Origin of the sequence: Paenibacillus sp. VMFN-D1, from assembly GCF_003386155.1 — a bacterium.
Classification (GTDB): Bacteria; Bacillota; Bacilli; order Paenibacillales; family Paenibacillaceae; genus Paenibacillus_AQ; species Paenibacillus_AQ favisporus.
The window spans coordinates 2,243,194-2,300,510 of sequence record NZ_QRDU01000001.1 but is presented as its reverse complement, the minus strand read 5'-3'; the positions used below and the strand labels follow the sequence as shown (position 1 = coordinate 2,300,510).

The 57,317-nt window shown below is 52.4% G+C and carries 57 protein-coding genes, 2 pseudogenes and 1 riboswitch (1 of these 60 running past the window's edge); of the genes and pseudogenes, 51 read left to right on the top strand and 8 right to left on the bottom strand.

From position 1 onward, the window contains the following. Positions 1-668: 668 nt before the first annotated feature. The 12 genes and pseudogenes from pyrH (at position 669) to C7820_RS10510 (ending at position 10,978) form a co-directional block, all read left to right on the top strand. A complete protein-coding gene (gene pyrH, locus C7820_RS10565; protein ID WP_116230907.1) occupies positions 669-1,406 on the top strand; it encodes a UMP kinase in 738 nt (245 codons plus the stop codon). A 151-nt stretch (positions 1,407-1,557) separates the two neighbouring features. Then, entirely contained in the window at positions 1,558-3,018 is a 1,461-nt protein-coding gene (locus C7820_RS10560) for an MDR family MFS transporter (protein ID WP_116230906.1), read from the top strand. Positions 3,019-3,257: 239 nt separating this feature from the next. Next, a complete protein-coding gene (locus C7820_RS10555; protein ID WP_116231717.1) occupies positions 3,258-4,334 on the top strand; it encodes an NAD(P)-dependent alcohol dehydrogenase in 1,077 nt (358 codons plus the stop codon). A 151-nt stretch (positions 4,335-4,485) separates the two neighbouring features. Further along, positions 4,486-5,073 (top strand): TetR/AcrR family transcriptional regulator, encoded by a 588-nt coding sequence (locus C7820_RS10550; RefSeq protein ID WP_116230905.1) that lies wholly within the window; start codon positions 4,486-4,488, stop codon positions 5,071-5,073. Positions 5,074-5,148: 75 nt separating this feature from the next. Further along, a complete protein-coding gene (locus C7820_RS10545; protein WP_116230904.1) occupies positions 5,149-5,979 on the top strand; it encodes an SDR family NAD(P)-dependent oxidoreductase in 831 nt (276 codons plus the stop codon). 59 nt (positions 5,980-6,038) lie between these two features. Continuing rightward, positions 6,039-6,413, top strand: coding sequence for a DUF4180 domain-containing protein (locus C7820_RS10540; RefSeq protein WP_116230903.1), 375 nt, complete (start codon positions 6,039-6,041; stop codon positions 6,411-6,413). Positions 6,414-6,591: 178 nt separating this feature from the next. Next, positions 6,592-7,122 (top strand): annotated as a pseudogene (locus tag C7820_RS10535) (GNAT family N-acetyltransferase). Beyond that, entirely contained in the window at positions 7,119-7,865 is a 747-nt protein-coding gene (locus tag C7820_RS10530) for a WecB/TagA/CpsF family glycosyltransferase (RefSeq protein ID WP_116230902.1), read from the top strand. Before C7820_RS10535 ends, C7820_RS10530 begins: the two are co-directional and overlap by 4 nt. Before the next feature lie 117 nt (positions 7,866-7,982). Then, complete coding sequence (locus tag C7820_RS10525; protein ID WP_116230901.1) at positions 7,983-8,834, top strand: MBL fold metallo-hydrolase; 852 nt, start codon at positions 7,983-7,985, stop codon at positions 8,832-8,834. Between the two features lie 220 nt (positions 8,835-9,054). Beyond that, complete coding sequence (locus C7820_RS10520) at positions 9,055-9,762, top strand: Crp/Fnr family transcriptional regulator (protein ID WP_116230900.1); 708 nt, start codon at positions 9,055-9,057, stop codon at positions 9,760-9,762. Positions 9,763-9,876: 114 nt separating this feature from the next. Further along, on the top strand, positions 9,877-10,206 hold the full coding sequence (locus C7820_RS10515) for a putative quinol monooxygenase (protein WP_116230899.1): 330 nt from the start codon (positions 9,877-9,879) through the stop codon (positions 10,204-10,206). 25 nt (positions 10,207-10,231) lie between these two features. Further along, positions 10,232-10,978 (top strand): SDR family oxidoreductase, encoded by a 747-nt coding sequence (locus C7820_RS10510; protein WP_076167091.1) that lies wholly within the window; start codon positions 10,232-10,234, stop codon positions 10,976-10,978. A 179-nt stretch (positions 10,979-11,157) separates the two neighbouring features. Here the strand turns inward: C7820_RS10510 and C7820_RS10505 are convergent, their stop codons facing one another. Together C7820_RS10505 and C7820_RS10500 are read right to left on the bottom strand one after the other, a co-directional pair. Further along, positions 11,158-11,763, bottom strand: a complete 606-nt coding sequence (locus C7820_RS10505; RefSeq protein ID WP_258875199.1) for a hypothetical protein — start codon at positions 11,761-11,763, stop codon at positions 11,158-11,160. A 68-nt stretch (positions 11,764-11,831) separates the two neighbouring features. Continuing rightward, positions 11,832-12,686, bottom strand: a complete 855-nt coding sequence (locus C7820_RS10500; protein ID WP_105443338.1) for an AraC family transcriptional regulator — start codon at positions 12,684-12,686, stop codon at positions 11,832-11,834. Between the two features lie 201 nt (positions 12,687-12,887). Between C7820_RS10500 and C7820_RS10495 the strand changes: the two genes are divergently transcribed. The 3 genes from C7820_RS10495 (at position 12,888) to C7820_RS10485 (ending at position 16,481) form a co-directional block, all read left to right on the top strand. Beyond that, a complete protein-coding gene (locus C7820_RS10495; protein ID WP_116230897.1) occupies positions 12,888-14,501 on the top strand; it encodes an extracellular solute-binding protein in 1,614 nt (537 codons plus the stop codon). A 189-nt stretch (positions 14,502-14,690) separates the two neighbouring features. Beyond that, positions 14,691-15,548, top strand: a complete 858-nt coding sequence (locus C7820_RS10490) for an ABC transporter permease (RefSeq protein WP_397334157.1) — start codon at positions 14,691-14,693, stop codon at positions 15,546-15,548. A gap of 84 nt (positions 15,549-15,632) precedes the next feature. After that, entirely contained in the window at positions 15,633-16,481 is an 849-nt protein-coding gene (locus C7820_RS10485) for a carbohydrate ABC transporter permease (protein ID WP_084203727.1), read from the top strand. A 125-nt stretch (positions 16,482-16,606) separates the two neighbouring features. On the opposite strand, the gene C7820_RS10480 is transcribed toward C7820_RS10485, so the two are convergent. Beyond that, positions 16,607-18,193, bottom strand: a complete 1,587-nt coding sequence (locus tag C7820_RS10480; protein ID WP_116230895.1) for an ATP-binding protein — start codon at positions 18,191-18,193, stop codon at positions 16,607-16,609. Between the two features lie 238 nt (positions 18,194-18,431). Between C7820_RS10480 and C7820_RS10475 the strand changes: the two genes are divergently transcribed. The 14 genes from C7820_RS10475 to C7820_RS10405 all read left to right on the top strand — a co-directional run bounded on the left by C7820_RS10475 (position 18,432) and on the right by C7820_RS10405 (position 30,720). Further along, on the top strand, positions 18,432-18,716 hold the full coding sequence (locus tag C7820_RS10475; RefSeq protein ID WP_116230894.1) for a hypothetical protein: 285 nt from the start codon (positions 18,432-18,434) through the stop codon (positions 18,714-18,716). Between the two features lie 240 nt (positions 18,717-18,956). Continuing rightward, positions 18,957-19,823: a class I SAM-dependent methyltransferase gene (locus tag C7820_RS10470; RefSeq protein ID WP_116230893.1), complete on the top strand. Its 867-nt coding sequence runs from the start codon at positions 18,957-18,959 to the stop codon at positions 19,821-19,823. Positions 19,824-20,018: 195 nt separating this feature from the next. After that, positions 20,019-21,002, top strand: coding sequence for an aminoglycoside phosphotransferase family protein (locus C7820_RS10465; RefSeq protein WP_116230892.1), 984 nt, complete (start codon positions 20,019-20,021; stop codon positions 21,000-21,002). Positions 21,003-21,166: 164 nt separating this feature from the next. Beyond that, on the top strand, positions 21,167-21,412 hold the full coding sequence (locus tag C7820_RS10460; protein WP_105443330.1) for a spore gernimation protein GerQ: 246 nt from the start codon (positions 21,167-21,169) through the stop codon (positions 21,410-21,412). 13 nt (positions 21,413-21,425) lie between these two features. Beyond that, on the top strand, positions 21,426-21,812 hold the full coding sequence (locus C7820_RS10455; RefSeq protein ID WP_116230891.1) for a spore coat protein: 387 nt from the start codon (positions 21,426-21,428) through the stop codon (positions 21,810-21,812). Beyond that, positions 21,812-22,948, top strand: a complete 1,137-nt coding sequence (locus C7820_RS10450; RefSeq protein ID WP_116231716.1) for a zinc-dependent alcohol dehydrogenase — start codon at positions 21,812-21,814, stop codon at positions 22,946-22,948. Before C7820_RS10455 ends, C7820_RS10450 begins: the two co-directional genes overlap by 1 nt. A gap of 34 nt (positions 22,949-22,982) precedes the next feature. Next, on the top strand, positions 22,983-23,174 hold the full coding sequence (locus C7820_RS10445; RefSeq protein WP_181909068.1) for a hypothetical protein: 192 nt from the start codon (positions 22,983-22,985) through the stop codon (positions 23,172-23,174). Next, positions 23,171-23,476: a spore coat protein gene (locus C7820_RS10440; protein WP_116230890.1), complete on the top strand. Its 306-nt coding sequence runs from the start codon at positions 23,171-23,173 to the stop codon at positions 23,474-23,476. The genes C7820_RS10445 and C7820_RS10440 overlap by 4 nt, the downstream gene beginning before the upstream one ends. A gap of 191 nt (positions 23,477-23,667) precedes the next feature. Beyond that, positions 23,668-25,674, top strand: coding sequence for a Na+/H+ antiporter (locus tag C7820_RS10435; RefSeq protein ID WP_116230889.1), 2,007 nt, complete (start codon positions 23,668-23,670; stop codon positions 25,672-25,674). Between the two features lie 66 nt (positions 25,675-25,740). Then, complete coding sequence (locus C7820_RS10430) at positions 25,741-26,529, top strand: alpha/beta fold hydrolase (RefSeq protein ID WP_116230888.1); 789 nt, start codon at positions 25,741-25,743, stop codon at positions 26,527-26,529. Positions 26,530-26,572: 43 nt separating this feature from the next. Further along, positions 26,573-27,331 carry a TrmB family transcriptional regulator gene (locus C7820_RS10425; protein ID WP_116230887.1) on the top strand — a complete coding sequence of 253 codons (759 nt, stop codon included), beginning with the start codon at positions 26,573-26,575 and terminating at the stop codon, positions 27,329-27,331. Between the two features lie 155 nt (positions 27,332-27,486). Further along, entirely contained in the window at positions 27,487-28,671 is a 1,185-nt protein-coding gene (locus C7820_RS10420; RefSeq protein ID WP_116230886.1) for an MFS transporter, read from the top strand. A gap of 33 nt (positions 28,672-28,704) precedes the next feature. After that, the gene (locus tag C7820_RS10415) at positions 28,705-29,106 is read left to right on the top strand and encodes a hypothetical protein (RefSeq protein WP_147306273.1); all 402 of its coding nucleotides are present in this window, start codon (positions 28,705-28,707) and stop codon (positions 29,104-29,106) included. A 627-nt stretch (positions 29,107-29,733) separates the two neighbouring features. Next, positions 29,734-30,720 carry an iron-hydroxamate ABC transporter substrate-binding protein gene (locus C7820_RS10405; RefSeq protein WP_116230883.1) on the top strand — a complete coding sequence of 329 codons (987 nt, stop codon included), beginning with the start codon at positions 29,734-29,736 and terminating at the stop codon, positions 30,718-30,720. Between the two features lie 34 nt (positions 30,721-30,754). On the opposite strand, the gene C7820_RS33830 is transcribed toward C7820_RS10405, so the two are convergent. Next, on the bottom strand, positions 30,755-30,877 hold the full coding sequence (locus C7820_RS33830; protein WP_258875198.1) for a hypothetical protein: 123 nt from the start codon (positions 30,875-30,877) through the stop codon (positions 30,755-30,757). 74 nt (positions 30,878-30,951) lie between these two features. Here C7820_RS33830 and C7820_RS10400 point away from each other — a divergent pair, with 74 nt between their 5' ends. The 5 genes from C7820_RS10400 to C7820_RS10380 all read left to right on the top strand — a co-directional run bounded on the left by C7820_RS10400 (position 30,952) and on the right by C7820_RS10380 (position 38,148). Continuing rightward, a complete protein-coding gene (locus tag C7820_RS10400; protein WP_116230882.1) occupies positions 30,952-31,917 on the top strand; it encodes an ABC transporter permease in 966 nt (321 codons plus the stop codon). A gap of 83 nt (positions 31,918-32,000) precedes the next feature. After that, entirely contained in the window at positions 32,001-32,825 is an 825-nt protein-coding gene (locus C7820_RS10395) for a carbohydrate ABC transporter permease (RefSeq protein WP_285855204.1), read from the top strand. An 84-nt stretch (positions 32,826-32,909) separates the two neighbouring features. Continuing rightward, positions 32,910-34,616, top strand: coding sequence for a type 2 periplasmic-binding domain-containing protein (locus tag C7820_RS10390; RefSeq protein ID WP_116230880.1), 1,707 nt, complete (start codon positions 32,910-32,912; stop codon positions 34,614-34,616). 90 nt (positions 34,617-34,706) lie between these two features. Further along, positions 34,707-36,611, top strand: coding sequence for a cache domain-containing sensor histidine kinase (locus C7820_RS10385; protein ID WP_116230879.1), 1,905 nt, complete (start codon positions 34,707-34,709; stop codon positions 36,609-36,611). Continuing rightward, positions 36,589-38,148, top strand: a complete 1,560-nt coding sequence (locus C7820_RS10380) for a response regulator (RefSeq protein WP_116230878.1) — start codon at positions 36,589-36,591, stop codon at positions 38,146-38,148. The genes C7820_RS10385 and C7820_RS10380 overlap by 23 nt, the downstream gene beginning before the upstream one ends. A 175-nt stretch (positions 38,149-38,323) precedes the next feature. Here the strand turns inward: C7820_RS10380 and C7820_RS10375 are convergent, their stop codons facing one another. Further along, a complete protein-coding gene (locus C7820_RS10375; RefSeq protein WP_116230877.1) occupies positions 38,324-38,650 on the bottom strand; it encodes a hypothetical protein in 327 nt (108 codons plus the stop codon). 151 nt (positions 38,651-38,801) lie between these two features. On the opposite strand from C7820_RS10375, the gene C7820_RS10370 reads away from it, so the two are divergent. From C7820_RS10370 to C7820_RS10345, 6 genes are all read left to right on the top strand, one after another. Continuing rightward, positions 38,802-39,524: a class I SAM-dependent methyltransferase gene (locus C7820_RS10370; RefSeq protein WP_116230876.1), complete on the top strand. Its 723-nt coding sequence runs from the start codon at positions 38,802-38,804 to the stop codon at positions 39,522-39,524. Positions 39,525-39,625: 101 nt separating this feature from the next. Continuing rightward, complete coding sequence (locus C7820_RS10365) at positions 39,626-39,952, top strand: YrdB family protein (RefSeq protein WP_145020736.1); 327 nt, start codon at positions 39,626-39,628, stop codon at positions 39,950-39,952. Between the two features lie 134 nt (positions 39,953-40,086). Further along, positions 40,087-40,191: riboswitch (TPP riboswitch) on the top strand. A 139-nt stretch (positions 40,192-40,330) separates the two neighbouring features. Further along, positions 40,331-41,029 carry a thiaminase II gene (gene tenA, locus C7820_RS10360; protein WP_116230874.1) on the top strand — a complete coding sequence of 233 codons (699 nt, stop codon included), beginning with the start codon at positions 40,331-40,333 and terminating at the stop codon, positions 41,027-41,029. Next, on the top strand, positions 41,026-41,874 hold the full coding sequence (gene thiM / locus C7820_RS10355; protein ID WP_397334115.1) for a hydroxyethylthiazole kinase: 849 nt from the start codon (positions 41,026-41,028) through the stop codon (positions 41,872-41,874). Before tenA ends, thiM begins: the two co-directional genes overlap by 4 nt. Continuing rightward, a complete protein-coding gene (gene thiD, locus C7820_RS10350) occupies positions 41,871-42,686 on the top strand; it encodes a bifunctional hydroxymethylpyrimidine kinase/phosphomethylpyrimidine kinase (RefSeq protein ID WP_116230873.1) in 816 nt (271 codons plus the stop codon). The genes thiM and thiD overlap by 4 nt, the downstream gene beginning before the upstream one ends. A 185-nt stretch (positions 42,687-42,871) precedes the next feature. After that, on the top strand, positions 42,872-44,380 hold the full coding sequence (locus C7820_RS10345) for a carboxylesterase/lipase family protein (protein WP_258875197.1): 1,509 nt from the start codon (positions 42,872-42,874) through the stop codon (positions 44,378-44,380). A 98-nt stretch (positions 44,381-44,478) separates the two neighbouring features. Here C7820_RS10345 and C7820_RS10340 read toward each other — a convergent pair whose 3' ends face one another. Beyond that, positions 44,479-44,877, bottom strand: coding sequence for a GyrI-like domain-containing protein (locus C7820_RS10340; protein WP_076166990.1), 399 nt, complete (start codon positions 44,875-44,877; stop codon positions 44,479-44,481). A gap of 262 nt (positions 44,878-45,139) precedes the next feature. Between C7820_RS10340 and C7820_RS10335 the strand changes: the two genes are divergently transcribed. The 3 genes from C7820_RS10335 to C7820_RS10325 all read left to right on the top strand — a co-directional run bounded on the left by C7820_RS10335 (position 45,140) and on the right by C7820_RS10325 (position 47,890). Beyond that, the gene (locus C7820_RS10335) at positions 45,140-46,423 is read left to right on the top strand and encodes an alpha-L-fucosidase (protein WP_076166985.1); all 1,284 of its coding nucleotides are present in this window, start codon (positions 45,140-45,142) and stop codon (positions 46,421-46,423) included. A 24-nt stretch (positions 46,424-46,447) separates the two neighbouring features. Further along, positions 46,448-47,320: a sugar phosphate isomerase/epimerase family protein gene (locus tag C7820_RS10330; protein WP_089546936.1), complete on the top strand. Its 873-nt coding sequence runs from the start codon at positions 46,448-46,450 to the stop codon at positions 47,318-47,320. Positions 47,321-47,407: 87 nt separating this feature from the next. Next, positions 47,408-47,890, top strand: a complete 483-nt coding sequence (locus C7820_RS10325) for an NUDIX hydrolase (protein WP_116230872.1) — start codon at positions 47,408-47,410, stop codon at positions 47,888-47,890. Here C7820_RS10325 and C7820_RS10320 read toward each other — a convergent pair. Both C7820_RS10320 and C7820_RS10315 read right to left on the bottom strand, forming a co-directional pair. Then, positions 47,887-48,258: a hypothetical protein gene (locus C7820_RS10320; protein ID WP_116230871.1), complete on the bottom strand. Its 372-nt coding sequence runs from the start codon at positions 48,256-48,258 to the stop codon at positions 47,887-47,889. The two genes, C7820_RS10325 and C7820_RS10320, sit on opposite strands and share 4 nt — an antisense overlap. Positions 48,259-48,329: 71 nt before the next feature. Next, positions 48,330-48,764, bottom strand: a complete 435-nt coding sequence (locus tag C7820_RS10315; RefSeq protein ID WP_076166974.1) for an Lrp/AsnC family transcriptional regulator — start codon at positions 48,762-48,764, stop codon at positions 48,330-48,332. Positions 48,765-48,985: 221 nt separating this feature from the next. On the opposite strand from C7820_RS10315, the gene C7820_RS10310 reads away from it, so the two are divergent. The 8 genes and pseudogenes from C7820_RS10310 to C7820_RS10275 all read left to right on the top strand — a co-directional run. Continuing rightward, positions 48,986-49,996: an oxidoreductase gene (locus C7820_RS10310; RefSeq protein WP_116230870.1), complete on the top strand. Its 1,011-nt coding sequence runs from the start codon at positions 48,986-48,988 to the stop codon at positions 49,994-49,996. Positions 49,997-50,068: 72 nt separating this feature from the next. Continuing rightward, on the top strand, positions 50,069-51,028 hold the full coding sequence (locus C7820_RS10305) for an AraC family transcriptional regulator (protein ID WP_116230869.1): 960 nt from the start codon (positions 50,069-50,071) through the stop codon (positions 51,026-51,028). A gap of 212 nt (positions 51,029-51,240) precedes the next feature. Then, entirely contained in the window at positions 51,241-52,155 is a 915-nt protein-coding gene (locus tag C7820_RS10300; protein WP_116230868.1) for an SDR family oxidoreductase, read from the top strand. A gap of 112 nt (positions 52,156-52,267) precedes the next feature. Beyond that, positions 52,268-53,283: pseudogene (locus tag C7820_RS34090) on the top strand (aldo/keto reductase). A 178-nt stretch (positions 53,284-53,461) separates the two neighbouring features. Next, positions 53,462-55,270, top strand: a complete 1,809-nt coding sequence (locus tag C7820_RS10290) for an LTA synthase family protein (protein WP_147306272.1) — start codon at positions 53,462-53,464, stop codon at positions 55,268-55,270. A gap of 139 nt (positions 55,271-55,409) precedes the next feature. After that, positions 55,410-55,829, top strand: coding sequence for a MarR family winged helix-turn-helix transcriptional regulator (locus C7820_RS10285; protein ID WP_116230866.1), 420 nt, complete (start codon positions 55,410-55,412; stop codon positions 55,827-55,829). Positions 55,830-55,921: 92 nt separating this feature from the next. Further along, on the top strand, positions 55,922-56,755 hold the full coding sequence (locus C7820_RS10280) for an alpha/beta fold hydrolase (protein WP_116230865.1): 834 nt from the start codon (positions 55,922-55,924) through the stop codon (positions 56,753-56,755). Between the two features lie 249 nt (positions 56,756-57,004). Further along, a protein-coding gene (locus C7820_RS10275) for a DUF2087 domain-containing protein (protein WP_076169394.1) crosses the window boundary here: on the top strand, positions 57,005-57,317 show its 5' portion. 293 nt of this gene lie beyond the right edge of the window; only the first 313 of its 606 coding nucleotides appear in the window; its start codon is at positions 57,005-57,007; the stop codon falls past the right edge of the window.

Genomic DNA, 57,317 nt, shown 5'->3' with positions numbered 1-57,317 from the left:
AGCCATACTGACATCGGGCTCCCGAAATACCGCATTTGGCCGGTTTTTCGGGAGTTTTTACGTTTACTTTTTTCACGTTGAACTTTCTTCTATAATGGCGCGCTGCGTCCTTTTAACATTAATTTTCTTAAGTTCATTCTATCTGCTTATAATGTTAACGTTTACGTCAACTGCGATGCCAACCTTTTGAAAAAGAGCGAACCAACAACCACTGATATCCATATTGCAACATATGAAAAATTCACAATAGAAAGTCACAAAAAAATCCGCACCTATCTCCGACCTGCAAACCCATCTTATCGTACAACCTAGACACTACACATAGGTAACAAGGTAGGGCTATCCACTCGCCCAGACCGCCTCTCTGCGGCTATAGTTGCTTCAGACGAACTTTTCAGGATATAATCTGCTTGGTAAAAAACGGATTTCAAAGGAGGATCCCTGGTGTTTAAGCGGTGCATACATTCCATTATTGAGAAAACGGCATATGGCAGGAAGCGTTGAACACTAAGGCATAAGCGGCTTTAGTGTTTTCTTTTTGAACTTTTGAATAGCGGTGTTGGCTGAAGGAACTTGGATGTTTCGAAGGCCAATACTGAGGAAGCTCATTTATCTAGGTGGGCTTATCACGATAGTCATTTTTACGAACCGAAAGGAGTGTTTGATCCATGGCGGCGTACCAAAGAGTGTTAATTAAGCTAAGCGGCGGAGCGGTGGCAGGAACGAGCCAGTTCGGCTTTGATCCGGGCCGGCTGGAGCATATTGCGGACGAAATTTTATCCGTTGTGTCTATGGGAGTGGAGGTTTCCCTGGTCATCGGCGGCGGCAACATATTTCGGGGAAACATGGCGGAAACCTGGGGCATCGAAAGGGCGGAGGCCGATAATATCGGCACGCTGGCCACCGTCGTCAACAGCCTGATGCTGCGCGGTGTTCTTAAAGCGAAGACGGACAAGGAGGTCCGGGTCATGACCTCGCTCCCCATCGCTTCGGTGGCCGAGCCGTATATTCGATTGCGCGCCATACACCATCTGGAGAAAGGGTATATCGTCATTTTCGCCGGCGGGAACGGCCAGCCGTACGTCACGACCGATTACCCTTCGGTGCAGCGTGCGATCGAGGTGAACTGCGACGCGCTCCTCGTTGCCAAGCAGGGAGTGGACGGTGTGCTGAGCGCCGATCCGAAGACGGATCCCTTCGCCAGAAAATTCAAGTCGCTGCATTATGACGACGTCATCCGGCACGATCTGAAAATCATGGATCAATCGGCCTTTATTCTGGCCCGGGACTATCATTTGCCTATTCATGTTTTCAACTTTGACAAGCCGGGTTCAATGAGAGAATTGTGCGAAGGGAAGCATCAAGGCACGATCATCAGCCGCGATTCTGTACTGGCTTATGAGTAACTTCTAAACGGTGGAATAATACTTAAATGACTAAAATAATAAATCATTTAAAAAAAGCAATTTATAAGAAACATTTTCACGGAGTTATGTGGTAAAATAGGCTCGCTGATGCCAAATATAGACATATTGCAAGAAACAGGAGGGAGAATATATGAATCCATCAGGTGCCGCAGCTGCATCTGCACCGGCTGATATTAGCCATATCAAGAAGCTGCCTATATTAGTTTCATTAATTGTGGGGGCGTTCTTTTCCATCTTAAATGAGACGCTGCTCAATATCGCTTTTCCGGAATTAATGGTTGAGCTCAAAGTCTCGGCCTCTACGTTGCAATGGCTGGCCACAGGCTACATGCTGGTCGTCGGCGTTCTGGTTCCCGCATCAGCGCTGCTGGTCCAGTGGTTTACGACGAGGCAAATGTTCCTTGGAGCCATGATCATCTTTACGGTGGGAACGTTTGTCTGTGCCTTTGCCCCGGGCTTTGAATTCCTGCTGATCGGCCGTTTGCTTCAGGCCGCAGGAAGCGGTTTGATGCTTCCGGTCATGATGAATACGATCCTGATTCTGTATCCGCCGGAAAAACGCGGAGCCGCCATGGGCAGTATCGGTCTCGTTATTATGTTCGCTCCAGCGATCGGACCGACGTTGTCGGGATTGATTCTCGATTCGTTTGAATGGAGATGGCTGTTCTACTTGGTTCTGCCGTTTGCCATCCTTTCGATCATCATCGCGTTTGTGTATTTGAAAAATGTCTCGCAGCCTACCAAACCCAAAGTGGACGTTCTGTCGATCGTTCTGTCTACGATCGGATTCGGCGGAATCGTCTATGGCTTCAGCAGTCTGGGTGAAGGTGGAGCGGGCTGGTCGCATCCCAAAGTGATTTGGACCATTATTATCGGTGCGGCTGCCCTGCTGCTGTTCGTTATTCGTCAGCTCCGGCTGAAAGATCCTTTAATGGATATCCGGTCCTTCAAATTCCCGGCGTTTACCCTGACGGCGATCATGCTGATCATTATGATGATGACGCTGTTCTCCTCCATGTCGCTGCTGCCGTTCCTGTTTCAGGGTGCACTCGGCATGACGGTGTTCGCTTCCGGTCTGCTGATGCTTCCGGGGAGCTTGCTCAACGGCTTGATCTCGCCGATTACCGGTAAACTGTTTGATAAGTTCGGTCCACGGGCGCTGATCATTCCGGGCACGGCTGCTCTGGTGATCATTATGTGGTTCTTTACGCAGGTATCGGTCGAAACGAGCAAAGTCACGCTGCTCATCCTGCATATCTGCATGATGATTTCCATCTCTATGATCATGATGCCGGCGCAGACGAACGGCATGAACCAGCTTCCGGCCCGGTATTATCCGCACGGTACGGCGATCTTGAATACGCTCCAGCAGGTGGCGGGAGCGATTGGTGTAGCCTTCTTTATCAGCGTCATGTCCAACGGGCAAGCCAGCTTCCTGAAGGGCTCTTCGGATCCAACCGCGCCTGGGCAAATGGCTGAAGCGATGGTAGCCGGCGTGCATAACGCGTTTGTCATCGGATTTGGCTTCTCCATCGTGGCGTTGATTCTGGCATTGTTATTCAAACGGACCAAAGGTCCTGCTGAATCCTAAGCGGTTGATACCCTTGCCTGCCATGTTTCCGTCCGGTTATCCAATTACATAGGCGTGAGTGAAGGGACTTATGCTCCTTCTGCATGGTGGTGCATCTCGCTGCACAGAAAGAATCCGCTCCCTCTTCGGGAGCGGATTCTTTCTGTTGATCAGACGTTGTTTTCATAGATATTAGTGGGTTTCTATAATACAATGATAAAAAATAATAGATTTCAGGAAGGGAAGGAAGTACACAGATGATGAATTCCAGCATTCCCCAAACGATGCAAGCCGCTGTGATGCACAGCCCGCGCCAAATCCGGATTGAAACGGTGCCGGTGCCGGACATCGCACCAGACGAAGTGTTGATCAAAGTGATGGCCGTCGGCATCTGCGGATCTGACCTCCATTATTATACGCATGGGCGAATCGGCAAGTACGTCGTGGAGAAGCCGATTATTCTAGGCCATGAATGCTCGGGCGATGTCGCCGCCGTAGGCGCAGATGTAACCGGATTCAAAGTGGGAGACCGCGTAGCCGTGGAGCCCGGGGTGACCTGCGGCCGCTGTGAAGCCTGCAAGGAGGGGCGGTATAACCTCTGTCCCGACGTGCAGTTTCTGGCGACACCGCCGGTAGACGGGGCTTTTGTCCAGTACATCAAAATCCGGCAGGATTTTGTGTTCCGGATCCCGGACTCGCTGAGCTATGAGGAAGCGGCGCTGATCGAGCCGTTTTCCGTCGGCATCCATGCGGCGGCAAGAAGCAAGCTTACGCCGGGATCCACCATTGCGATCATGGGGATGGGGCCGGTAGGATTGATGGCTGTCGTCGCGGCCAAAGCGTATGGTGCTGCCGAAATCATCGTAACGGATTTGGAGCCGCTGCGTCTGGATGCCGCCAAGAAGCTCGGAGCGGATCACGTGATTAACGTCGCAGAGCAGGACGCGCTGGAGGAAATTCAGCGGTTGACGGACGGGAAGGGCGTCGATGTCGCTTGGGAAACGGCAGGCAATCCCAGAGCGCTGCAAACAGCGCTGGGCTCGCTGCGCCGGGGTGGGAAGCTGGCCGTCGTCGGACTTCCGGCACAGGATGAAATTCCGCTGAATGTTCCTTTTATCGCGGATAACGAGGTCGATATTTACGGAATATTCCGGTATGCCAATACATATCCGAAAGGCATCCGCTTCCTTGAGTCCGGCATTGCCGATGTGATGACGCTGGTCACGGACCGTTATTCGCTCCAGGATACCCAGGAAGCGATGGAGCGGGCCTTGAATCACAAAAGCGAGTGCTTGAAAGTTGTCGTCTACCCGAACGGTGTACCAGAGGCGGAGTGAGGCGGTTCTTGTTCCATGGATAAAAGCACGGCTTTGGCCGTGCTTTTTGTCTTCTTTTTGAACATTCCAAATACTTCTTGTCAGCGACAGGCCTCATCGCTTATGATGACTTTAGAACGATCGTTCTGTAAATAAGGAAAGGTAGATCGCTTTGAAACGACATTATGACAGTGAAGAAACGCGGCGGATTATTGCGGAGAAGGCTGCGCAGCTTTTTTCGCAAAAGGGGTTCGCCGGAACCTCGATCTCGGATATATCCAAAGCCTCCGGGTTCAGCAAGGGCCATGTGTACTACCATTTTGAGAATAAGGAAAAGCTGTTCGTCTATCTCGCGCTGGACGGCATGCGGGCTTGGGGCGAGAAGTGGGCCGGTGTATCTCCGAACTATAAGACAGCAAGAGATAAATTGTATGCGATGTCTACGTTCGTGATGAACAATTATCAAACACCTCTGCTCAAGGTAGGGCAGGAGCTGGCGGCGAATCCGGCGACCAGTCCGGAGACGGTCCAGCAGCTGTACGGACTGGCGGTTACGCCGATGCAGGCATACTCGGACATTTTCCAATACGGGATCGATACCGGAGAATTTGAGATCGACGATCTTCAAGGAACGACATTTTTATTCGGGACGCTCCTGGGGGCGCTGTGCCAGCATATTTACACGATGGAGCATGAACAGCTGCATGGTCTTTTCCGGAAAAGCGTCGATCTTTTTCTAAGCGGAATCCTCAAACGATGAGGTTTTACGCTTAAACAGATTAGAACGATCGTACTAATTGTTCTAAAGTTAAAATGATGAGGAGGAGTTAAGGATATGGCAGAATGGGGTAAAGTGGCTATTGTCACAGGAGGGGCTTCGGGAATTGGCCGGGCCATTTGCGAAGCGTTGGCAGGGGAGCGTATTTTCGTTGTGGCAGCCGATGTGGACCGAGCAGGCGGCGAGGAGACGGTCCGAAGAATTACCGCTGCGGGTGGGGGAGGGCGTTACGTCCACCTGGACGTGACGGACGCCTATCAGGTGGAAGGGCTGATCGAGAGTGTGTATGAGGAGTTCGGGCGGCTCGACTATATGTTCAACAATGCGGGCATCAGCATTTACGGGGAGCTGTACCACATGACACTTGATCATTGGAACCGGATCATTCAGGTCAACTTGTGGGGCGTCATCCATGGAACTCAGGCAGCCTATCGGGTTATGAAGCAGCAGGGCTTCGGCTGTATTGCGAATACTGCGTCCGCGACCGGACTGGGGCCATCGCCAACCTCCGCCGCGTATGCTGCGACCAAACATGCCGTGGTCGGACTGACCACATCCCTTCACTATGAAGCGGAAGCGTTTGGCGTTCATGTCAGCGCTCTATGCCCCGCCTTCGTGGATACTCCGATCCACCGGACGGGCGAAGCACTTCATTTGGATCAAGAACTCGTTCTGAAGCAGATGCAGAAACAGAAAATGATGAGCCCCGAGCAGTTCGCCCGAATTGCGATAAAGGGCGTTCACAAGAACGAGCCTGTAGTTTGCCCGATGCCGCTGCGCCGCACCATGGATGTCGTATTCACCTTGTTTCCGCAGCTCCACCGCAAACTGATGCGACTCGTGTGCCGCGTCGCCCGTCAAGCAGCGGTTCAGCCGGACCAGACGTAGGAAAAGACTGGAACAGACTTCTCAGACAAGGTAATATAGCGGAAAGGAGGCAAAAAAGTATGAACTATACGATACATGAACAAGACGGCTCGAAGGTAGCGGTTCTTGACGACCCTCATGCCGTTATTGCCGACGTCCAGACGGCTCTGGATTTGATGGCTGGCATTGGATGGGATCCATCGGGGCCATGCCATAAGCTGCTGCTGAATCAGTCGAATTTGCCTGATGCGTTTTTTGAGCTGAAGACCGGGCTGGCAGGGGAAATCCTGCAAAAATATCGGACCTATCAATTTAAAATTGCCATTGTTGGTGATTTTGAAGCTTACTCCAGCAAAAGCCTGCGGGATTTCATCTACGAATGCAATAAGGGGGAAGATGTGTTCTTTAAGAAGGACCGGGAGGAGGCGCTGGCCGCCCTTCATCGGGTACCTTAAAAACGCGAGGAACAGGGAGCTGGCGAATCTGATGATGATTGATTGGCGATTGCCGAGCTGCTGATCCGGGCGGATTCATCCCCGGCCCGCATTATTGCACGCAGTATAGAGTGAGCGGAATGTGTTGTAAATCATCGTCGTATATAACGCGTTGTAAAAAAGATAAGGGGGATCCTGGATGAAGGATGTCGTGCTGAGTACGGACCGGTTGATCCTGAGGCAAATGGGACGGGAGGATGTCCCTTTGCTGCAGCAAATTTTTGCCGACCCCGTCGCAATGAAGTACTATCCCTCCATCAAAGACAACCAAGAAACGCTGGAATGGATTGAATGGAACCTGCGAAATTATGAGGAATGCGGTGCCGGCTTATGGATCGTGGAGAACCGGATCAACGGTGATTTTCTGGGATAGTGTGGCATCGTTCCACAGATTGTGGAAGGGGTTCGCGAAATGGAGATCGGCTACCTGTTCGCAAGGCGCGTATGGGGGAACGGCTATGCCACTGAGGCAGCAACGGCTTGCAAGCACTACGGTTTTGAGCAGATGAAGCTTCGCAAAATCGTTTCGCTTCCCGATGCCTGCAATAAACCATCCGCTCGGGTGGCCGAACGGATCGGAATGACGCTGGAAAAACAAATCGTCAAATGGAACAAAGATGTGCTTGTATATTCCGTTTACGCCGATACAGAAGAGGTGGTCGAAAGATGAATCAACATGTGCCCATTATGGGGATTCCTTTCCCGAAATTGACGATGGAGCAAAGCGTAGAACTTCTTCAAGACGTGGTTGACCAAAAGGAGCAGCGGCTGTTTCACGTCGTTACCGGCAATCCGGAGATCGTGATGTCCTGCCAAAAGGATGCGCAGCTGCGCCAAATCGTCGATGAGGCAGGTTTGGTCACTGCGGATGGCATCGGCATCGTCATGGTCTCCCGGGTGCGGGGCGGCAGCCTGCCGGAGCGGGTGACCGGCTGCGATCTGCTGTTTAAGCTGCTTGAGGAGGGCGACCGGAAGGGATGGTCGTTTTACTTTCTGGGCGCGGATGAGGAAACGAGCAGGCAGGCCGTCATCAACATTGGCCAGCAGTACCCGGGCGTCGCCATACGCGGCAGACATCACGGTTTTTTTACGCCGGAAGATGAACCGCGAATCGTACAGGAGATTGCTGATGCCGCGCCGGACTTTCTGATCGTGGCTCTGGGCGCACCCCGGGCAGAGAAGTGGATACATAGCCATAAGGACAAGCTGCAGGCGAAAATTGCCATCGGTGTCGGCGGCAGCCTGGATATCATCGGCGGTAAAGTGAAGCGGGCGCCGGCAGCTTGGCAGCGTCTAAATCTCGAGTGGCTGTACCGGCTGATTTCCCAGCCTTCGAGATGGCGCAGACAGCTGATTTTACCCCGGTTTGCGGTGAAAGCGGTATTTTTTAGAGAGAGATCCAGAAGCGTTTAGCCCGTGTGAGCGGGTGGTTACAAGATACCTGGATAACGTGAGCGAGATCCGCTGCTTACTTGGGATCTCCATGTAATGATAAGTATGATCGGAAAATAACGGAAGGGAGAGGAAGGCATGAGCCAGTCACAGCCACAGAAGCAAGGCCAGCTTCTGATTCAGGAAATCGAGGAAACCTTCGTGCCGTACGGCATGGTCGCGGTATGGCCGCTTGGACAAGCCAGTTTTATCATGAAGGGAGGGGATACGGTCATTTACATCGATCCGTATGTCAGCCATAACCCGGATCGTACCTACCCGGCGCCGATCGGACCGGAGCATATTACGAATGCGGATTACTGCCTGATCACCCATGAGCATTCGGACCATATGGACCTGGAGGCGATTGCAGCCATGTCCAAATCTAACCTGCAAACCGTCTATATGGCACCGGCATTCTGCCGTGAGGACATATTGAGGCAGGGCGTAGCCCCCGAGCGCTTCGTGATCGCCGATACGGAAAAGGATTATGGCGATGAAGTGATCATACGCCCCATCGCGGCCGCACATGAAGAACTGGAAACGGATGAGCAGGGCTATCATCGTTACGTCGGGTATCTGATCAAACTGAACGGCGTTACGGTGTACCATTCCGGAGATACGGTCATTTATGAAGGATTGACGGAACGGCTTCAGGGGGAGTCGATCGACCTCGGGCTTCTCCCGATTAATGGCCGCGATGCATTCCGGAACAGCCGCGGCATTATCGGCAATATGGACTACCGGGAAGCAGCCGAACTGGCGAAGACCGTCGGGATCGGGATGACGATCCCGATGCATTATGACATTTTTGCAGGGAATACTGAGCATCCGGGATATTTCGTGGACTATGTATATGACCACTTTCCTGAAATGCGTATTCATGTGATCGCACGTGGCGAAAGATTTATCCACGTGACGGATGCGGCACTGAGCGCTTTGAAGTCATAGACTGAAGGTGACCATTCGATAACGTCAAAAGATATGGATTAGAGCAGCCACAAACCGCCTTCATTTGAAGGTGGTTTGTTTTTTAGTAATCTGCATTACAGATGAGGAAATGATGGTGGTTTATGATGAGTGTAACACTCCGTTATCGGTGTTACATGAGGAACGATGATCGCGGTGAGTGGAGCGGTAGTCGCTTGCAGTAATGAAAGGAGGGGGCACAATGTTACATGATGAGGCGATGGAAAACATAACTTCATTTTTGCCACAAATCAAAATATTTGAATCGCTTCCGGCAGAAATTATGCGTGAAATCGAACAATTGGTAACCAGACCAAATACGTATAAGCTTCCAAAAAACTATATTCTTCAGACGCCCGATGATGAAAGGAATGGCTTATTTTTCGTAATCGCCGGTAAACTGCGCTTATACAAAACCAATTCGGCCGGCAAACAACATACAGTCTGCATCCTCAGCGAAGGCGGCATGTTTGGCGAGGTTGAAACGTTCTCATTGGGCAATAGAGGAACTTATGTGGAGACGATGGAAGACTCGATTGTTTTTTCGATTCCGACTGAACAATTCGAACCGCTTTTACGCAAGTATTCTGAATTGTCTTTGCGATTTTTATCGGAAATAAGCAAACGCCTACGGGATCTGGATGAATTCGTAGAAAAATTGGTTTTTAGGGATCTGCGTGGTAAAGTGCTTTACTTTCTCAACCGATTGTCTAAAAAGTTCGGCATAGAAGAAAATGGATACCAAAAAATCGATATTCCCCTGACTCATCAAGAATTGGCAAATATGATTGGTGCCACAAGAGAAGCGGTATCGCTTACCTTACAGGAACTATCCAATGAAGGTATTATCGTGACCAGCCGCAGAATGGTCATGATTCATATCGAAAAAGCGATGAAAGAACTGGCTTGATTCATGACCCGAAAAACTTCGTAATCTAAATTACTGTCGAATTTTTCATCTAGCGTTATGATAAATGCCGTAACGGAATGACTACAAAATATGAAGCTTATAGGAGGAGTCAGCATGTCCAATCAACAAGTCCAATTGAATATTCGATTCAAAGTTAAACCAGGGAAAAAAGAAGAATTCCGCAGGGAGCTGTATTCCCTTATTGAGGAGATGTCATCCGAGAAGGCATTCATTAGCGCCATTGTTTCGGACGATCTGGATCAGCCGGATGACTTGATTATTTATGAAACATGGCAAGGCACGAGAGATCGCTGGCTTGCGGAAGAGTTTATTAAACCATACCGCAAGGATTACGAACGAACACTGGGCGATTTCATTGTGGATAGAAGCGTCAGCTGGTTGCAGCCGAAGGGCGAATGGGGAAGTCATATAACGAATGCGTGATGACGTTGATGGGAGGCATATAGATATGGGGAAATTTGAAGGAAAGGTAGTCGTTGTTACCGGAGGAACAAGCGGTATCGGACTTACTACGGCACAACGATTCGTTTCGGAAGGGGCTTACGTATTCATTACCGGCCGTAGGCAAAGCGAGCTGGACGCGGCAGTAAAATTGATCGGTGACCGGGTTACCGGCGTTCAAGGTGATATTTCTAATTTGAAGGACCTGGACAAACTGTACGATACGGTAAAGCAGGAGAAAGGACATCTGGATATTCTATTCGCAAACGCTGGACTTGGCAGCTTTCTGCCCTTGGGTCAGATCACGGAAGAGCAGTACGACACAACATTCAACGTGAACGTAAAGGGTACTTTGTTCACCATCCAAAAGGCTTTGCCGCTGTTTCCAAATATGACAGGAAACATCATCTTAACCGGCTCGACGGCGGGTACGATCGGCGAAGCAGCGTTTAGTGTCTACGGAGGTACCAAGGCGGCTCTCCGTCAGATGGCCAGGAGCTGGATAATGGATTTGAAAGGCACAGGGATACGACTTAATGTAGTGAGCCCTGGCACGGTCCACACGCCAGCGTATAATGATCTTTTTGGCGAAGCGCTAAATCAAGTTCTTGATTCGGCGAAGAATGTCGTTCCGCTAAGCCGCTTGGGCAAGACGGAGGAGATCGCCAGCGCGGTGATGTTTCTGGCGTCGGAGGAAAGCAGTTATGTGAACGGCATCGAATTGTTCGTAGATGGCGGTATGGCTCAAGTTTGACCTTGAATCAGAAGGGATGGGTTGTCATTTAAGCAATTCCTAATAAGACCATGTATCAAATCAGGCAGAGGAGTCTATATAGGCTCTCTGCCTGATTTTCATACTGCGACGGATTGGGCGAAGCATTCGTGGACGAGCTGTCGCACTTAATTTGAACAACCTGTCATTTACCTGACTGATTATTCCTCTAAGCGGAAGCGGACTTCCTTTCCGGTCGGCTCGCCGCCGAAGGGGGATCCGATTTCCTCCCTGAACACGAATTCGAGACCGGAGAGCTTGTCCGGCAGTGCAGGAGATACCACGTAATTATAAGTTGCGTTGCCGGAGCAGCTCCCTCCCCTGTCCATCCGGCAATCATAGGGCTCTCCCATATCCAATACGAAGTTGGATATTTCGGTCAAACTTCGTTCCGGGATCGTCACATCCCAGTCCACATACAGCGTCACGACGCTGGCATTGGCGTATTGCCGAACCGAAGTCAGCGTGAAAAAGTATCCTTCATGCTCCTGCGATACTAGCACCGGAACATGCTTGATGAAACCGGCGGGTTCGACGATCGGTTTGAAAAACTCGTCGGATCGGATGGCACCAAAGATCATTTTTAGAAAGTCCTCATAAAGCCCCGTTTCGGCCGCCCATTGGTCAATGTACGCGAAAGGCGGGTAACCCGGATTTCCTTCCGAAATCTCTTTGCGCTGCTGCAGCAGCTGGCAGATTTGTCTGTCGATGGGGAGCAGGCGTTCATCGTAATGCTCGGTGGGTCGTGTGAAAGGCATCCGTTTCATCATCATTCCTCCTCATATATTCTATTGTACCCCAAAGTGCTAAATGTTGGAAAACCATCAGCGAAGAATCATTCATAAAATAGCAGCCGCTTCGAGTATGCGTTGCGGAATTCCGTCGGCGTCAACCCCACGATTTTTTTGAAGGATTTCATGAAGTGATGCGGGTCGCTGTAGCCGAGCTGACTGGAAATCTCACTTACGTTCTGGTTCGTATCGGTCAGCAGATATTTGGCCAGCTCCATTTTTTGCTGCAAAATGTACTGTTTCAGCGAAATACCCGAGACGGTTGTAAACAGATGGGACAGGTACTTCTCGTTGTAGCCGAAGTGCGAGGCGATTTGGGAGACCTTGATGTTCTCGTGGCGGCTCCATTTGATGTAGTCGAGAATATCGTTGTACAGCTGGGTTTGCTTAAACGATTTACCGGGGTTGTTCTTTTCGAAGAACAGCTGGTTGTAGAGCTCGCAAAGGATGACGGTAGACATGTAATCATTTAAGGTCTGTTCGTTGTAGCCGCGCACCGAATCCTGGAGCTGCTTCATCATGACGACGATTTTCTCGGGGTTACGCAGGGTGCCGTATTGGGGAATGACGATCCGCCCATTCTCGTGAACATGGGTATAGTGGGAGAGGTCGAGCTTGGGAAGGTTCTGCGAAGACGAAAAGTGCAGCCAATAAAAGCTGCAATCCGACGGCTTGGCTCCTTTCTGGCGCGTGAACGGGGGAAGCAGCAGATACTCTCCCTGGGAGACCTCGTAGGTTTCATCGTCTCCGGAAATGTACAGCGTTCCATGTGTCATGACAATGAGCTCGTAATCCATCAAGTAACGGCTTAAATGAATCCAATCCGCAGAGGGAGCAACGAACTTGCCGGTAAGCTCCATATGGACCGGACGCTCGATGCGGAGCTGATGGGCATTCATCTAAAGTTTCACCACCATTTCTAACCTTTTTCCACCCAGTGAAGGGTCGGTAGAACCTAAAATTATCACACGGCATCAAAAGGCACCATCAGCAAGTGCAAACCTTTTGACACAAATTCGATCGTTGAACTATTTTGCCCCCTCCGGATTGAGTATAAGCTTGTGTAAACGGATTCATAAAACCCAAGGGGAGGATGAAGGATGAAAAAAATACTCGTATCCGTGCTCGTGCTTACACTCGGAACATCACTGCTGGCGGGGTGCAGCAGCGGCGGCAATGAGCCGGAGGAACCAACCGCGCAAGGGGGAAAAGTAAAGCTGAAAGCGATCATGACAAAGCATCCGCTCACGCAAAAGTTCGAGAACATGAAATGGCTTCAGGATGCGGAGGAGAGAGCAGGGGTTGACATCGAATGGCAGGAAGTGTCCGCCGATTGGGATCAGAAGAAGGGAGCCATGCTGGCCAGCGGGGATATTCCCGATTTGATCGTTGGCGTGAACTCCATTACCGATTCGGATTTCGCCCAGTTTCCGGGGTTGTTCCAGGACCTGTCCGGGATGATCGACCCATATGCTCCGAATGTCAAAGCGATGTTCGACGCCAAACCCGAAACGAAAATCATTGCCACGCAGCAGGACGGTAACATATACGGACTGCCCAAATATCAGCGGTTCTGGCCCGATACGGCGACCCGGCAGTTTATCAACAAGGAGTGGCTGGACCGGCTGGGGCTCCAGATGCCCACGACATGGGATGAGCTGTTCGACGTGCTGAAGGCGTTCAAAGACAAGGATGCCAACGGGAACGGAGATCCGAACGATGAGATCCCGATGGACTTTGCCCCGACGGGAACCGTCGCATTCGGTTATTTTATGCCGACCGTGCTGCTGGGCAGCGAAGGGATTACGTTGTCCGACGGCAGCGGCAGCGGATATTTTGTAGAGGATGGCCAAGTTAAAAACTTTTTCATCGACGACCGTTACAAAGAGTTGGTCAAATTTTTAAGCAAATGCTTCAGCGCCGGTCTGATAAACCCCGAAGTATTCACCCAGGACTACACCAAATACCAATCCGTGGCGAGGGGCAAAGGAAATACGGCTACCGTTGGCTTTACGTGGGGCTGGGAGGTCACCGACCGTTTCGGCAACACGGTTAGTCCGCAGTATACGGCTATGGCGCCGCTGAAGTTTACAGCGGATTCCACCGTTCAGCAGTCGTGGTCGTACGATTACAACACGCTGAATTACGGTACAAATACCGTTCAAATGTCCGCCGCTTCCAAGCATAAGGAAGCCGCAATGAAGTTCATCAACGAATTGTACAACCTCGAGGTCAGCATGCAGGTGCTCTTCGGTTCGCTTGGCACGAACATCAAGGATAACGGAGACGGATCGTTTGCCGTACTGCCGCCGCAGGATCAGGCCATGGATCCGGGAACCTGGAAATGGACCTCCACCTGGGCCGATAACGGACCGATGTATATCGCCGACTCGCTGAAGCTGACCTTGGGTACAGACATGCAATCGGTCGGCAAGCAAACGGAGCCGATGCAGAAGGTGCTGGACTCGATTGATAAGGACAACGATGTTTTCCCGAACCTGTTTATTAAATACAGCGCGGTGGACAACAGCACGATGGCTCTCGCCAACACGGCGCTTGTGCCGATGGCCTTGGCCAAATGGTCACAGTGGATCACCAAAGGCGGCGTGGATAAGGAGTGGGATGCCTACGTGGAAAATTGCAAAAAGACAGGGCTCCTGAAAAATATCGAAATTATGCAGAAATACTATGACGACTATAAAAGCAAGCTGTAAACGTGATCCCCGGTCCGGTGCAGGCTCCCTGCATCCGGGCCGGACAGCATGCAAGCACTGCTGTTACAAGGAGGTAATCTGGACATGATATCGCGATCCGGCCCCAAATTAAAGCGGGCCGCTGCTTTGCCCAAAGCACGCAAACAAACCGTTCTGAATACGTTCAGGCGGGACTATCAGCTGTGGATCATGATTTTTCCCGCCGTTGTCGTTATTTTTATTTTCAACTACATCCCGATGTACGGCATTCAACTGGCTTTTCGGGACTATAGCTTCACTAAGGGCCTGACTGGCGGAGAGTGGAGGGGATTGTTCTACTTCCGACAATTCTTTGAAAATTACATGTTCGTGGATCTGATGAAAAATACGGTGGTCATCAGCGTGGCGACGATTGTGCTCAGCTTTCCCGCACCGATCATTCTCGCCCTGCTCATCAATCAGGTCCGGTTGAAGCGGGCGAAGAAGACGCTGCAGACGACCGTGTATTTGCCGCATTTCATCTCGACCGTCGTCATGGTCGGACTGCTGAGCGTGCTGCTCTCGCCGAACTCTGGAATCATCGGGCACCTGCTGCAGTGGCTTGGCCTCGGGGATGTCAATCTGCTGGGGTCGACCAAGACGTTCGTCCCCGTATATGTACTGTCGGAAATTTGGCAGCATGGCGGATGGAACAGCATTATCTATTTGGCTGCTTTGTCCACCGTGGATCCGCAGCTGTACGACTCCGCAAAGATGGACGGAGCAAGCCGCTGGCAGACGATCCGGTATGTCGACATTCCCGCCCTTGTGCCGACGATCATTATTTTGTTCGTGCTCAGCATGGGCAGCGTCCTGGGAACGGGCTTCGAGAAAGTATTTCTGATGCAAAACCCCCTCAACTTGCCGGTTTCCGAAGTCATTGCCACCTACGTGTACAAAATCGGGATTATCAGCAGCCAGTTCAGCTATTCAGCCGCCATCGGCCTGTTTAATACCGTCATCAATTTTATCTTCCTGTTTGTCATGAATATGATCGCCAAGCGGTGCTCGGACATCAGTCTGTGGTAGAGACGGCGATCCCGAAAGGAGCATGGAGTATTGATACTTACACATCGTAATCGCAGGAGTGCGGGGGACGTTCTGTTTCAAGTGATGGTTACCGCCCTGTGCGTGCTGATTTTTCTGATCGTGGCCTATCCGCTGTACTTCGTTGTGATTGCATCCGTCAGCGATCAATCGCTGGTGTCGACAGGCCAAGTGACGCTGTATCCCAAACATATCAGCTTTTTTGGCTATCAGGAAATTTTCAAGGATGCCCGCATTTGGACCGGATACAAAAACACGATCATTTACACGGTGCTGGGTACGGCGGTAAACCTGCTGTTTACGCTGCCGGCCGCCTATGTGTTGTCGCGGAAAGAGTTCCGCGCCCGCCGGTTTATCATGTTTGCCTTCGTGGTGACCTTGTTCTTTAACGGCGGCTTGATTCCAACCTACCTGCTGATGAAGCAGCTGCATTTGACCAATTCGATGTGGGTGTTTATCATCCCGTTTTCGGTCAATGTGTACAATTTAATTATCGCACGGTCGTTCTTTGAGCACTCCATTCCGAAAGAGCTGCATGAAGCAGCTTCGATGGATGGCTGCAGTCACTTCACTTTTTTCGTAAAAATCGCACTTCCGCTGTCCAAGGCGGTTGTGTCTGTCATCGCCCTGTATTATTTAGTCGCCCATTGGAACGATTTTTTTACCGGACTCATCTATATCCAGAGCAATTCACTCCAGCCGCTGCAAATCGTGCTGCGGGACATCCTGCTGTCCAACCAGGTGTTTTCATCCGGAGCAGGCTCCGGCGGAGCTGCCGGAGGGTATGCGCAGCAGTATGCGGACCAGGTCAAATATGCGGTGATCATCGTATCCACACTGCCGATTCTTATCGTGTATCCGTTTATACAGAAATATTTCGAAAAAGGCGTCATGATCGGCTCGGTGAAAGGTTAGCAGAGCGGGTTCATGTCAGCACGAATGAATAAAGCCGCCGGGCAGCTGTGCCCGGCGGCTTTTGTATCATCGAATCATCATAATGATCGGACCTTTAGAATCGTTTCGATGGCAGGGATCGACGATTAAGCCCCTTCGGTCAATACCGGCAACGTAATCGTGAAGACGGATCCTTCGGATTCCATGCTTTTGACGGTGAGCGTACCGTTGTGATCCTGGATGATTTTATGGCAGATGGATAGGCCGAGGCCGGTTCCTTCTTCCTTGGTCGTATAGAACGGATCGAAGATTTTCGGGAGCAGGTCTTCGGGGATCCCCTTTCCCGTATCGGACACGTCAATGGTTACGACCGAATTCGTTTGCTGCACCTGAATATGGATATGACCCGGCTGTTCCATCGCCTCGATGGCATTGCGCACCAGATTTATCAGCACTTGTACGATTTTATCCCGCTCCATTTCAACCATGACGGAATCACTGACATTCTCCATGCTGATGCTGTGCCCTCTGGAAGTCACCTGCGACTCGGTTAAATTTCTTGCTCTTTCCACGCAATGTGAGATGGGCTCGGGCCGGATGTTGCCAAGATGGGGCTTGGAAAACTGCAGAAACTCCGCCGTCAGCTCGTTCATGCGCGTGATCTCGTTGGTGATAATATCGACCCATGGCCCGATATTGTACGACTGCGATTTGGACAGATGGATGAAGCCCTTCAGCGTTGTGAGCGGATTCCGGATTTCATGAGCCATGCCCGCAGCAAGCTCGCCGACGATTTTCAGCTTTTCGCTTCGGAACATTTCTTCCTCCCGCTTCAGCCACAGCATCCTCTTTTTCTGAAACAGCCGGTCTTCGGCCAGCATGATAATATCATGCGAGGTTGTGCTTTCCCGGGGAAACCGGGCCGTGCTGTAAGTCACCTCGTAGCCGAGCTTGCCCGATTCAAGAATATCCTGGGCTTGTCCAAGCGACCCATCGGTATCCGGGATCACCATGGCGAACCGGTCCCCGGCATAACGGGAAATGGCGAAGGCGCTCGGGAAGTAAGTCCGGATGATGAGCGATATTCTCGTCAATATTTCGTTGCCGCCGCGGATGCTTTCCTTGTTTAGGCTTTTAAAGTCCTGAAAATCCAGCAGAATCAGTACAAACGGCGATTTTTTCTTTTCAACCAATTCGTTGACGGCACTGACATAACCGTCGTAGTTCAAAAACCCGGTCAGCGGATCATGTGATGCGAGAAACTGGTTTCGTCTCAAAAGCCGCTTTCTTTCAATCTCGGTTGTGACGAGATAACGCATTCCAAGGACGATTAATACCAGACTAACCAGATCGTAGACCGAAACCAATAGATTGTAACGGTCCCAGGGGAGGTAGCTTAGCCGGATGACGGTATACAACATGGAATAAGCAAATGCCAGCGACAGCGTATACTTCAAGTTTCTCGTATTTCGGGTTTCCATAATAATTAATATAAAGTAAATGATTTGCGTCCAGTTGAGCTGGGAACTCCAATGGAAGAAAGCGAGGCTTACGGATTGAAGAAGCAAGGAACGGCTGCTGGACTCGGCGAAAAAAATCATCACCCCCGTCAGCATCGCTCCGGAGAGAAATAGCAGAAAGATGCTGTCGGCTTTGCCCAACAGAATGGAAGATAACATGATAAATGTAGTTAAGGAAGGAATCAAGACGTGTCTTGTCTGTTTTACGATCATGTTTATGCTCCTAGGGAAAAAAGTAAAATTTCAGTAAGCCCTTATCTACTGCCATTATATCGGATAGGCCATGAAAACAATGTCGAATTTCCGTGTCGCCTTGGAAATGATCATGATTTTTTTTCTCCTATGGAGAAAACAGATTTTATGGTATAAATGACCTCATAGCCCGCCGGATGAATTCGGTGTGGAGGGATGCCGGAAGGATCCGGCACGAACGCAAACCAGGGGGAGTGTCATGCGGACGTATTTTGTCATCAGCCAGATCATCTATGTGTTATGTTTTGTTCCGTGGCTGCTGATTTGGGGAATTTCGTTCATGGGGTTTGACAGTGGAATCAGTGGAGCGGCCATCGCCTTGGTGTCCGTGATCGGCGTTTACCCGCTCGTCACTATTGCCTGTGCCATTATGGCCTGGGTGTTCTACAAGAAGAGGAAGAGAGCGGCGGTCATCGTGAATTCAATTCCGCTCTTGTGGGTACTGGGCATCGGCGTGCCGGTGCTCGCATTGAATCTTTCGTGAACGATTCAAGAGCATGAACAATGCAAAGCCCGGCAGCTTCAGGATAAATCCTGAGCTGCCGGGCTTTGCGTCTTTACAGCACCTGCTATGGCTACCGACCGTCAACCGATGCTCATTCGGACAAAGCCTCATAAAAATATCCCGCAGGCTCCACTTTAAAGCTATACTTTTCCAGGGATATCCACTATTGTTGACTGTGTATCCATATGGATGACCAGAACAATCGGGGAGTGTGAAACAGTGGAGTCTTATGATTGGGATGAGAAGATGGGGTATTTGCGCCGGAGAATGAGTCTTTATTATAATGACGACTACATCGCGTTTTTGGTCAAATCGGTTTGGAAATGGGAAACTCCGGTTCGGATCGTCGATTTTGGCTGCGGTTACGGGCAGCTGGGCTTGATGATGCTTCCGCACCTGCCGGAAGGCTCAACCTATACGGGGATCGATCCGGGAGCTAGACAGATTGACTCGGCCAAGGAGCTGTACGCTCACCTGCCCTGGAAGGCCGAGTTCATTCAGGCGGAGCTGACGGATGCTGACCTGGGCAGCGCCCTTGATGTCGCCGTATCGCACGCAGTGCTTATGCATAGATCCGATCCCCTGCAGCTGCTGGCCAAGATGGCCGAAAGCGTGAAGGACGGAGGAACGGTTATTTGTTACGAGCCTCACGGCTGTGCTTCCATGTCGAGCTATTATTTTGATGATGTTTTATCTACGGAAGTCATGCCGCTCGGCCCGCTTCAGAAGCTGCATGAACAGGATGCTTTGCGGACCGGGAAGGACGCCAACATCGGCATGAAGCTTCCGGTTTACTTTTCGCAGCTGGGACTGCGCCGGATCGAGAGCAGAATCAGCGATAAGGTGAACTATTACGACCCGGCACAGGATTCCGAGGAAACGAGGGCTTTGTTCAGCAACCTGCAGTTTGAATGCCCAGGTCAGGAGGAAGACTATATTCAAGCGCTGATTAAGCGGGGGCTAACCAAGGAGGAAGCAGAAAGGCTCTATATCGCCGAGGACCTGTTATCCCAGGTCAATACGCCGTCGATTGCGTTCGCCCATGCGCCGAGCATGAAAATTACATTCGGTACGGTAGTCCGATAAATCCGTGTAACATAAAAAGGAGCTGTTCCCAAGGTTCATTGACCTACCGGGACAGCTCCTTTTGCTTACGACCATTTTTAACCAGACCTTATTCAACATCATAACAGAACTGAAAGAAACAGTCTATATTTTCAGCAGGAGACTGGGGTATAGTTGGTGATGCCGGCAATCCAATCATAGAAACGGGGAAACAGTATGGAAAATGCATGTCATCTTTCCGAGTCGGATTTAACGCATTATACCAAGCAGGTATTCGGATCGGGTTACGCGATCTCGCAGATTACGCGGCTGAACGGAGGGGCCCAGAAGGTCGTCTATCAGCTCGATTTTCTGAACGGTTTTTCCTGTATGCTGTACGTTTGGGATTTATCCATGAATTACTTTCGGGAAGAAATCGAACAATCGGATCATGATATGCGCTCCTATGGAGCCGACTTGTTTGGCGAGAACAACCGGGTACTAACCCGATTGGGTATTCCCACACCCGAGCTGTATAACCTTAATCTGGAGCGCCGGGAGTATGCGTTTGATTATGCGCTTGTCGAACGTATAGGGGGCGGCAAAGCGGAAGACTATTTTGCATACCCGGATGCGGCGGAGCAGCAGCGATTGTTTCGGCAGATCGGGGAGATGGTAGCCAAAATGCACGATAGCGCGAGAGATGTGCACGGGCGGCCCGGCCAAACCAAGCCTCCGCGGAAGTCCTGCCAGCAGGAGCTGGTGGACAATGCCCTCAGGCAGATCATGTATGCAGCTTCTTATTTGCCTGAGATTGCGGCTGCTCAAGAGGGGCTCATCTCCGTCCTTCAGGAATGTTCATCGCGAATTCGTCCAAGGACATCTTACGGACTGATTCATGGCGAGCTTGGACCGGACCACATTTTGGTGAATGCGAATCTGGAGCCGTATCTGATCGATATTGAGGGTGTAACCTATTTCGACATTGAGCATGAGCACAGTTTTCTGGAGTTTCGGTTCGGGGAGCATTACCGGTATTTCCGTCAGGACCATCTGGATCCCGACCGGATGGCCTTCTACCGCCTGCACCACCATATCTCCTTAATCAGAGGCGGTTTAAAACTGCTTCACCGCGGCTTTCCCGACCGGCAGCTTGCACAGGGTATCGTGGATCACCATCTGAAGTGCGCCTTGAAATATGTTCATAAAACATTCCATTAACCGATTAACTGTGGAAGTCTCTCTCAGAGGCTTCTTTTTTGTTAGGAGCGCCCGGCAGGCAAATTTTATGTTCCCGGGAGTGCCGCGGAAACTGAATCAAGCTATATGCAGGAGGATAACCTATCCTTGCAGACATCGTTAAATAAAGGAGGTACAGGTCAGACATGAAGGATTTTCCGCTTGCACCCCATGAATCGATTGATCTTCATGAAGTGCTGAATTTTAAAACGCTCTGCGTCGCCAAATCGAAACTGATGCAGGGGATGGTTTTTGACAAAGAACTGAAGGCCCTGATGCAAAAGGACGTTGAACAGTCCACGCAGGCCATCAACGAGCTGAAGGCGGTTTATGAACGAGCTCCGTTTCAGGCTCCGGTTCCGGAAAGCAAGCCTGCCCCCATCCTAAATTGAAGGTGATACGCTGATGAACAACGATTATTTAGATCCGATTAATTCGCTCAACATGCCGGAGATGGCCGATATGACTTTTGCTATGGACTTTTTGATCCGGGCGAAGGAAGGGGTTCGTAATACCGCAGTTGCCCTGACCGAAACCGTATCCTCAGAAGCGAGGGAACTGCTGAAAAAGCAGCTGAAGCAGGGGATTGCCCTCCATCAGGAAATCACCGAGCTGATGATCCGTAAGAAATGGTTTCACCCGTATGAGCTGCACGAGCAGTACCAGCTGGACCAGCTGTCGGCAAAAAACACGGCCATGATTGCCGAGATGAACCTGTTCCCTGCAGATACTTCGCGCAAAGGGATGTTCGACCGGACGCCCGATGAGCAGACGGAGGAAAGCCGGGCATGATGAAAGCCGTTACGTACCAAGGGGTTAAAAACGTCGTCGTCAAGGACGTCCCCGATCCGAAAATCCAAAAACCGGATGACATGATCGTCAAGCTGACCAGCACCGCTATTTGCGGCTCCGACCTGCATCTGATCCATGGTATGATTCCCAATCTGCAGGAGGATTACGTTATCGGTCATGAACCGATGGGTATTGTGGAGGAAGTGGGGCCCGAAGTCACCAAGCTGAAGAAAGGCGACCGGGTCATTATCCCGTTTACGATTGCCTGCGGTGAATGCTTTTACTGTAAAAATCATCTGGAGAGCCAGTGCGATAATTCGAACGACAACGGGGACATGGGTGCGTATTTCGGCTACTCGGGAACGACCGGCGGTTATCCGGGCGGGCAGGCCGAGTATTTGCGGGTTCCATTCGCCAATTTCACGCACTTCAAAATTCCGGAAAACAGCGAGCGGCCGGATGAGAGCCTTGCTCTAATCGCCGATGTGATGCCCACCGCCTATTGGAGCGTAGACAATGCCGGCGTCAAGCAGGGGGATACCGTAGTCGTGCTAGGCTGCGGACCGGTAGGACTGCTGGCGCAAAAGTTCTGCTGGCTCAAAGGGGCGAAGCGGGTCATCGCCGTCGACTATGTGGATTACCGGCTGCAGCATGCCAAAAAGAACAATCAGGTTGAGACCGTCAATTTCGAGCAGCACGACAATGTTGGTGCATACCTGAAGGAAATCACCAAGGGCGGAGCCGACGTGGTCATTGACGCGGTGGGCATGGACGGGAAGATGAGCGACCTCGAGTTTCTGGCGAGCGGCTTAAAGCTGCAAGGAGGCACCATGAGCGCCTTGGTCATCGCCTCCCAGGCCGTTCGCAAGGGCGGAACGATTCAAATTACAGGCGTGTACGGCGGCCGTTACAACGGATTCCCGCTGGGGGACATCATGCAGCGCAATGTGAACATCCGCTCCGGACAAGCTCCGGTCATTCACTATATGCCTTATATGTATGAATTGGTGGCGTCCGGCAAAGTAGACGTGGCCGACATCATTACGCATGTCATCCCGCTCAGCGAAGCCAAACGCGGTTATGAAATGTTCGATACGAAGACGGACAACTGCATCAAAGTTATTTTAAAGCCGTAAGGGAGTGAAGTTCTTGATAAATCCAACGTATGCCATGCATGAATTGTTGGAGGCGCATGAAATTGCCGCCTTCAAGACGGTCTGTATGACGAAGTCCAAAACGATGCAGGCGCTGGTCACAGATCCTGAGCTCAAGCTTATTCTCCAGCAGGATGCCGCGATGTCATCCGATCAGCTGGCCGAGCTTGCAGCCGTTCTGAGCAAAGGAAAGGAGACGCTGCAATGAATCCCGTACTGGAATACATGACCGGCATGAACAAATTAACCGACGATGTGATTGCCATGGACTTTCTGGTCACCGCCAAGAGCGGCGTCCGGAATTTGGCGATGGCCGTAACGGAATGCGTTACTCCGGAAATCAAAGGCATCCTGGAGCGGCAATTGGAACAGGCGATCGAAACGCATGAGAAGATTACCAAATACGCGATCGCCAAGGGGCTGTACCATCCTTTCAGCGTGCAGGAGCAATTGCGTGTCGATCTGCAGCAGATTCGGACCGCGCAGAGTATTCCTTTTCCCACACCATAACAGCTTGATTTGTATCAGGCATCTTATCGGTAACTGCATACGAATTAGACAGACAGCCGGCTGTGTCATACAGCCGGTTTTGCTTTCATGATTTATCTCTGCCGGATCGGCTGACTTCAACTCATGAATCATCCCCCTTCCGGGAATGTTAGCCATATCGACATTTGGCAGAAAGAAGGCAGGAAATCACTATGGAACTGTTACTGATGGTCATCGTTCTTCTTATTCTGATCGGCATATCGAACGTTATCAATCACTTTATCCCGGCGGTCCCGGTGCCTCTGATCCAGATTGCGCTGGGCGTCGCGGTCACGTACATTCCCGGCATGCATCATGTACCGCTGAATCCGGAACTGTTCTTGCTGCTCTTCATCGCGCCTCTGCTCTTTAATGATGGAAAAATGACACCCCGCGACGAGCTGTGGCAGCTGCGGTCGTTCATTCTGCTACTGGCGCTCGGCCTCGTGTTTGCCACCGTGCTGATTGCAGGGCCGTTCATTCACTGGCTCATTCCGGCCATCCCGCTGTCGGCGGCTTTTGCGCTGGCGGCCATTCTGTCGCCGACCGATGCGGTGGCCGTCGGCTCGCTGTCCGGCCGGGTGAAGCTCCCGGGCCGCATCATGCGCCTGCTCGAAGGTGAGGCGTTGATGAACGACGCTTCCGGCCTCGTTGCTTTTAATTTTGCCATTGCCGCAACCGTCACCGGCCATTTCTCCCTGCCGCGGGCGATCGGCAGCTTTATCGTGATCGCGGTCGGCGGGATTGTGGTCGGAGTGCTGCTCGGCTTCCTGGCGATTTGGCTCCGCATGCTGCTGCGCAGGCTTGGGATGGAAGATGTCACATTACATGTGCTGATTATTATTTTGACACCGTTTCTGATCTATTGGATTGCTGAAGAATTTCACCTATCCGGTATTTTGGCTGTCGTTGCTGCCGGTGTAACCCATGCGATCGAACGGGACCGGATGAGGGCGGGATCGGCGCGCCTGCGCATCGTTTCCGACAGCACGTGGTCGGTCATCCTATTCTCCTTGAACGGTCTCGTGTTTCTGCTGCTTGGACTCGAAATTCCCGGCGTCCTCCGGACGGTATGGCAGGACAAGGCATACAATAACGGCCAATCCATTGCCTATATCGTTCTGATTACGCTGGTATTAATGGTCCTTCGCTTTGTGTGGGTATGGGCATCGAACCGCCAATTCCGTTCCGCCGTGCTGACAGCGTTGTCCGGTGTACGGGGAGCCTTGACGCTGTCGGCGGCCTTCTCCATTCCGTTGACACTGGCCGACAACAGTCCTTTCCCCGAACGGGACTTGATCCTCTTTATCTGTTCAGGCGTCATTCTGCTGACCCTGATCAGTGCCAGCGTGTTACTGCCCATCCTGACCCGCGGTCCCCAGGTGAATCCCGCCCTCGCCGAGGATGCCGAGAGACAAGCGCGCATCCGTGTCATTGAGGCGGGCCTCCGAACGGTCAAAGAGGAGAAAAACGATGAAAACCGGCAGCAGGCTATCGAGCTAATCGCTGCGTATTCCCGCAGGCTGCAGATGTGCAGATTCAGAGATCGTGCGGAAATGAACCGATTATGGAAAGAGGCTGTGGAAATCCGGCTGGAGGCGCTTGAGGCGGAGAAGGAAACCGCGGACCGGTGGCTGCAGGAAGAGCGGATATCGCCAAAACTTGCGGATCGGTTCAAGGCCACGATATCGCAGATCGAGCTGCTGCTGTCCACCCGTTTCAAGGTGAAGAAGCTGATGATCGTCGGATGGTCGGCCATCACCCGGCTGTTCCAAGGCAGCAAACACCAAAAAGCCCGCATGACACCAGACCACCCGAAGTGGAATGCTTATAAGGCGCTGAAGCTGGAAGCGATCCGTGCTGCGATAGAGCGGGTTAAGGGGCTCGAGACAGCGGGCAACCGGGACACCATCGCCATGATTATTGCCGATTACCGCGGGCTGGAGCTGCATCTGACACAAGAACCTGCACACGAGGAGCGGGCTGAAGAGATGGATGCGGTCCGCCGGGAGCTTGAGCTCAAGGCCATCCAGTCGGAGCGGAACGAAATTCAAAGGCTGTTCGAAACGGGTGAGATCAGCCGGGCGCTGGCCAACAATTTAAGGCTGGACGTCAATTATCATGAGGCGCATCTGTTTGAATCGCAAACCGTGCATGAGGAGGAAGGGGAGCATGCTTAGAAAGCGGCTTTGCCTTCCCTGCTGAGAATGGTAAAATAAGCTCATTCCGGTTGGGGAGGGGAAAGTATGGAAGCTTTCGTTAACGGGATCAAGCTCCATTATGTCGATGAAGGAACCGGCTTCCCGCTGGTTGTATTGCATGGGCTTGGCCTGGACGTTCACTCGATGGAATCCGTCATTCACTCGTTCAGTACCGATTTTCGCGTCATTGCCATCGATGCCAGAGGGCATGGCCTGTCGGATAAGCCGGCAGATTACAGTCTCTCGGATCATGTTCGGGATGTCATCGCCGTGATGGATTTCCTGAAGCTGGACAAGGTATACCTGGTGGGTGGATCGATGGGAAGCTATATCGCGCAAGGAGTCGCCATTGCCGCTCCGGAGCGGGTGGAGAAGCTGGTGCTTGTCACGCCCAAGTCCAATGGCAGGACTTCGTCGATGGCCCGTTTATTCAGCGAGCATGCCGAGGAACTGGAAGGTATGGATACCCCGGCAAAGGTGCAGCATTTAAGCCGGTACATGTTTCACAATCTCTCATTGGTCGGAGCGTGGATGCAGCATGTTCAAGAGGGCGGAACAAGCTTGACGGAGGAGCAGAACGCCGCTTCCAACCGGGCGCTTGAAGGGTTTGATTTCCGTCCCGATTATGGCCGGATTACGGCGGAGACGCTGATCATCAGCGGGAAATACGACGGTCTGAATCCGCCGGAGTGGGGCAGGGAAATCGCGGATGCCATTAAGGGAGCACGATTCGTAGAGTTCCTTCACTCCGGGCATGCGCCGCATGTGGAGGAGCCGGAGCGGTTTGTCGAAACGGTAAGAAGCTTCCTGCTTGCGCCTCCGGAACAAAGCTGAAGATTGCACCGACCAAGCAGCAAGGGGAGCGGGGATAAAAGTCATGTTACATAAATTCGGATTTTCACAATATGAGAGCAAGGTGTACGAGGCGTTGGCGTCGGCGGAACAGCCGATGGACGCCACGATGATCGTGAAGCATTCCGGCGTGCCCAAGGCGAAGATATATGAAGTGATCTCCCGGATGGTAGAGAAGGGGATGGTGCTGGAATCCGTTTCGGAAAAAAAGAAGCTGTACACCGCATTGCCTCTTCCTCTCGTGATCGAAAAATTAACGTCAGAGTTTCAGTCGGACATTCAGGAGCTGGAGCAGCATAAGGTTCAGAAGGCGGTCATCGACGACCATGTCTGGAGCTTGAAAGCAGACTCATCGATCGGATCCCAGTTAAAGCAGATGATGGAGAATGCAGAGCGCTCGATCCGGTTTTCGGCATGGGAGGACGATTTCCACAAGTATCTGCCTATTCTGCTGGAAAAGCAGCAAAATGGCGTCAAAGTGGAAGGTGTCGTGATTGGCGATACGCCTGATGGCCTGCCCCAAATCGTCCCGATGAAGCCTAGCGAGCAGCATGTCATGCTGGAGCGGTTCAGGCTGCTGATCGTAGACGACCGCGAGGTCGTATTCGCCGGCGTGGAGAATGATTCGTGGCAGGCGATCAAGACCCAGTCACAGCCGTTTGTGCGCGTGTTTACGGACTATTTCCATCACGATTTGCTCTTGGCCAAAATAACAGGCAAATACAATGATATTCTGCTGAACGACGAAGAGATTATGACGGAATTGCTTCAGTTGAAATATTAAGCGCGTCACGTGAAAAACGGGTGGACCCGGATCCACCCGTTTTTTGTATGCAAAAAATAGGGGTTGATCCTCATTTTGAATTAGGTTACCATTGCAGTAGTAACCAAGCGAAACATGGAACAGAGAGATTTTTACAGAGGGGAGTTACATGCTGCATGAATTTTAAAATTTACATTCTAGCGATCGCCTGCTTCGTGACCGGAATGGTGGAGCTGATCGTCGGGGGGATGCTGGATCTCGTTTCATCGGACCTTCATATTTCGGTGAGCACAGCCGGGCAGTTGATCACTTTGTATTCCGTTGTATTTGCCATTTCGGGGCCTGTGCTGCTGGCGGCAGCTTCGAGGGTCGAACGTAAACTGCTGTACCAATGCGCCCTGCTGGTCTTCATTGCCGGCAATGTGCTTTCGGTCGTCAGCCCGAATTTCACGATGATGGTGATCGCGAGAATTTTATCGGCGGCGAGCGCCGCGCTCATCACCGTGCTGTCTATCACGATGGCTTCCCAGATGGCGGAACCGGCGTACAGAGCCCGGGCAATCGGCGTTATCTTTATGGGAGTCAGCGGCTCCCTTGTACTGGGCGTACCTGTGGGTATGATGCTGGGCAACGCTTTTGGATGGCGTGCTCCGTTTGTCATGATCTCCATTCTGGCCGTTATATCGTTCATCGCGGTTCAAATTTTTATTACCAAAACGCCTCCCAGCGAGACCGTGCCGCTGCGCAAGCAGCTGGCATCCTTGAAAAACGGCAAAATCATTTTTGGCCAGCTGATTACGATTTTGATGCTGACCGGTCACCTGACCTTATATGCTTATCTGACGCCGTTTTTGCAGGAAACGCTGCATCTGAGTCCTTCCATGCTCAGCCTGTTTTATTTTATTTTTGGCATCGCGGCTGTTCTTGGCGGCGGGGCTGGTGGCTGGGTCACCGACCGGTTTGGGCCTGAGAAAAGCATTCTGACTATTGTCAGCGTGTTTGCCGTGGCCATGCTGCTGATGCCGGTATCTACGGTTTCGGTGTATGTCTGCCTGATCGTGATGATCATTTGGAGCATGCTCAGCTGGTCGATCTCTCCTTCAATGCAGAGCTACCTGATCAAAGCGTCACCGGAATCGCCGGACATCCAGCAGAGCTTGAACAGTTCGGCTTCCCATATCGGTATTGCTCTGGGATCGGCGATTGGAGGCATGGTGATCGAAGGATCGTCGGTGTATTACAATGCCTGGGTTGGCGTTATTTTCGTCCTGCTCGCATTGGGATCCGCGGTGCTGTCGATTACTTGGAAAAAGCGCCGGGTCGAGTCTCGTGCGGCTGCGGGCGTCCAGGAAACATCATGATGGAGGTGAATTCCGCAGTGGCAGCACAGCGGAATGTCAATGGAACAACAGTGGAATATGGAGCCTGCCAAATGCATGGCGTTGACCGTTCAGTTGATGCAGGGTCGAATCTGCCCTGTGACCGGCGGTGATGAAGAAGCAGACGGCTTTTACCAAGAGTTGGGGCGATTTGCCCAAGACCCTGTCATTCACGAACTGCTTGAGAGCGGAAGCTTTGAATTGGTTGACGTGGGGGATGATATATTTGCTTATAAACGAAGCATGGATCAGCATCGGCTGCTGATCGTAGCGAATATGAACAAGGAGGAGGCGGCATTCCGGGGTGACGGAATAACAGGCGGACAGAAAATGGTATCCGTCTATCCGGATACCGTTCCATCCGAAGCGATGCGGCTGCGGCCGTATGAGGCGTTTGCGGTATTGATCAACGGCTGAAGGAGGGGAATCCCTCCTTTTTTTGTGCACTGCTGGAGTGTTTTAGTATAAGGGGGGGATATTAATCGGTGCCTAGACCTCAGAGATAAGCCTTCCGATGAAGACGATGTACAAGAGGCAAAAGATCAGCATCATATTTAACAGTATAGTGCCCAATGAGAGAATGATTTGCTTTCGGTTCCCGCCAGGGTAAAATCCGGCTATGCCCCAAAGAAAAGACAGGGTGGCGGCTATGAGCAGAAGAACAAAAGGGTCGAACCGAATCAGACGCCCAAATCCGAACGTGGGGTTTGGGGTTGTCATGAGGAGGCTAAACGCAATCCAGCAAATAAGGGCAACGCCTAATGATATGGGACCGCTTCTTCTCATATTTCTCGCTCCTGTGGGTTATTTAATACCAAGTATACCCAAAGACGGGTCACTGTCACGAAAAAAACACTTGATAATGAGATTCATTATCACTTATGATACTTAAAGAGATATCTTACACGTAAAACCGGATGGATCGTGGATGTACATATAGGTTTCGTACAAATAATGATACTCTAGCCTATATAGAATGAACTAAAGTTTTGCATTTCTTTAGTTCATTCTATCTAGATGAACCAGTGGAGGGGACATACTAACATGAAACTCAAACTTAAAGGATCACTGCTGCTTGCGCTGCTGATGAGCTTTACCGTATTGGCCAGCGCCTGCGGCGATAAAGCCGGCAATTCAAATAAAATGGATTCGGGGGCAGCGGCAGGAGGTAACAGCACCGCGGATACCAAGCAGGAACGCGTACTGACGGACGCGCTCGGCCACGAAGTGAAAGTGCCAGCGAATCCGCAGCGGATCATCGCATCCTATTTGGAAGATCATCTGCTGACGCTTGGCGTCAAACCGGTTGCCCAGTGGTCGACTGGCAAGGGTTCCGTGCAGTATTACCTGCAGGATCAGCTGAACGGCATTCCGGAAATCTCTTACGACCTTCCCTATGAAGCCGTCATGAGCTTTACGCCGGATCTGATCATTCTGAGCAGTGCGGACATGGCGACGGATGACAAATACGAGCAGTACTCCAAGATCGCACCGACCTACGTGGTAGGTAAAGAGAAGAGCAACAATTGGCGCGAAGAACTGAAGGCGGTCGGGGAAGTGTTTGGTAAGAGCAAGGAGGCTGAGGAGGCTGTTCAAGCTTATGACAAAAAAGCTGCGGAAGCCAAGGAGCAGCTTCAGAAAACGATCGGCACGCATACGGCAGCAGCACTTTGGGTGACGGGCAAAGACATCTACGTGTCAAGCGACCATTTGTCCAGCGGCTCGGTGCTGTATGATGATTTGGGACTGGCGAAGCCTAAATTGGTAGAAGAACTGTCCAAAACCGGCACGGCGAGCTGGAACCAGGTTTCGCTGGAAAAATTCGCGCAAATGGACGCCGATTACCTGTTTATCGTCAACAGCCGCGGCGTATCGAAGGATGAGCTGCTGAAGGATCCGGTATGGGCCAACATCCCAGCCGTCAAAGAAGGCCATGTGTATGAGTTTGACGATCATTCCAGCTGGCTGTACTCGGGAACGATCGCCAATACGCAAATCATCGATGACGTGTTGTCCAACGTCGTCAAATAATTCAATGAAAACTTGTAACGTTCTACATTAGAAACTAAGGTTTAGAAGCCTCGATTCCGGCACCTTCTGTCGGATTCGGGGCTTTTTTCTTGTCTTCTCCACCGGATGCCACCTGAAATTTAGAAACCTTAACTAAAATTTGAAGACTATTTTTCATAGGAACCGCCGCCTATAATTAGTACCTGAAAGGGCTTACATAGGAGATTTCAGAAACGGGGTGCTTTCCAGAACATGAACGCAAGGGCCGGTATCGAAGCCGAGTGGGAACCTGCCGCCGGGAAGGCGAAAGAGAGGAAGCTGTGGCGGAAAATTGTGGGCCAGCGCTATCTGCAGATTATGGCTCTGCTGGGCGTCGCCTGGATGATTGTTTTCAATTATATCCCGATGTACGGGGTCATCATTGCTTTTAAAGAGTTCGACATTATTCACTCGATCTCTTCGGCTCCGTGGGTCGGATTGGATCATTTTAAGGAATTCCTGGAGGACGACAGTCTCGGATACGTGATCAAAAATACGCTCGGGATGAGCCTCCTGAAGCTGGTGATCGGGTTTCCGCTGCCCATCCTGTTCGCACTCCTGCTGAACGAAATCCGTTCGATCGTGTTCAAAAAGTGGATTCAGACGATTTCCTACCTGCCTCACTTTTTGTCCTGGGTCATTCTGGGCGGCATCCTCGCCACCTGGCTGGCGGATGTGGGCATCGTGAACAAGGTGCTGATGGCGCTTCACCTGATCGATCAGCCGATTACATACCTGGCCGAGCCCAAGTACTTCTGGTCCATCGTCGTCACTTCAGACATCTGGAAGGAGATCGGCTGGTCGGCGATCATTTACCTGGCGGCGATTTCGAGCGTATCTCCGGAGCTGTACGAGGCGGCTACGATCGATGGGGCGGGCCGGATGCAAAAAATGTGGAACATTACGCTTCCTTCGATCAAAGGCACGATTTCCATTTTGTTCATTCTGGCCGTCAGCGGCATCCTGAACTCCAACTTTGACCAGATTCTCGTGCTGCGCAACTCGCTGAACGAAACGTCTAGCAACGTCATAGACGTCTACGTATACAACGTTGGACTGGCAGAGAGCCGGTACTCCTACGCGGCTGCGGTCGGACTGATCAAAAACGTGATCGCTCTCGCGCTGCTGCTTGGAGCCAACAGCATTACGAAACGGCTTAACAATACTTCCTTATTCTGATGGGACGGCGGTGACTCTTCGTGTATTTATTCAAACGCCAGAGCGCTTCGAGCGCGATCTTTGAAATATTCAACTCCGTGCTGATGCTGATCGTCTGTTTCGTCACGCTCTATCCGATCTGGTACGTCATCGTGAACGCATTTAATGACGGGGCGGACGCGATGCGGGGCGGCATTTACTGGTGGCCGCGGCAGTTCAGCCTGGACAGCTTCCAGGCCGTATTCCGCAGCGAGGGCATCATGACCGCCATGGGGGTCACGGTGGCCAAGACGCTGGTCGGTACCCCGGTTCACGTGTTTTTTACCGCGATGGTGGCGTATGCCTTTTCCAGAAGGGAGCTTGTCGGACGCAAGCTGTACATGTTCATCGGCACGGTGACGATGTTCTTCGGTGGAGGCCTCATTCCGTATTACTTGCTGATCCGGGATTTGCATCTGCTGGACAATTTTCTGGTATACATCATACCTGCTGCGTTCAGTTTCTTCGACCTGATCATCTTCCTGTCGTTTTTCCGGGAGATTCCCCCGGGATTGGAAGAAGCGGCGAAGATTGACGGGGCGAACGATTTTAAAATTTTCTACAAAGTCATCATTCCGGTATCCATGCCGGTGGTGGCGACAATCGCTCTCTTTCACGGGGTGTACCAATGGAACGATTACTTTACCGGGATGATCTTCATTAATGACACGAACCTGCAGCCGATCCAGACGTATTTGTACCGCGTCGTTGCGCAGTCAAGCTCCAACCAGATGCTGGCATCCATGCCAAGCGGCATGGCGGTGTCGGTGACGAGCCAATCGCTGAAGCTGGCTACCATGGTCGTTACCACCGCACCGATCGTCTTCGTGTACCCGTTCCTGCAAAAGTATTTTGTAAAAGGCTTCATGATCGGATCGATCAAGGAGTAACCGGGAATCCGGGTTTATCCATGGTTATCAGTCCCGCCTGGCGGGAGTGTTAATAGATTAACGAAAGAAAAGGGGTTAGAATCCATGAGCAAATCGCGCAGACTCATGACTTCCATGATCGCTCTGACCGTCGTGTTCACGATGGCGCTGTCCCTTGCGGGCTGCTCCGGCGGCAAGAGCGAGACAAACGGCGGAAGCACCGCCGCGACAAGCGGAAGCACGGATGCGAAGAACACGTCGTCCACGGGCGGCGGGGAAGCCAAACCGAATCCGGATGAGCCGGGCTGGAAGTCGGACAACGCGCCAATCACGTTTGATTGGTACATGAACTTTTCGTGGTTCAATAAAAAATGGGGCGGCGACGCGACTGCCGAATATGTCACCAAGAAAACGGGCGTCAGCATCAACTTTATCGTTCCGGCGGGTAATGAGAACGAGAAGCTGAACACCATGATCGCCTCCGGCAAGCTTCCGGATTTCATTACGCTCGGCTGGAGCGAGGAAGCCGTCAAGAAGATGATCGAGGGCAAGCTCGTGCTTCCGCTGAACGAGTTGGCCGATCAATACGATCCATACTTCTTCAAAGTAGCCGACCCTGCTAAACTGGGATGGTACACGCAGCCGGACGGCAACATCTACGGTTATCCGAACGCATCGTCCTCTCCTGAAGATTACAAAAAGTACGGCTCGAACTTCACGTCAAACCAAACGTTCGAGGTTCGCAAGGACATGTATGAAGCCATCGGCAGCCCGGATATGAGCACGCCGGAAGGGTTCCTGAACGCGCTCAAGCTGGCGAAGGAGAAGTTCCCAGAAGTGAACGGCCAGCCGCTCATTCCGCTTGGGCTGCATGAATTCAGCGAGACCGGCAATTATTCGCTCGAAGGCTATCTCCAGAACTTCCTGGCGATCCCGCAGCAGAAGGACGGCAAGCTGTACGACCGCCGCCTGGATCCCGAATACATCTCATGGCTGAAGACGTTCCGCAAAGCCAACGAAATGGGACTGCTCTCGAAGGACATCTTCATCGACAAGCGTCCGCAAATGGAAGAAAAAATCGCACAGGGACGCTACTTCGCGATGCTGTACCAGCGCTCCGACTTTGACGCGCAGAACATGTCGCTGTACCAGAAGGACCCGAATTCGGCGTACATCGCGATCAACGGTCCGGCCAACTCCAAGAAGGACGCGCCGACCCTTTCCGGTCCTGGCATCTCCGGCTGGACGCTGACCCTGATCTCCAAGGACGTGAAGGACAAGAAGCGGGCGATCGAGTTCCTGACCTACCTGATCAGCGAGGAAGGCAACAAGGACCTGTTCCTCGGCGAAAAGGGCGTGACCTACGACAACATCGACGGCAAAGACCAGTTCCTGCCGGATGTCGTGAAGCTCCTGAATACGGACCGTACCGCGTTTGACCAGAAATACGGCGCGTCCTACACCTACTGGATGCTGATGGATACGAACATGAACCTCCAGTGGGCACCGCCGGGCGTCGATCCGCAGAAACAGATGGCGGACTGGACGAAGGGCAAATCGATCAGCATGTCCGAATTCGACAATCTGGATCCGCCGAGCACATCCGAAGAGGGGATTGCCGGCAGCAAAAACGCACGGAATTGGGGCAAACTGCTGCCGAAGCTGCTGCTGGCCAAATCGGATGCCGAGTTCGACGAGATGTGGAACAACTACATCGAAGACCGCAACAAGAACAAACAGGACAAAATTGACGCGTATCGTCAAAAGGCATACGAAGAGAACGTTAAAAAACTGGAAGCGCTCAACAAATAAGCGCCTTCTGACACAGGCCTGGAATCCGCGATTTTTTGCTCGCGGATTTTCAGGCTTATTACCATAATGGGCTGGGTGGTGCTTGCGGCTATGATCAAACTTGCCCGGAATCGAATGGCCAGGCTGTCGACCGCCATCGGCCGGATGCCGATTCAATTGAAGCTGATCCTATCGTTTATCTGTATTATTTTGATCCCGATCACCCTGGTTTCCTGGTATTTATTCAACGGGGTATACCTGAATACGATCAAAGATTTGACCAAGAAAAACCAATATATTCTGGAGATCGAGAAAACGAATGTGGCCAACAACATGCAGGTGATGGAACGGACGGCCCAGCTGGCCATCTCCAACAGCGAGATCAATGAGTATCTGCAGAGCCGGGAGGAGCTGGATACGGCCGATTTGATCGATTTTAAGATGAAGACGTTCTCCAGCTTTCAGTATTATCTGTTTAACAATCCGAACATCGCCAACATCCGGCTGTATTCGGAAAACCCGAACGTAAGAGAGTTTTGGCCGGTTATTTTCAAAGAATCCCGGATCAAGAACAAGCCCTGGTACCAGACGGTTCTTCGGCGCAACGGACTGGTCTGGTGGGAGATCAGCGCGACGAATAAGGACGTAATCAAGAACAGCACGGTGGCCAGCGACCAGGTCGGCGATTTTGTTACGCTGCTGCGCGAGATCAAATATCCGAACGATAAGCATAACGGCATCCTGGAGGTGACGATGGAGCTGAACAACTTTTTTATGAAAACCTTCAGCAGCGTACAGGATACAAGCTCGCAAATGATCGTGGTGAACCGGGAGGGTAAGGCGTTTACCAACCCGTCCCTGAGCCTGATGCAAACGCTCCCCGTCGAAACGATCATGGCCGAGTTCGCCAAGCATGGCAAGAAGACGGACCACGAATTTACCTTTACCTATAACGGGACGCCATATTTGTGCATTCCGAGCGATATGGAGCCGCTGGACAGCTATCTGTTCAACGTCGTTTCGCTAAAAAGTGCTTTGTCGGACGTCAGCAAACGGCGGAATACGATTATCATTGCGACGATTATTCTGATAGCCCTGCTGTCGGCCACGTCCTATATCCTGCATTCCTTGATTTTGAAAAAGCTGAATATTTTGCGCGATTCGATGAAAAAAGTACGCAAAGGCGACTTTAATTTCGAAATTAACATCACGAGTATGGATGAGATCGGAGAATTGGCGCATCATTTCCGTCAGATGCTCAAACGGATGAATGAGCTGATCGTCGACGCAGTGAACCGCCAGGCGGCAACCAAGGAAGCGGAGCTGAAGTCGCTCAAAAACCAGATTGACTCCCATTTTCTGTACAATACTCTCGAAAACTTAAAGATGCTTGCCGAAATTGAGGGCCAATACACGATTTCCGATGCGCTCACCTCACTCGGACGTATGATGCGCTACAACCTGCAGTGGACCAGCAACCATGTGCGGCTGAGGGATGAACTGGAGCATATCCAAAACTACATCGCCATCATGAACATACGCTACGACAACAATCTGGTGCTGAACATCAACGTTCCGCCGGTCCATATGGAACAGGAAGTGCTGAAGATGTCGCTCCAGCCCATCGTCGAAAACGCTGTTAAGCATGGGATGGGTTCCCGTTCCGAGGGCGAAAAGCTGGAAATCGCTATCCATGCTTATGTATCGGGGGACAGCATCATTATCGAGGTCTGTGACAATGGCGACGGGATTCCCGAATCCAAACTGAAGAAGATCAACCTGATGATCCGGCTGGAAGACGCGGACTATCAGCAAATGCGGAAGGAGCTGAACGACGGGGAAAGCAGCGGCATCGGACTGCGAAACGTCGATCAGCGTATCGTTATGTTTTACGGGAAGTCGCACGGGATCCGGGTGGAGAGCACCGAAGGAAGTTTTACGCGAGTCACGATGACGCTGCCTTATCTAATTCTAGCGGGAGGTGTGCCTGCCCATGTGCAATCTGCTAATCGTTGATGATGAGAAAAATATCCGGGATGGCCTGAAAGCGATGATTCGCCGCGAATTCGGCGACGACTACGCACTGTACTTTGCCGCGAATGGGGAGCAGGCGCTTCAAGTCATGGACGAGACGGAAATGGACCTGGTCATTACCGACATCCGCATGCCGGTGATGGACGGAATCGAGCTCATTAACCGTATACAGGATCAGGAGGCGCGGCCGGATCTGGTTATTCTAAGCGGTCATGACGACTTCCAGTATGCTAAAGCGGCGATCCGCTGCAATGTGAAGGAATACTTGCTGAAGCCGATCGTTCGTGACGAGCTGTTCCGGACGCTGCGGCGCCTTGACGAAGAGCGCATCCGCAAGGGGGAAATCGCCGATCAGCTGCGCGGAACGAAGGCGCTGAAGGAAAATTATGCGGTGAGCCGGCTGCAGTATTTGTTTTTGCAGGAAGGCATGGACGAGCGCGCCATTCGGGATGTGGTCCTTCAGGCGGGACTGGATTGGCTGGATGCGGGCGGATACGCCGCGCTGGTCCTCGTTCCGGAACGCTACCGGGAAGCCGGCTGGGATGAGTTCACCACTTATGTGGACCAGATGATCGGCTGGCGGCCGGGTGAACGTTATATCCGTTTTTATGACAAAGACGGCAAACTCGTAATGTTTACCGACACCGCTGCTCCGTTCAACCGGCTGGGAGAGGAAATCAACCGCCAGTCGTCCAGCGCCATCCGGGCCGGCATCAGCGAACGGATCACGGGAGCAGGGGAGGTGAAGAAAGCTTACCAGCAGGCCGGCCGGGCGTTGAAGTACTTTTTGTTCCAAAACATGCCGGGACTCATTCGGAGCACTGAACTGTCCGGCAAACGGACGGATTACCGCATCCCGGTGGAAGACATCCGGAAGACGGCCAACCTGCTCGGATTGGATCGGGATGCCGAGCTGAGCCGGCTGCTGCAGCATATTTTCGATATCCGGACGATTCTTCAATATGATATTGGGTATCTGGAAGGGATCAGCCAGGCTTTTAACGAGCATGTATTCGACCAAGTGTTTCAAACCTATGGCGAGGAATCCGTCGACATTTTAAAACTCCACAAGCAGGTGGGGAATCTGTATAACTTCAACCATTTTCATGATTATTTCCATAGTTTGGAGGGCCTGCTCTTCCTGCTGAGCGATTATGTGAAACGGATGCGGTCGATGCATTTTGACCAGAGCGAGATTCAGCGGGCCATCGTCTATATCGAGGAGCATTTTCATGAAAATTTGAATATGGCCGTCGTTTCCAATCACGTCTCATTGAATTATTCGTATTTCAGTCAAGCTTTCAAGGAGTATACGGGGGAGACGTTTGTCAGCTACTTGCGGAAGCTGCGGATCCGTAAGGCCAAGGAGCTGCTCGGCAGCACGGACCTGAAAGTGTACGAAATCAGTGAGCGGGCCGGGTTCGAGAACGTGAAGCATTTTACCAAGGTCTTTAAGGAAATGGAGGGCGTTGCGCCGCTCGAATACCGCTCGCAGCAGGAGGCGCTAAGGCGGAGGTGAACCAAGGGCCGGAACGACAAGCATCCTGTAGCAGAAGGCATTGCCCTTCAGAGGCGTGAATTCCGTTGGACGCCAATAAATCAAGCGTAAAAGGCTGCCGAGAGGCAGCCTTTTAGCGTTACTGGACGAGCAATGAGGAGTCGTGATGCTAAGCATTCAAACCGGAATTTAGGGGTCATAATGTCGACCTCGGATGGCCACGGCGAGCCAATCCACGCTTTATCCCGTAAATGAGGAGATCAATCGCCGCCCCGATGATGATTGCCATGACGATGGAGAGAAGATACGCCGGGAACCGTAAGGGGATAAAGTAGCTGTTCGTTACGAAAGCGTGTTTATCGGACAGCCAGCCCGAATACACTGGGTCATGCAGCAAGGCTTCAAGCAAGGGATTTAGCCGGATCAGTATGATGTTGGCCATGCCCTGGCCGGAAGAATCCAAAATGCAGGTAAGGATTGCAAATAACGTGAGCCAAAAAGAAACGCTTTTTAACAAAGACATTCCCCGCCTTCAAACTTGTTCTTGTCATTAATAACGCATCCTGCCGCAACTAAGTTCTGCACAGCTTACATAAAGCTGGTTTATTTATATCCAACCTTTCTGTTGGTTGGTATAATATGGTGGAGAATAGCGAGTCTACGGAGGTGGTTGCATGAAAGAGAGGGTGCTCGAGGCTTATAACAAGCTCGCCAAGGACTATGAACTGCATACGGATTCGGACAGCGGCGCCAACGCATACTACGAGCGTCCGGCCATGCTGGAGCTGCTGCCAACGGATATGTCCGGCCTCCATGCCCTTGATGCAGGCTGCGCCGCAGGATGGTATACCGAGCAGTTCGTTTCCCGGGGCGCATCGGTATCGGCGATCGATTTCAGTCCCGATATGGTGGAGGCGGCCAAACGGAGAATCGGCAGTCAAGCGGAGATTCAAGTTCATGATCTAAATGAACCGCTGCCATACGGAGCCGATAAGTTCGACTTGATTCTCAGTTCGCTAACGCTGCATTACATCGAAGACTGGGATCCTTTGTTCCGTGAGTTTCAGCGGGTATTGAAGCCTGGAGGAACGTTTTTGTTTTCGGTGCATCATCCGTTTATGGACTTTACCGTTTTTAAGAGACCGGATTATTTTGTACGGGAGCTGCTAGTAGACCGGTGGACGAAGAAAGAGGCAGGCAGCGTTGAAGTGACGTTCTTCCGCAGACCCCTGCAGGAAATCGTCAATATGACGTCAAACTGGTTTGTAATGGACCGGCTTGTCGAACCAAGGCCAGTTCCCGAGTTTCTGGAGCGGCAGCCGGAGTCGGCCGACTTCTACCAGCGGATTCTGCATCACCCGCATTTTTTAATTGTGAAAGCCCACAAGCCGGAGTGAGAGGAAGAGTCGCCGCGGTAGGCAAGAAACAATCGGCATAATTTTACTGAGAATGGCTTCATTCCAAAGGCCCTGACCGGCCCAAAATGGAGGGTTTGGCAATGATTGTGATCGACCTTATCTTTTTTCTAATGGAGCTGTGCGCACTGGCAGCCTTTTGCCTGTGGGGATTTAAACTGGATACCGCCTTGTGGATCCGTATCGTGGCAGGAATAGGTTCGCCGGTCGTTGTTGCTGTTTTTTGGGGCATGTATGTCGCACCGAAAGCGACCTTCCCGGTGACGCTTCCCGTCCGGGCTGTGCTGCAGCTGATCGTATTCGGTCTGGCCGCGGCTGCGCTGTACGGATCGGGTTATCGAACGGCCGCCGTCATTTATGCCGCTGTCGTCATCGTCGAGATGATCCTTTCTTACGCGTTGAAAAGATAAACACTTGAAGGTGGAAGGAGATCCGCTTAAACGATCGACAAGCTTTTTCCCGGTATCCCGCCAGCAGCTTTTTTTGTTTGACAACACCGGCGAACAGAGCTACAGTTAATCATGAACTTGTAAAATATCATACGAAAATCCACTAGGGGAGCTGCGGAGGCAGCTGAGACAAGTGATCGCTTGGACCCTTTGAACCTGATCCGGTTAATACCGGCGGAGGGAAGTGGAGCAGGCCTATACATACGCATCTTTCTTGATGAGATACATTCAGGATGACACTGCAAATAGCGGCCGCTCCATTTCGGGGCGGCTTTTTTGTGTTGGCTTCCCCGCGCCCCGACATGCGATTTTCGTCAAAATTAACGGAGGTGCATGATCATGGCCCGGTTTACCGAAGAATTGAGACACGCGGCAGATCCCATTTATCAAGCGATCTTCAAGCATCCGTTTGTACGGGGAATTGCGGAAGGTACCTTGTCCAAGGAGCAGCTGATTCACTATGTGAAGCAGGATTTTGAATACTTGAACGCCTACATCCGGATCTATGGCATTGCCATATCCCGATGCGATTGCCGGCAGACGACCGCGCTTTTCAACGAACAGATTTCGTTTATTTTGAACAGCGAAACGCATCCCCACCAAAACTTTTGTGATGTTGCTGGTGTTGCATATGAGGAACTGCAAGGCTATCCGCTGGCTCCATCGGCCAATCATTACATCCGGCATATGCTGAACGTCGCCCACGAAGGGGGACTTGAGGATATTGTAGCTGCGCTGTTACCTTGCCCGTGGACCTATACGGAAATCGGCCAACGTCTGCTGGAGGAAGTCCAGCCGGAGAAATCCCATCCGTTTTATGAATGGATGCACTTTTACGGGGACCGGGAAAGCGGCGTGACGGTACAGCTGCGGCGGCTGCTCGACGAATGGGCGGAGGGTCTGCCTCCCGCAAGAAAAAAACGGCTGATGGAGCATTTTCTGACCAGCTGTCAGCTGGAGTACATGTTCTGGGATATGGCGTTTACGCTTGAGGATTGGCCGGTTTCCCTGGCTGCAGCGGAAGGGGTGGGACGATGACCGCCGATATGTTTCCGTCCGGACTCATCCAGCTTCCTTTACGGATAAAAGAGCAGCGTCCGCTCATTCACAACATGACGAATGTGGTCGTGACCAACTTTACGGCCAACGGCCTGCTTGCCCTTGGCGCCTCCCCGGTTATGGCCTATGCCAAAGAGGAGGTGGCCGATATGGCTCGGGTCGCCCAAGCCGTCGTCCTGAATCTTGGAACGCTGAGCAGCGAATTGGTGGAAGCGGCGATCAGCGCCGGCCGATCGGCGAATGATCATGGCGTTCCGGTGTTCCTGGACCCCGTCGGCGCGGGAGCAACCGCATTTCGCACGGAGGCTGCGCTGTGGATTTTGCGCGAGGTCCGCGTGTCACTGGTTCGGGGCAACGCAGCGGAGGTTGCCCATCTCATTGGTGAATCCGGCGCGATAAAAGGCGTCGACGCAGGGGAGGCCGGGAACTCCGCTCCCGCCGACTTGGCGGCACGGGCGGCACACCATCTGGGGACGCTCGTCGCCATTACCGGGCAAGAAGATGTAATCACCGACGGAACGAGGGGATACTTGATCCGGGGCGGACATCCGATGCTGACCCAAGTCACGGGGACCGGCTGCTTGCTGACATCGGTGATCGCCGCTTTTGGAGCGGTCGAACCCGATCTGCTGTCCGCCGGCGCGGCCGCCTTGGCTTACTACGGTGAAGCGGCCGTTCGGGCATTTGAGCGGGCAGGCATGGAGGGGCCGGGAAGCTTCCAAATCGCTTTCCTCGACGCGTTGTCTGTGATGGACCGCCACCCGCTGGAGGAAGGAACCATTACCGCTCTTCTGGAGTCGGCAGGAAGGGGATTTGTGCAATGAGCATCCCGAAAGCATTGACGGTAGCCGGTTCTGACAGCGGCGGCGGAGCAGGCATCCAGGCGGATATCAAAACGTTCCAGGAGCTCGGCGTATTCGGTATGTCGGCCATTACAGCCATTACCGTTCAAAACACACTCGGAGTACAAGGTGTATATCCGCTTCCTGCGGCTGCGGCAGCCGAACAAATGGATGCCGTGGGCACCGACCTCGGCGTGGATGCGGTCAAAACCGGTATGCTGTTCAGCGCGGATATTATTGAGGCCGTCGCAGGACGTATAGCCGCTTTTGGCTGGAGGAATGTGGTCGTCGACCCGGTTATGGTCGCCAAAGGCTGCGCGCGGCTGCTGCAGCAGGACGCGGTTGACGCGCTGAAGAACAAGCTGCTGCCGCTGGCTGCTGTCGTCACGCCCAACATTCCGGAGGCGGAAGTGCTCGCGGGGATGGCGATCCGGTCGATGGAGGAACGCTGCGAGGCAGCCTACCGCATCGCGGCTTACGGTCCGGCGATGGTTGTAATCAAGGGCGGACATGACGAATCGTCTGACAAGGCGGTTGATCTCACTTTCGACGGAGAATCCTTCTCGACCCTGGAAGGAAGCCGGATTGACACGCGTCATACGCATGGAACGGGATGTACCTTCTCGGCTGCGATCGCCGCTGAGCTGGCTAAAGGGAACCCGGTCAACGAGGCCGTACGGACGGCCCGTGAATTCATCCAGGCGGCCATCGAGAACTCGCTCGGTATTGGCGGCGGGAGCGGTCCGACGAATCATTGGGCCTACCGCAGCCAAAAGGAAGGGGCGGCAAGATAAAGGCAGTCGATATTTGTCTGCACCACAAGCGATTAGCACCTGTCTATATAGACAGGTTTTTTTCTTGGCGCTAGCTTCCTTAAATGGTCGTCGATTGATGGCTTTTTGCACCGAGCTTCGGTTAGGCTTTGTCCAATTTTTAGTGTTACAATGGTAGAACGATTCCAACGCTAGAAAGGATGTTAATGAAATTGGACCAACTCCTCATCCGTACTCATAATGGCCTGATTCAAGGATATGTTCAGAACGGCGTCCGGACCTGGAAGGCGATTCCTTACGCCGAGCCCCCCGTCGGCGAGCGGCGTTTCCGGAAACCGCTTCCTGCACGGCCATGGGCAGGCGTCAGATCCGGGGACATGACGGTACCGCTTGCCCCGCAGCGCGTCAACCCTACGGGTGGCGCTTTTAGACTGAAACGGGATCAGATCCCGCAGTCTGAGGACTGCCTGTACGTCAATGTGTGGGCCCCTGACGAGCCGGCACCGCAGCCGCTTCCGGTCATGGTGTGGATCCATGGCGGCGCCTTCGTGACGGGCGGCGGCGGATTGCCCATTTATGACGGCTCCGAGCTGGCGCGCCGGGGAGGCTTAATTGTCGTCAACCTCAGCTACCGGCTGGGTCCTCTCGGTTTTACGCATTTTTCCCCATTTTCCGGCGAGTTCGAAGACGGTTATGTAAGCAACGCCGGTCTGCTGGACCAAATCGAAGCGCTGCGCTGGGTGAAGCACAACATCGCCGCTTTCGGCGGAGATCCACAGCAGGTGACCGTATTTGGTGAGTCGGCGGGAAGTATGAGCATCGCGGCGCTGCTCGCAATGCCTGCAGCCCAAGGCTTGTTCACCCGGGCGATTATGCAGAGCGGGGCTTCTCAGGCGATCTCGGACTCCCATGGCAGGCTGCTTACGAAGGGACTGCTGGATATCCTTGGCATTCCGGAGGATCAGCTGGAGCGGCTGCAAGAAGTGCCGGCCGAGGAGATCTTAAGAGCGGCAGACGAGTTAAAACAGGCGGCGGGAGCGAGTGCCGTCATGCTGTTCCAACCCGTCGTCGACGGGAAGCTGCTGCCCGTCACGCCTTTGGAAGCGGTAGCCTCCGGTTCCGCGGCTGGCATCGAGATCATCATTGGTACGAACCGGGATGAGGGGGCGCTTTTTATACCGGAAGGCATGCCGATGCTGACTAAGGAACAAAACGCCCGGGCGTATACAGCGGTGACCGGATCGAAGGAAGCGGCGAGCTGGATCGAAGCATATCCGGCCACCGTGGAGGGGCAGCGCCAGGCGATGACCGAGCTGTTCTTCTGGAGGTCAGCCCTTCAGTTCGCAGAAGCCCAGCTGCCGCATGCATCGGTATGGATGTACCGTTACGATTATGCGATGGTGCCGGGCGATCCGCTGCTGGGAACGGCCTTTCATTCCGCCGAAATTCCGTTTGTGTTTAACAATCTCGACTTGCTTGCAGGCGCAGGTATGCCGGTGAACGAAGAGATGAGGAGCGTGGCGGAACGCATGCAGGAGGCCTGGACGTCTTTTGCCAAGCGCGGACAGCCCTCAACGCCTTCTCTGCTGTGGCCTGCGTACGATGCGGAGGAACGCTGGACGATGGTGTTCGGTGCAGACAGCGCGGTTACCCGTGATCCGGACGCGGACAAACGGCGGATGCTGACCGGCGGGTCTAACGGAAGAACAACTTAAGCTCCCTTATGTCAAAAGGTCACGCCTGGTAATCCAGGTGTGACCTTTTTTTCATAAACCATGACGTATTCATTACTCTTCGTTACTTAGCGGTTTGGTTACTTTACGGCTATGTAAATTTCTATTTCTCCGCCGGGGTGGTATTTCTCATAATCATAGGTATAGGCCCGGCGTAACGCCCCTGCTTCTTCTTTCTCCCAGATGCTTCTCCACGTTTTCACGATGCCCATTTCATCAGCGGTGTCTACCGTAAAAACCTCGTACGTCGCGTCATCCGGGATTTCTATCCAAGTATCGCCTGGGTGATTCTCGGTTGCGACGCTTAACGAATAGTCTCCCTTGTAATTACTTTCATAATCATAATAAATACCGTATATCATGTCGCGATGACGCTCAACCTTGTCCGAGGCTTCGTTCCAAATGGCCTGGATTTTTCCCATCATGCCGGGGTCATTAAAATTATTCGTCCGCGTGCTGTTGATCAGGTGCAGTTTCATGGATTTCCCTCCGCTTTCCGTATCGATTCGGTTTCATTCAAGGCGTTTGTTTCATTCATTATAGAACGTTTGTTTGTATTTTTCAAATTTTAACCATTTAGGATGACTAGATTTCGTGCGAAAAAAGCGATTTTGAATAAAAGGGTATCCCGGATGCCGGAACGAAGAATAAGGGAGTGCCGTCCGGCAGTGCAGTAAGCAACGCTGCCGAATTTTGCTGCGGCACAAGACAAGAAAACAGCTATTGGAGGGCGAATAGGGCATGAATCCGCGTTTTGAAAGAACGGCAACATTAATGAACGACCGCTTTGGCCTGTTTATTCATTGGGGATTGTATGCGATTCCGGCCAGAGGCGAATGGGTACGGAGCCAGGAGCGCATCACGAATGAACAGTACCAAGCCTATTTTGAGGAGTTTAATCCGACTCTGTATGATCCGCGTGCATGGGCCAAGGCGGCCAAAGCGGCCGGACAGCGCTACGCCGTGCTGACGACCAAGCATCACGACGGCTTCTGCTTGTTTGACAGCGAGCTGACGGATTACAAAGCAACGAATACGCCCGCTGGAAGAGATCTGATCCGCGAGTATGTCGATGCGTTTCGCGAAGAGGGGCTGCAGGTCGGTTTCTATTATTCGTTGATCGATTGGTACCATTCGGATTATCCTGCCTTCGGCGACCGCCAGCACCCGATGCGTGCGGAAGAATCGTACAAGAACCGGGAGGAGCAATTCGACCGGTATTTGGAGTATATGCACGGACAGGTCCGGGAACTGCTGACCAACTACGGAAAAATCGATATTATGTGGTTCGATTTCTCATATGATGATATGACCGGCGAAAAGTGGCGCGCCACCGAGTTGATCCGGATGATCCGCTCCCTGCAGCCGGACATCGTCATCGACAACCGCTTGGGCGGCAATATTATGGCGGCGGAGCCGGAGGAATACGCGGGCGACTTCTTCTCGCCTGAGCAGATTATTCCGCCGCGCGGCATCGTGAATGACCTGGGCGAGCCGATTCCGTGGGAGGCTTGTATCACTCTAAACGACCATTGGGGCTACCATGCGACGGACAAAAACTATAAGTCTCCGAGACAGGTCATCCGTGCGCTGGTGGAATGCGTCAGCAAAAACGGCAATTTGCTCCTGAACGTCGGACCGGACGCCAAAGGGGAAATTCCGAAGGAGTCCCTGGCCATTTTGTCCGTTGTCGGTGAATGGCTGCGCCGGAACGGGGACAGCATTTACGGCTGCGGGATTGCGGCACTTCCCAAGCCGGAGTGGGGGCGGTATACGCAAAAAGGCAATAAGCTGTACGCCCATATTTTTGACCGCGGCATCGGCCCGATCTACTTCCAGGGTCTGAAGGGGAAGATCAAGAAGGCCCGCCTGCTGTCGGACGGCAGCGAGCTGCACGTGGAAACGCCTTGGATGGCCGATCAATATTCGGATACGGACAGCGGCGCGTTTATTCACCTGGCCGGCGGCGATCTGCCGGATGAACTGGATACGGTCATCGAACTGGAGCTGACGGAAGAAATTTAACAACAGACCGGAGGGATTACGCGAATGAAGCCTGGAGTAAGTACATACAGCCTTTTGCAAGCGATTAAGGCGGGAGAGATGACCGTACTGGACGTCATCGACTGGATTGCGGAGCAGGGCGGGGAACATATGGAGATCGTGCCGTACGGTTTTACGCTGGAGGATCAGCCTGAGCTGGCCGATGCGGTTCGTGAGCGGGCCGCTGCCAAAGGAATCGAGCTGTCCAATTATTCGATGCCGGCCAACTTCGTGCAGGATACGCCGGAAGCCTTTGAAGAGGAAATTGAACGCATCAAGCGGCATGTGGACACCGTTCACCGATTGGGCATGAAGCATATGCGTCATGACGTGACAGCATTTACGCTGCCGCCGGAGAAGCGGGGCATCGATTATCTCGAAGCCAACCTGGACCAGATCGTCGAAGGCTGCCGGCGGATCGCCGATTATGCAGCAGGGTTCGGCATCACGACCACCGTAGAGAATCATGGCATGAGCGTTCAGGCCAGTGACCGCGTTCAGCGCGTGCTGCAGGCCGTGGACCGTCCTAATTTCAAAACGACGCTCGATATCGGCAACTTCCTCTGCGTCGATGAGCAGCCGCTTGTCGGCGTCAAACGGAATCTCCCCTACGCATCGCTTGTGCACGTAAAGGACTTCTATATCCGTCCGGCGGACCAAAATCCGGGAGGCGGCGCCTGGTTCCTCACCTCGCACGGCAATTATTTGCGGGGAGCTATCTTCGGGCAGGGCGATATCGACGTACGGCGGGTGCTCCGTTTGATCAAGGAATCCGGCTACGACGGATACATTACGCTGGAGTTCGAGGGCATGGAGGAGTGCCGGGAAGGCACGAAGCTTGGCCTTGAAAACCTGAAGCGGATCTGGGACGAAGTCTAAATCACTTCGATAGGGAAGCGGCTGCCGGGCCTGCCCGGCAGCCTTGTTTTTTGCAGAAACATAATCTTTTACTTGGAGGTTGATTGCATGATGATGCCTACGCATATCGGAGCCGTCGGAGGCTTTGTCGAGAACGGCCGCGGGGATATCCTCCTGGTCAAGACACGGCACGGCGGATGGGTTTTTCCCGGCGGCCAGGTGGAGAATGGTGAGAACCTGATGGATGCCCTGACCAGAGAAATCAAGGAAGAGAGCGGCATTGACACCGAAGTGTCGCATCTGATCGGGATTTATTCCAATACGGGCAGCTACCTGTGGCATGACGGACAAACCCCGGTTCCGACCAAGCTGATGCTGGACTTTGTATGTACACCGACGGGAGGGGAGCTGTGCACATCCGAAGAGACTTCGGACAGCCGCTGGGTGCCGAAAAGTCAGGTGCTCGACCTCGTAACCGCGCCGGCCATCCGGCTCCGCTATCAGGCTTATCTGGACTTTACCGGTAAAATCCATTATATGGAGTACAACACGAGACCGGAATTTGAGGTTAAGCTGCAAAGAACGCTTTAATCCGAATGTAACGCCCCGGGCTCGGGGCGGGTCCATTTGACCCATACCCGATAGATGGTTGTTTTATCGACGTGCTGCTCGTCGGCAAACACCTCACGCCTGCCGTAACCCGCGGTCTTCGCTTTCATCAGCTCCCATACCAGGGCGCCGGCGATCTTCGGATCGGCCGTCCGGTACCCGTCATACGCCCAGCCGAGTTTGTTATAGGGTTCGTCCAATGCCCATACTTGGGCTTCATACATCGAATCAAACGTCATTTCTTCATCGTGCCAGATCAAACCGGACAAGTCGTGCTGCTTCAATCCATTGCCCGTACCTTGGGTTACAAGCTCGAAAAATGGCACAGGCTTGTTTCCATCATGCTTCATGTTCTGTCATCCCCCCAATTATCCATTCAACGAAACGCCGTACTAGCGGTGCATAAGTTTCATGCGGATGTTTATGGTTCGTCCAGCGCAAAAGCTTTGGAATCAAACGTCGTTGACAGCACGGTGATCGTCTGCGTGAAGCCATACTTGCTGCAGGCCATCCGAAACTCCTCCAGCGATTGCATCGAAGCCGCAACCACCTTCAGGATAAAATTATATTGACCGCTGATTTGATGCAGCTCAAGCACGTCGGGAGACTGGGAGCAAAATTCGGTCAATGCGTTGCAATGATCGGCCTGCACGAGAATAAACGCCGTGATCGGTTTGCCTATTTTATCAGGAGACAGCACCGCACGGTAGGATGCTATGACGCCTTTATCCTCCAGCTTGCGGATCCGCTCGGTCACGGCCGGACCGGACATGTTGATCATGCGGCCCAGCTCGGAAATGGAAATCCGTGCATCTTTTTGCAGAATATCTAAAATACGCAGGTCAATTTGGTCCATAAAGTGAACTCCTTTCGTCATTTGAAAATATCCAGGCAGAACAAGCCTCATGATTCAGATCCCGGACAGAACCTTAAAATTATAAATTCGGAACGGTGGATAACTTCAAATTCAAAGTAAAAGGGTAGGAATAACTTGGTTTTTGTATGTAACGATGCCCCTGTGACTCTTACAATGGAGCTTAAGAAATCCAAACACAAGAGTCTTAGGAGGAGATAACCATGAAAACCATCATATATAGCGAAAAACATATCGGAGGGCTGAAGCTGAGCAACCGATTGATCGTTTCCCCTATGCAGCAGAACCAGGGGACGCCCGAAGCGTTCGCCACCGATTATCACGTGAACCACTACGGCCGGCTTGCCGGCGGAGCCGCGATGGTGATGCTGGAATCGACCGGGGTATCGCCGAACGGCAGGCTGTTCAGCAACGACATCGGCATTTTTACGGATGAGCATGTCGCCCCTTTGAAAAAAGTGGTCGAAGCCGTTCACGCCAAAAACACGCCGGTTTTCATTCAGCTTACGCATGGCGGCAGAAAGTCGTGGAAAAACGGGGGTTCGCGTCTGCTGGCACCGAGTCCGATTGCCTACGACGACGAATACGGGATTCCGGAAGAAATGAGCTTGTCGAATATCCGGAGCGAGATCGATAATTTCCGGCTAGCTGCCAAAAGAAGCCTGGAAGCCGGCTTTGACGGCATCGAAGTGCACGCGGCACACGGTCATCTGGTGCATCAGTTCCTCTCCCCGCTGTCCAACCACCGGACAGATGAATATGGCGGCTCGCCGGAAAAACGAATCCGGTTCCTGCGTGACATTTTGGAAGCCGTCCGCTCGGAGGTGGGACGCGACTATCCGGTACTGATCCGCGTATCCGCGTCCGATTTCACCGAAGGGGGCCTTACGCCCGTAGATGTGGCGAAAATTTCCGCTTCCGTGGAGCCGCTGATCGATGCCGTTGACGTGTCTTCCGGGGGCCTGCTCCCGGTCAATCCCGCCGCGACGCCTGACGGGTATCAGGTACCCTATGCCTCCATTATAAAGCAATACGTGAGTATTCCCATCATTGCCGTGGGTAAAATTTACACCAAAGAACTTGCTGAGTTCATCTTAACGGATCGACTGGCGGACTTTATCGCCATTGGACGGCCGCTGCTGGGCAATCCGGAGTATATCCGCAGCACTTTTTTTGCTTCTGAAGTGGAATCCGTCGGTGTTCATTCTAATTGAGCCTTGAGATGAAAGAGTATCGAAGTTATCGTTAAGGGAGGAAGTATATGATATGAGGAGTTGTTAAAAACGGTGCAGCTAATAAATGAACATGCGGTTCCATCGGCGTATCCTGACGCGGGGAGGACGCTTGAAGCCGAAACAGCCCGGCTGATACAGCTGATCTACCTGTATGCTCCGCATGATGGTGCCTTTGATCAGCGCATCCCTGGTTTGTTCATCGGCCGCTATTCAAGAGTAGATATGGACAACGTTAAAACCTTTTACTCGCCTTCTTTGGGAATCGTTGTGCAAGGAGCCAAGAACATCACGGTCGGGAAGGAGGTTCATCGGATCGGCCAATCGGATATGTTTGTGACACCCGCGGCCCTGCCGGTTGCTGTTCAGACCACACAAGCCAGTCATTCCGAACCGCTGCTCGGTGTCAGACTGGATCTGGATCCGCAAAGAATCGCCGAGTTGGTCCTGAAAGTGTATCCCCAGGGACTGCCTCCAATTCATGAACGGAGTGCATGCTACGTCACTCACGCCGACTTAGGCATTGTAAGGACGATGTCGAGACTGATAGAGTATCTATTTCACCCCGGTGATGCCGAATTGTTGGCTCCACTCGCAGTGGATGAGATTTTAATACGGCTTCTGCGCAGCCCCGTCGGCGTTCATGTTGCCGAAATGGGTTTTGCTGACTCGGAAATGCAGCCTGTGGTGAAGGCCATTGCTTGGCTCCGTGAAAACTTTTCTCAGCAAATAAAGGTTGAAAACTTAGCGGAATTGGAGCATATGAGTGTGTCTACTTTTTATAAGCATTTTAAGTCAGTCACGTCGATGAGCCCGCTGCAATACCAAAAAGCGCTGCGCCTTCAAGAAGCCCGGCATCTGATGTTATCTCGCCAAATGGACGCAACCACAGCATGCCGGCTTGTAGGGTATGTAAGCGACTCCCAGTTCAGCCGGGATTACAGCGCTTATTTTGGACGCCCGCCAAGAAGGGACGTTTCCAGATTGCTTCAAAGAGAACTAATCATGGACTGATCGAATGGTGTTGTGTGGGTGAGGCAGGGGTTCGATCAGATTAGGGAAACATATCAGAATATCAGGCAAAGAGTGGCGAGGATCAGGCAAAGATCGGGGTGAGCTGTGGAGTATGCTAAGTTTAGCGTTGAATCAGCGGCAAGGGGATAAGAGATTACCGCCGCAAGAGATGCAGCAGCTAAACTACTCTACAGCTTTAGGAGGACTTTACTATGCGTGTTTTTGTTACAGGAGCAACAGGCTTTATCGGTTCCGCTGTCGTCCGCGAACTCGTGGGTGCCGGACATCATGTGGTGGGGCTTGCCCGCTCAGACAAATCGGCTGAAGCATTGACTGCCGCCGGGGTTGAGGTGCATCGGGGCAACCTCCATGATCTCGACAGCCTTAAAGCTGGCGCGGAGGCATCGGAAGGTGTCATTCACACCGCTTTTAACACGGATTTTAACAACTTTGACGAAACCACGAACTTTGTAGATACCGCCGAAGCGGACCGGCGAGCGATCGAGACGTTGGGCGAAGCGCTCGCGGGAACGAATCGGCCCCTCGTTGTCACATCCGGTACCGCCCTTCTTAGACCAGGCCGTCTCGCAATGGAAGAAGACCCCATGGATTCCCAGTCGTTCGCAGCGCTTCGGATCCCATCCGAAGAGACGGCATTGTCATTCGCCCAACGAGGTGTGCGTGTATCGGTGGTGCGGCCCCCGTTGTCCGTACACGGCCAAGGGGATCATGGCTTCATCCCGGCACTCATACAACTAGCCAAGACCAAAGGCGTCTCGGCATACTTAGGCAATGGTTCTAATCGCTGGTCTGCTGTGCACCTTCTCGATCTTGCGCACCTGTTCCGGTTGGCCTTGGAAAAGGCTCCTGCCGGCGCACGGCTGCACGGTGTCGGCGAAGAAGCGATCTCGTTTAAAGATATCGCCAATATTATTGGTCAACGCCTTGAAGTGCCGGTAAAAGGCATTTCCCCCGAGAAGGCTGAAGAACATTTCGGTTTTCTTGCGGCCATGGTAAAGATGGACAACCCGGCCTCAAGCACCCGGACCCAAGAGCAGTTGGGCTGGTCTCCCGTGCAGCCCGGGTTGATTGCTGACATCGATCAGAACTACTTTACAAACGCATAATTCGGACCTACCGGCCCAGGCGGTCGACAAACCCTTGTCGGTAATTCATCTAAATTGGTTCTTCCAAAATCGCATGTATTGGCTCTGATCATAAGCCATTTCCCTTATTATAATGAAGCCATACACAAGCGAAAGGGAGGAAATGTTGATGAACAGAACCTTGGGACCTTCCGGTATTCCTGTAAGTCCGCTGGGGCTCGGCTGCTGGGCGATTGGCGGAAACTTTACGCTCGGCGGCCTGCCTGACGGATGGGGCGAAGTGGACGATGCGGAATCGGAGGCGGCCATCCATACGGCGCTGGACATGGGAGTAACCTTCTTTGATACGGCCGACGCTTATGGAACCGGACATAGTGAAGAAGTGCTGGGGCGTGCGGTCAAGGGGCGCCGCCATCAAGTGGTCATCGCCACCAAATTCGGATTTTTGCAGGACGCCGCGAACAGGGAAGTACATTTGCGTTACGACGTCTCGCCCTCCTATGTCCGCTTTGCCTGCGAGCGTTCGCTCCGACGGCTGGGGACCGATTACATCGATTTGCTGCAGATTCACCCGGGTTCATTGACCGCGAAGAGATGGAGTCCGTGATCGATCCGCTGGAACGTCTGCGCGGGGAGGGGCTTATCCGGGCATACGGGTGGAGCACGGGGGATGCGGAGAACGCCGAATTTTTCGCCAGCCGGTCGCATGCAGCCGCCATTCAGCATGAGCAAAATGTTCTCCATGACAACCGTGACGTCGTGGCCGTTTGCAAGCGGTTGGGTCTTGCGAGCATTAACAACACGCCGCTGGCGATGGGGCTTTTGAGCGGCAAATTCCGGCCGGAGACAAGCCTGCCGAATACAGATGTCAGAGGCAGCGGGCATGACTGGGTGAGGTACTTTAAAGACGGCAGCCCCCTTCCCGAGTTCATTGAGAAGCTTGACGCCATCAAAGAAATTTTGACGAGCGGCGAGCGGACGCTGGTGCAGGGGGCTCTAGCCTGGTTGTGGGCGAGAAGCGATGCCGCGATCCCGATTCCGGGCTTTAAAACGAGACGGCAGGTGGAGGAACTGGCAGATGCTGTATCCCTTGGCCCATTATCGGCTAAACAAATGCAAGAAATCGATGCGATGGTGAACAGCTTCTAGCAAAGTTCGCAAGCAGATAGATGTATGATCCGACCCTCACGGTATTTCCGTGGGGGTTTGTCAATTCACAGAATTGTAATGTCAGTATGAAGAGAATGTTAAATTTTCGTATGATTTTAATGTTTTTTTAAGATAATTGGCGTATACTGTTCGCTTGAGAACAGATGGGAGTGATACCGTGCGCCAATTATTTGTGCCGTCCAGGCGGGTGGGGATAACCCTTTTCTCCTTGCTGCTCGGCGGTTTTATTTTGAACTTCTTCATGCAGGCGGCTTCGCTCGGAATGAATATCGGAAGCGTGCTGAACTGGATTTCCCAATATTACTGGCTGTATTTGTCCGGCAGTTTGTTTTTCTTTTTCGTACTGCTGGTCTGTGCCATGATCATTCCGAATGTCTATACGGGGGCGTTGATCGCTTTTATCGTATGCGTGGTCCTCGGGATCGCCAATTATGAGAAGCTGTCCACAACGGGCGAGCCTTTATTCCCATGGGATTTGATGCAGATCAAGAACGCCCAGGAAATGACGAAAATTACGAAGGGCATGATTTCGCCGACAGCGGTCGTCATATCGGTGCTGCTTGTTGCGGCGTTGATCTATCTGATGCTGAAGCTGCCAAAGGTCAAGGTCCGTCTTCCGCTGCGGATTACGCTTGGCATTATCTCGTTGGTGGCAGTCGGCGGATTTATACAAATGGTCGGAGGCCAGCACGCGCTGGCCACATCGCTGAAGTATCAGAACATTCCGTGGAACCAGAAGGTCAACTACGCCCAGAACGGGTTCGTGTACGCCTTCGCCGGCAACCTGATGCAGAACCTGATCGAAAAACCGGAGGGTTACAGCAAAGAAGCGATCGAAGCCATCGCGCAAAAATACGGAACATCTACCGGTACGCCGCCAACCAAAGCGGTAGAGCAGCCGAATATTATGTATATGATGGACGAGGCTTTTTTTGATCCGACCCGGATGCCGTCCTATACGTTCAGCGAGGATCCGCTGAAGTTTATTCACCAGAACGCCCAATCGACGCCGGATGGTTATCTGCTGTCCCCCGAGTTTGGAGGCAACACGGCTAACGTGGAATTCGAGGCGCTGACCGGCCTGTCGATGTATTTTTTGAAGGACGGGTCGATTCCGTACCAGCAGCGAATTGTCAAAATGCCCTCACTGCCTTCCATCGTCAGCATTCTGAAGGACCGGGGATACGAGGCGCTGGCGCTGCATCCGTTCGATGACACGTTCTACAACCGCAATCGGGTGTATCCGATTCTCGGCTTCGACCAATTCACGAGCGAGAAGGACCTGCCGAACGCTAAGCGGTATACGCCGAATGGCTACATTTCCGACATGGCCGCCGTGCAGGAAGCCGTCCGTGAGCTGAAGTCGGCGAGCAAGCCGACGTTCCTGCACCTGGTGACGATGCAGAACCATTTTCCGTTTACCAAGGGGTTGAACGGTTCGAACACGATTACAGTTTCCGGCGTCAAACCGGAATACAAAGACGAGCTGGAAACGTACACGCATGACACCAAGCTGACGGATGAGGCGGTGGCTTACTTGAGCCAACAGCTGAAGACGATTCAGCGGCCGACGATCGTCGCGTTCTGGGGCGACCACCTGCCGGCTTTGTCCTCCGGGGTGTATGCCCAGGCTGGATTTAACGACAACCCGCGCCTGAAGCATGAGACGAAGCTGATCTACTTGGCGAACTTTGATATCGGCAGCAAGTCTTCGGGCACGATGAGTCCCGCTTTTATCGGACCGACCGTGTTCGAGCTGTCCGGCCAGAGCATGCCGGCGTATTACAAGCTGCTGGAGAAGGTGAAGTCCGAAATTCCCGGCTTGAACAAAAGCGTGTTAATCGGCAAGGATAACGCCGTGATCTCCGCCTTGACGCCGGAGCAGCAGAAGCTGCTGAACGATTACAAGCTTGTGGTTTACGATATGCTGGAGGGAGAGCAGTACGGCAAGAATTTGCTGTACTGAATCCATGCTCTATCATGATAAAATAAGGATGTCCCGGATTGCTTCCAATGAATTCGCGGATGTCCTTTTTGTTAGTTGGCATGGAGTGAAACAGGAGAACTCGGTGTATATGTACTCTATTTGACAGGATGGGATTAGGATGAAAAAAAACGCAGCCACCATGTTCAGCAAAATCCGCAACGCCATTAACGCCATGATCGTGTCCGAGCTGGAACAGCGCGGCATCGAGGGCATCGTCTCCTCACACGGGGATATTTTGTGGGCGCTGTATATCCAGGACATGCAGCCCATAACTGTGCTGAGCGAAAAAATCGACCGGACGCAGCCGACGGTCACTGTGCTCGTAAACAAACTGGAGAAGCTGGGATATGTCCGCAAAGTGAAGAGCAAGGAAGACAGCCGCATGACGCTGGTTTCGCTGACGCCGAAAGGAAAAGAATTGGAGCCGGTGTTCGAGGAAGTGTCCGCCCGTCTCAACGAGACGATATACGGCGGACTTTCCGACAAGGAGCAGGTTCAGCTTGAATCGCTGCTGGAGCAAATATTCAAGAGGTTCTAATGCTTCATCCCCAAATACATAGACATCTATGCATTTATTCGGTACACTGTAATACATAGATATCTATGAAAAATAGTAAGGAGGCATTCTTTATGAAATGCGAGCTGAAACATACGACGATTCACTACGAGATTCACGGCAACGGCAAGCCGGTTTTGCTGCTGCATGGGTTTTCCTGTGACCATCACCTCATGACGGGATGTATGGAGCCGGTGTTCAAGAGCCAATCCGGCTGGAAAAGGATTTATCCGGATTTGCCGGGAATGGGGGACAGCACCGTTACGGACGGTATCCAGAGTACGGATGATATGCTGGAGGCGCTCGATGAATTTGTTGGAGAAATTTTGGGGGATGAACCTTTTATATTGGCTGGAGAATCTTACGGCGGCTATTTGTCCAGAGGACTGCTCAAGAAGCGTCAGCATCAAATTGAGGGTCTGCTCCTGATCTGTCCAACAGCGGGACAGGCGAAGCACGACGCGCCGGCATTTCAGCTCATTGCCCGGGATGAAGAATTTATGACGCAGTTGAACCATCCGTACGCGGGTGAATTTACCGGGATGCATACGGTTCAGGACGAGTACAATTGGAGCCGGTTTGAACGGGAAATTGTGACCGGGCTCAAAAAAGCGAATCGGCCGTTTCTGGAGCGTTTACGCCAGCGTTATGATTTCTCGCCTGAAATGGAGCAGCTGGACACCCCTTATGTGAGGCCCGTGCTTATTCTGGCCGGCCGGCAGGATCATATCGTCGGTTACCGGAATCAGTGGGCGTTTGCGAACGAGTATCCGCGGGCAAGCTTCGTCATGCTTGATCGGGCTGGCCATAATCTGCAGATCGAACAAAGCAGGTTGTTCCACGTCCTGGTGGAAGAATGGCTTGATCGGGTAACCGAAGAGCAGGAAGCCAAGCACAAAAGAACGTAACCAGGATGCGTTCAAATTGAATTTTATTCACACACAGCATATTTTCACAATGACCAGACTCCCGATATGGGGTCTTTTTTTTTTCTGAAAGGTACCCTTTCCGGCAATAGTCCGATCTTGATAAATTACCGTTGCAAGCTTTAGGGACAGTGGGGCTTCCCCAGCGCTTTTCTTGACGGAAGCGAAAATATTGATTATCCTTATATTTAATAAACATTAAATTTAATGTGCATATAAAGGGTGGTTCCTCTGCAGCTCGATAAACTGGTCAATTATTATAAGGCTTTAGCCGACCGGAACCGGATTCGGATTCTGGTGCTCCTGTCTCAAGAAGAAATCAACGGAATGACCCTTGCGGAGAAGCTGGGTGTCACCCCTGCGACGATCACGCATCATATCGCCAAATTAAAGGAAGTCGGGGTTGTCATGGAGCGCCGGGAAAAGAACGTGTCGTACTACCGGATTTCGCAGGACATGATCGAGCGTACGGAAGGCCAGCTGCTGAAGCTGATCCGCAATTATGAGCCCCAGGAGGATCAGCCCGGGCCGCAGTTGTCCGCTA

Coding starts and splice junctions, on each gene's coding strand:
- pyrH (WP_116230907.1), top strand. CDS start 669: ATGGCGGCGTACCAAAGAGTGTTAATTAAGCTAAGCGGCGGAGCGGTG.
- C7820_RS10560 (WP_116230906.1), top strand. CDS start 1,558: ATGAATCCATCAGGTGCCGCAGCTGCATCTGCACCGGCTGATATTAGC.
- C7820_RS10555 (WP_116231717.1), top strand. CDS start 3,258: ATGAATTCCAGCATTCCCCAAACGATGCAAGCCGCTGTGATGCACAGC.
- C7820_RS10545 (WP_116230904.1), top strand. CDS start 5,149: ATGGCAGAATGGGGTAAAGTGGCTATTGTCACAGGAGGGGCTTCGGGA.
- C7820_RS10540 (WP_116230903.1), top strand. CDS start 6,039: ATGAACTATACGATACATGAACAAGACGGCTCGAAGGTAGCGGTTCTT.
- C7820_RS10530 (WP_116230902.1), top strand. CDS start 7,119: ATGAATCAACATGTGCCCATTATGGGGATTCCTTTCCCGAAATTGACG.
- C7820_RS10525 (WP_116230901.1), top strand. CDS start 7,983: ATGAGCCAGTCACAGCCACAGAAGCAAGGCCAGCTTCTGATTCAGGAA.
- C7820_RS10520 (WP_116230900.1), top strand. CDS start 9,055: ATGTTACATGATGAGGCGATGGAAAACATAACTTCATTTTTGCCACAA.
- C7820_RS10515 (WP_116230899.1), top strand. CDS start 9,877: ATGTCCAATCAACAAGTCCAATTGAATATTCGATTCAAAGTTAAACCA.
- C7820_RS10510 (WP_076167091.1), top strand. CDS start 10,232: ATGGGGAAATTTGAAGGAAAGGTAGTCGTTGTTACCGGAGGAACAAGC.
- C7820_RS10505 (WP_258875199.1), bottom strand. CDS start 11,763: ATGAAACGGATGCCTTTCACACGACCCACCGAGCATTACGATGAACGC.
- C7820_RS10500 (WP_105443338.1), bottom strand. CDS start 12,686: ATGAATGCCCATCAGCTCCGCATCGAGCGTCCGGTCCATATGGAGCTT.
- C7820_RS10495 (WP_116230897.1), top strand. CDS start 12,888: ATGAAAAAAATACTCGTATCCGTGCTCGTGCTTACACTCGGAACATCA.
- C7820_RS10490 (WP_397334157.1), top strand. CDS start 14,691: ATGATTTTTCCCGCCGTTGTCGTTATTTTTATTTTCAACTACATCCCG.
- C7820_RS10485 (WP_084203727.1), top strand. CDS start 15,633: ATGGTTACCGCCCTGTGCGTGCTGATTTTTCTGATCGTGGCCTATCCG.
- C7820_RS10480 (WP_116230895.1), bottom strand. CDS start 18,193: ATGATCGTAAAACAGACAAGACACGTCTTGATTCCTTCCTTAACTACA.
- C7820_RS10475 (WP_116230894.1), top strand. CDS start 18,432: ATGCGGACGTATTTTGTCATCAGCCAGATCATCTATGTGTTATGTTTT.
- C7820_RS10465 (WP_116230892.1), top strand. CDS start 20,019: ATGGAAAATGCATGTCATCTTTCCGAGTCGGATTTAACGCATTATACC.
- C7820_RS10460 (WP_105443330.1), top strand. CDS start 21,167: ATGAAGGATTTTCCGCTTGCACCCCATGAATCGATTGATCTTCATGAA.
- C7820_RS10455 (WP_116230891.1), top strand. CDS start 21,426: ATGAACAACGATTATTTAGATCCGATTAATTCGCTCAACATGCCGGAG.
- C7820_RS10450 (WP_116231716.1), top strand. CDS start 21,812: ATGAAAGCCGTTACGTACCAAGGGGTTAAAAACGTCGTCGTCAAGGAC.
- C7820_RS10445 (WP_181909068.1), top strand. CDS start 22,983: ATGCATGAATTGTTGGAGGCGCATGAAATTGCCGCCTTCAAGACGGTC.
- C7820_RS10440 (WP_116230890.1), top strand. CDS start 23,171: ATGAATCCCGTACTGGAATACATGACCGGCATGAACAAATTAACCGAC.
- C7820_RS10435 (WP_116230889.1), top strand. CDS start 23,668: ATGGAACTGTTACTGATGGTCATCGTTCTTCTTATTCTGATCGGCATA.
- C7820_RS10430 (WP_116230888.1), top strand. CDS start 25,741: ATGGAAGCTTTCGTTAACGGGATCAAGCTCCATTATGTCGATGAAGGA.
- C7820_RS10425 (WP_116230887.1), top strand. CDS start 26,573: ATGTTACATAAATTCGGATTTTCACAATATGAGAGCAAGGTGTACGAG.
- C7820_RS10420 (WP_116230886.1), top strand. CDS start 27,487: ATGAATTTTAAAATTTACATTCTAGCGATCGCCTGCTTCGTGACCGGA.
- C7820_RS10415 (WP_147306273.1), top strand. CDS start 28,705: ATGTCAATGGAACAACAGTGGAATATGGAGCCTGCCAAATGCATGGCG.
- C7820_RS10405 (WP_116230883.1), top strand. CDS start 29,734: ATGAAACTCAAACTTAAAGGATCACTGCTGCTTGCGCTGCTGATGAGC.
- C7820_RS33830 (WP_258875198.1), bottom strand. CDS start 30,877: ATGAAAAATAGTCTTCAAATTTTAGTTAAGGTTTCTAAATTTCAGGTG.
- C7820_RS10400 (WP_116230882.1), top strand. CDS start 30,952: ATGAACGCAAGGGCCGGTATCGAAGCCGAGTGGGAACCTGCCGCCGGG.
- C7820_RS10395 (WP_285855204.1), top strand. CDS start 32,001: ATGCTGATCGTCTGTTTCGTCACGCTCTATCCGATCTGGTACGTCATC.
- C7820_RS10390 (WP_116230880.1), top strand. CDS start 32,910: ATGAGCAAATCGCGCAGACTCATGACTTCCATGATCGCTCTGACCGTC.
- C7820_RS10385 (WP_116230879.1), top strand. CDS start 34,707: ATGATCAAACTTGCCCGGAATCGAATGGCCAGGCTGTCGACCGCCATC.
- C7820_RS10380 (WP_116230878.1), top strand. CDS start 36,589: ATGTGCAATCTGCTAATCGTTGATGATGAGAAAAATATCCGGGATGGC.
- C7820_RS10375 (WP_116230877.1), bottom strand. CDS start 38,650: ATGTCTTTGTTAAAAAGCGTTTCTTTTTGGCTCACGTTATTTGCAATC.
- C7820_RS10370 (WP_116230876.1), top strand. CDS start 38,802: ATGAAAGAGAGGGTGCTCGAGGCTTATAACAAGCTCGCCAAGGACTAT.
- C7820_RS10365 (WP_145020736.1), top strand. CDS start 39,626: ATGATTGTGATCGACCTTATCTTTTTTCTAATGGAGCTGTGCGCACTG.
- tenA (WP_116230874.1), top strand. CDS start 40,331: ATGGCCCGGTTTACCGAAGAATTGAGACACGCGGCAGATCCCATTTAT.
- thiM (WP_397334115.1), top strand. CDS start 41,026: ATGACCGCCGATATGTTTCCGTCCGGACTCATCCAGCTTCCTTTACGG.
- thiD (WP_116230873.1), top strand. CDS start 41,871: ATGAGCATCCCGAAAGCATTGACGGTAGCCGGTTCTGACAGCGGCGGC.
- C7820_RS10345 (WP_258875197.1), top strand. CDS start 42,872: ATGAAATTGGACCAACTCCTCATCCGTACTCATAATGGCCTGATTCAA.
- C7820_RS10340 (WP_076166990.1), bottom strand. CDS start 44,877: ATGAAACTGCACCTGATCAACAGCACGCGGACGAATAATTTTAATGAC.
- C7820_RS10335 (WP_076166985.1), top strand. CDS start 45,140: ATGAATCCGCGTTTTGAAAGAACGGCAACATTAATGAACGACCGCTTT.
- C7820_RS10330 (WP_089546936.1), top strand. CDS start 46,448: ATGAAGCCTGGAGTAAGTACATACAGCCTTTTGCAAGCGATTAAGGCG.
- C7820_RS10325 (WP_116230872.1), top strand. CDS start 47,408: ATGATGATGCCTACGCATATCGGAGCCGTCGGAGGCTTTGTCGAGAAC.
- C7820_RS10320 (WP_116230871.1), bottom strand. CDS start 48,258: ATGAAGCATGATGGAAACAAGCCTGTGCCATTTTTCGAGCTTGTAACC.
- C7820_RS10315 (WP_076166974.1), bottom strand. CDS start 48,764: ATGGACCAAATTGACCTGCGTATTTTAGATATTCTGCAAAAAGATGCA.
- C7820_RS10310 (WP_116230870.1), top strand. CDS start 48,986: ATGAAAACCATCATATATAGCGAAAAACATATCGGAGGGCTGAAGCTG.
- C7820_RS10300 (WP_116230868.1), top strand. CDS start 51,241: ATGCGTGTTTTTGTTACAGGAGCAACAGGCTTTATCGGTTCCGCTGTC.
- C7820_RS10285 (WP_116230866.1), top strand. CDS start 55,410: ATGAAAAAAAACGCAGCCACCATGTTCAGCAAAATCCGCAACGCCATT.
- C7820_RS10280 (WP_116230865.1), top strand. CDS start 55,922: ATGAAATGCGAGCTGAAACATACGACGATTCACTACGAGATTCACGGC.